58 protein-coding genes, 1 tRNA gene and 1 pseudogene (2 of these 60 cut by a window edge) are annotated in these 56,494 nt (G+C 47.5%); 46 read left to right on the top strand and 14 right to left on the bottom strand.

The features are described from left to right. On the bottom strand, positions 1-963 hold the 5' portion of the coding sequence (locus ACJJIQ_RS10770) for a DUF1254 domain-containing protein (RefSeq protein ID WP_444942003.1). 570 nt of this gene lie to the left of the window's left edge; 963 of the gene's 1,533 nt are visible here — the first part of the coding sequence; it begins with the start codon at positions 961-963; its stop codon lies off the left edge, out of view. Positions 964-1,844: 881 nt separating this feature from the next. Here ACJJIQ_RS10770 and ACJJIQ_RS10765 point away from each other — a divergent pair. From ACJJIQ_RS10765 to ACJJIQ_RS10685, 17 genes are all read left to right on the top strand, one after another. Beyond that, positions 1,845-3,320 carry a class I adenylate-forming enzyme family protein gene (locus ACJJIQ_RS10765; RefSeq protein ID WP_444894163.1) on the top strand — a complete coding sequence of 492 codons (1,476 nt, stop codon included), beginning with the start codon at positions 1,845-1,847 and terminating at the stop codon, positions 3,318-3,320. Between the two features lie 92 nt (positions 3,321-3,412). After that, a complete protein-coding gene (locus ACJJIQ_RS10760) occupies positions 3,413-4,561 on the top strand; it encodes a type III PLP-dependent enzyme domain-containing protein (protein ID WP_445364585.1) in 1,149 nt (382 codons plus the stop codon). Positions 4,562-4,564: 3 nt separating this feature from the next. Then, positions 4,565-5,605 (top strand): hypothetical protein, encoded by a 1,041-nt coding sequence (locus tag ACJJIQ_RS10755; RefSeq protein ID WP_445364584.1) that lies wholly within the window; start codon positions 4,565-4,567, stop codon positions 5,603-5,605. Further along, a complete protein-coding gene (locus ACJJIQ_RS10750; RefSeq protein ID WP_445364583.1) occupies positions 5,602-6,435 on the top strand; it encodes a hypothetical protein in 834 nt (277 codons plus the stop codon). The genes ACJJIQ_RS10755 and ACJJIQ_RS10750 overlap by 4 nt, the downstream gene beginning before the upstream one ends. Continuing rightward, positions 6,432-6,962 (top strand): hypothetical protein, encoded by a 531-nt coding sequence (locus ACJJIQ_RS10745; protein ID WP_445364582.1) that lies wholly within the window; start codon positions 6,432-6,434, stop codon positions 6,960-6,962. The genes ACJJIQ_RS10750 and ACJJIQ_RS10745 overlap by 4 nt, the downstream gene beginning before the upstream one ends. Positions 6,963-6,964: 2 nt before the next feature. Then, positions 6,965-7,984: a hypothetical protein gene (locus ACJJIQ_RS10740; RefSeq protein WP_444927537.1), complete on the top strand. Its 1,020-nt coding sequence runs from the start codon at positions 6,965-6,967 to the stop codon at positions 7,982-7,984. Then, a complete protein-coding gene (locus ACJJIQ_RS10735) occupies positions 7,977-9,839 on the top strand; it encodes an acyl-CoA dehydrogenase family protein (protein ID WP_444932917.1) in 1,863 nt (620 codons plus the stop codon). Before ACJJIQ_RS10740 ends, ACJJIQ_RS10735 begins: the two co-directional genes overlap by 8 nt. Further along, a complete protein-coding gene (locus ACJJIQ_RS10730) occupies positions 9,836-11,803 on the top strand; it encodes an NAD(P)/FAD-dependent oxidoreductase (protein ID WP_445364581.1) in 1,968 nt (655 codons plus the stop codon). The genes ACJJIQ_RS10735 and ACJJIQ_RS10730 overlap by 4 nt, the downstream gene beginning before the upstream one ends. Next, entirely contained in the window at positions 11,800-12,714 is a 915-nt protein-coding gene (locus tag ACJJIQ_RS10725; RefSeq protein WP_108732865.1) for an alpha/beta hydrolase, read from the top strand. The genes ACJJIQ_RS10730 and ACJJIQ_RS10725 overlap by 4 nt, the downstream gene beginning before the upstream one ends. Beyond that, on the top strand, positions 12,711-13,841 hold the full coding sequence (locus tag ACJJIQ_RS10720; protein WP_445364580.1) for a hypothetical protein: 1,131 nt from the start codon (positions 12,711-12,713) through the stop codon (positions 13,839-13,841). Before ACJJIQ_RS10725 ends, ACJJIQ_RS10720 begins: the two co-directional genes overlap by 4 nt. A gap of 2 nt (positions 13,842-13,843) precedes the next feature. After that, on the top strand, positions 13,844-14,098 hold the full coding sequence (locus ACJJIQ_RS10715) for an acyl carrier protein (RefSeq protein WP_282933202.1): 255 nt from the start codon (positions 13,844-13,846) through the stop codon (positions 14,096-14,098). 19 nt (positions 14,099-14,117) lie between these two features. Further along, complete coding sequence (locus ACJJIQ_RS10710) at positions 14,118-14,852, top strand: tetratricopeptide repeat protein (protein WP_444894156.1); 735 nt, start codon at positions 14,118-14,120, stop codon at positions 14,850-14,852. After that, a complete protein-coding gene (locus ACJJIQ_RS10705; protein WP_108732869.1) occupies positions 14,852-15,556 on the top strand; it encodes an ABC transporter ATP-binding protein in 705 nt (234 codons plus the stop codon). The genes ACJJIQ_RS10710 and ACJJIQ_RS10705 overlap by 1 nt, the downstream gene beginning before the upstream one ends. Then, positions 15,553-16,272: a hypothetical protein gene (locus ACJJIQ_RS10700; protein ID WP_445364579.1), complete on the top strand. Its 720-nt coding sequence runs from the start codon at positions 15,553-15,555 to the stop codon at positions 16,270-16,272. The genes ACJJIQ_RS10705 and ACJJIQ_RS10700 overlap by 4 nt, the downstream gene beginning before the upstream one ends. A 2-nt stretch (positions 16,273-16,274) precedes the next feature. After that, positions 16,275-17,504, top strand: a complete 1,230-nt coding sequence (locus ACJJIQ_RS10695) for an ABC transporter permease (RefSeq protein WP_444932922.1) — start codon at positions 16,275-16,277, stop codon at positions 17,502-17,504. Positions 17,505-17,516: 12 nt separating this feature from the next. Further along, positions 17,517-18,269 (top strand): outer membrane lipoprotein-sorting protein, encoded by a 753-nt coding sequence (locus tag ACJJIQ_RS10690; protein ID WP_444905588.1) that lies wholly within the window; start codon positions 17,517-17,519, stop codon positions 18,267-18,269. A gap of 12 nt (positions 18,270-18,281) precedes the next feature. Beyond that, positions 18,282-19,625 (top strand): hypothetical protein, encoded by a 1,344-nt coding sequence (locus tag ACJJIQ_RS10685; RefSeq protein WP_445364578.1) that lies wholly within the window; start codon positions 18,282-18,284, stop codon positions 19,623-19,625. On the opposite strand, the gene ACJJIQ_RS10680 is transcribed toward ACJJIQ_RS10685, so the two are convergent. Further along, complete coding sequence (locus ACJJIQ_RS10680; RefSeq protein ID WP_445364577.1) at positions 19,622-21,886, bottom strand: multiheme c-type cytochrome; 2,265 nt, start codon at positions 21,884-21,886, stop codon at positions 19,622-19,624. The genes ACJJIQ_RS10685 and ACJJIQ_RS10680 overlap by 4 nt on opposite strands. Before the next feature lie 106 nt (positions 21,887-21,992). Here ACJJIQ_RS10680 and ACJJIQ_RS10675 point away from each other — a divergent pair, with 106 nt between their 5' ends. The 3 genes from ACJJIQ_RS10675 to ACJJIQ_RS10665 are packed head-to-tail and all read left to right on the top strand — an operon-like array spanning position 21,993 to position 25,016. Continuing rightward, entirely contained in the window at positions 21,993-23,042 is a 1,050-nt protein-coding gene (locus ACJJIQ_RS10675; RefSeq protein WP_445364576.1) for an HAD family hydrolase, read from the top strand. 42 nt (positions 23,043-23,084) lie between these two features. Continuing rightward, complete coding sequence (locus ACJJIQ_RS10670) at positions 23,085-24,647, top strand: arylsulfatase (protein WP_445364575.1); 1,563 nt, start codon at positions 23,085-23,087, stop codon at positions 24,645-24,647. Between the two features lie 42 nt (positions 24,648-24,689). Further along, positions 24,690-25,016, top strand: coding sequence for a VOC family protein (locus tag ACJJIQ_RS10665; RefSeq protein ID WP_444905583.1), 327 nt, complete (start codon positions 24,690-24,692; stop codon positions 25,014-25,016). 17 nt (positions 25,017-25,033) lie between these two features. On the opposite strand, the gene ACJJIQ_RS10660 is transcribed toward ACJJIQ_RS10665, so the two are convergent. Then, on the bottom strand, positions 25,034-26,014 hold the full coding sequence (locus ACJJIQ_RS10660) for an integron integrase (RefSeq protein ID WP_445364574.1): 981 nt from the start codon (positions 26,012-26,014) through the stop codon (positions 25,034-25,036). Between the two features lie 331 nt (positions 26,015-26,345). Between ACJJIQ_RS10660 and ACJJIQ_RS10655 the strand changes: the two genes are divergently transcribed. The 5 genes from ACJJIQ_RS10655 (at position 26,346) to ACJJIQ_RS10635 (ending at position 29,985) form a co-directional block, all read left to right on the top strand. Further along, entirely contained in the window at positions 26,346-26,549 is a 204-nt protein-coding gene (locus ACJJIQ_RS10655) for a hypothetical protein (protein WP_445364573.1), read from the top strand. 669 nt (positions 26,550-27,218) lie between these two features. After that, positions 27,219-28,508 (top strand): group II intron reverse transcriptase/maturase, encoded by a 1,290-nt coding sequence (gene ltrA, locus ACJJIQ_RS10650; protein ID WP_444925282.1) that lies wholly within the window; start codon positions 27,219-27,221, stop codon positions 28,506-28,508. Positions 28,509-28,638: 130 nt separating this feature from the next. After that, a complete protein-coding gene (locus tag ACJJIQ_RS10645; RefSeq protein ID WP_444913509.1) occupies positions 28,639-28,986 on the top strand; it encodes a hypothetical protein in 348 nt (115 codons plus the stop codon). Positions 28,987-29,034: 48 nt separating this feature from the next. Further along, on the top strand, positions 29,035-29,493 hold the full coding sequence (locus ACJJIQ_RS10640; RefSeq protein ID WP_444911051.1) for a hypothetical protein: 459 nt from the start codon (positions 29,035-29,037) through the stop codon (positions 29,491-29,493). A gap of 117 nt (positions 29,494-29,610) precedes the next feature. Continuing rightward, a complete protein-coding gene (locus ACJJIQ_RS10635) occupies positions 29,611-29,985 on the top strand; it encodes a hypothetical protein (protein WP_445364572.1) in 375 nt (124 codons plus the stop codon). Between the two features lie 38 nt (positions 29,986-30,023). Here ACJJIQ_RS10635 and ACJJIQ_RS10630 read toward each other — a convergent pair. After that, positions 30,024-30,964, bottom strand: a pseudogene (locus tag ACJJIQ_RS10630) (IS110 family RNA-guided transposase). Positions 30,965-31,366: 402 nt separating this feature from the next. Between ACJJIQ_RS10630 and ACJJIQ_RS10625 the strand changes: the two are divergent. The 12 genes from ACJJIQ_RS10625 (at position 31,367) to ACJJIQ_RS10570 (ending at position 40,711) form a co-directional block, all read left to right on the top strand. After that, positions 31,367-31,564, top strand: coding sequence for an IS4/Tn5 family transposase DNA-binding protein (locus tag ACJJIQ_RS10625; RefSeq protein ID WP_445364571.1), 198 nt, complete (start codon positions 31,367-31,369; stop codon positions 31,562-31,564). 107 nt (positions 31,565-31,671) lie between these two features. Further along, a complete protein-coding gene (locus ACJJIQ_RS10620; RefSeq protein WP_445364570.1) occupies positions 31,672-32,052 on the top strand; it encodes a hypothetical protein in 381 nt (126 codons plus the stop codon). A 206-nt stretch (positions 32,053-32,258) separates the two neighbouring features. Next, a complete protein-coding gene (locus ACJJIQ_RS10615; protein WP_445364569.1) occupies positions 32,259-32,729 on the top strand; it encodes an IS4 family transposase in 471 nt (156 codons plus the stop codon). Between the two features lie 97 nt (positions 32,730-32,826). Then, on the top strand, positions 32,827-33,135 hold the full coding sequence (locus ACJJIQ_RS10610; protein ID WP_444926030.1) for a transposase: 309 nt from the start codon (positions 32,827-32,829) through the stop codon (positions 33,133-33,135). 8 nt (positions 33,136-33,143) lie between these two features. After that, entirely contained in the window at positions 33,144-33,989 is an 846-nt protein-coding gene (locus tag ACJJIQ_RS10605) for an IS3 family transposase (RefSeq protein ID WP_445364807.1), read from the top strand. Between the two features lie 216 nt (positions 33,990-34,205). Beyond that, a complete protein-coding gene (locus ACJJIQ_RS10600; protein WP_445364568.1) occupies positions 34,206-34,823 on the top strand; it encodes a hypothetical protein in 618 nt (205 codons plus the stop codon). A gap of 302 nt (positions 34,824-35,125) precedes the next feature. Next, the gene (locus ACJJIQ_RS10595) at positions 35,126-36,067 is read left to right on the top strand and encodes an alpha/beta hydrolase (protein WP_445364567.1); all 942 of its coding nucleotides are present in this window, start codon (positions 35,126-35,128) and stop codon (positions 36,065-36,067) included. A gap of 136 nt (positions 36,068-36,203) precedes the next feature. Then, positions 36,204-36,653, top strand: a complete 450-nt coding sequence (locus ACJJIQ_RS10590) for a transposase (RefSeq protein WP_445364566.1) — start codon at positions 36,204-36,206, stop codon at positions 36,651-36,653. Then, positions 36,650-36,856 carry a transposase gene (locus ACJJIQ_RS10585; protein WP_445364806.1) on the top strand — a complete coding sequence of 69 codons (207 nt, stop codon included), beginning with the start codon at positions 36,650-36,652 and terminating at the stop codon, positions 36,854-36,856. The genes ACJJIQ_RS10590 and ACJJIQ_RS10585 overlap by 4 nt, the downstream gene beginning before the upstream one ends. 160 nt (positions 36,857-37,016) lie before the next feature. Then, a complete protein-coding gene (locus ACJJIQ_RS10580; RefSeq protein WP_445364565.1) occupies positions 37,017-37,409 on the top strand; it encodes a hypothetical protein in 393 nt (130 codons plus the stop codon). A gap of 622 nt (positions 37,410-38,031) precedes the next feature. After that, positions 38,032-39,324, top strand: a complete 1,293-nt coding sequence (gene ltrA / locus ACJJIQ_RS10575) for a group II intron reverse transcriptase/maturase (protein ID WP_445364564.1) — start codon at positions 38,032-38,034, stop codon at positions 39,322-39,324. A gap of 1,126 nt (positions 39,325-40,450) precedes the next feature. Further along, positions 40,451-40,711 carry a hypothetical protein gene (locus ACJJIQ_RS10570; RefSeq protein ID WP_445364563.1) on the top strand — a complete coding sequence of 87 codons (261 nt, stop codon included), beginning with the start codon at positions 40,451-40,453 and terminating at the stop codon, positions 40,709-40,711. Between the two features lie 90 nt (positions 40,712-40,801). Here the strand turns inward: ACJJIQ_RS10570 and ACJJIQ_RS10565 are convergent, their stop codons facing one another. Beyond that, entirely contained in the window at positions 40,802-41,071 is a 270-nt protein-coding gene (locus ACJJIQ_RS10565) for a helix-turn-helix domain-containing protein (protein WP_445364562.1), read from the bottom strand. Positions 41,072-41,363: 292 nt separating this feature from the next. Here ACJJIQ_RS10565 and ACJJIQ_RS10560 point away from each other — a divergent pair, with 292 nt between their 5' ends. Then, on the top strand, positions 41,364-41,753 hold the full coding sequence (locus tag ACJJIQ_RS10560) for a LexA family protein (protein ID WP_444908054.1): 390 nt from the start codon (positions 41,364-41,366) through the stop codon (positions 41,751-41,753). Then, entirely contained in the window at positions 41,753-43,006 is a 1,254-nt protein-coding gene (locus ACJJIQ_RS10555) for a Y-family DNA polymerase (protein WP_445364561.1), read from the top strand. Before ACJJIQ_RS10560 ends, ACJJIQ_RS10555 begins: the two co-directional genes overlap by 1 nt. Before the next feature lie 637 nt (positions 43,007-43,643). On the opposite strand, the gene ACJJIQ_RS10550 is transcribed toward ACJJIQ_RS10555, so the two are convergent. From ACJJIQ_RS10550 to rne, 8 genes are all read right to left on the bottom strand, one after another. After that, on the bottom strand, positions 43,644-44,285 hold the full coding sequence (locus ACJJIQ_RS10550) for an HNH endonuclease (protein WP_445364560.1): 642 nt from the start codon (positions 44,283-44,285) through the stop codon (positions 43,644-43,646). After that, positions 44,278-45,522: an AAA family ATPase gene (locus ACJJIQ_RS10545; RefSeq protein WP_445364559.1), complete on the bottom strand. Its 1,245-nt coding sequence runs from the start codon at positions 45,520-45,522 to the stop codon at positions 44,278-44,280. Before ACJJIQ_RS10545 ends, ACJJIQ_RS10550 begins: the two co-directional genes overlap by 8 nt. Positions 45,523-45,665: 143 nt before the next feature. Then, on the bottom strand, positions 45,666-45,899 hold the full coding sequence (locus tag ACJJIQ_RS10540) for a hypothetical protein (RefSeq protein ID WP_445364558.1): 234 nt from the start codon (positions 45,897-45,899) through the stop codon (positions 45,666-45,668). 72 nt (positions 45,900-45,971) lie between these two features. Further along, complete coding sequence (locus ACJJIQ_RS10535; protein ID WP_445364557.1) at positions 45,972-46,316, bottom strand: tyrosine-type recombinase/integrase; 345 nt, start codon at positions 46,314-46,316, stop codon at positions 45,972-45,974. 253 nt (positions 46,317-46,569) lie between these two features. Next, positions 46,570-46,785, bottom strand: a complete 216-nt coding sequence (locus tag ACJJIQ_RS10530; protein ID WP_282950757.1) for a hypothetical protein — start codon at positions 46,783-46,785, stop codon at positions 46,570-46,572. Next, entirely contained in the window at positions 46,785-47,303 is a 519-nt protein-coding gene (locus ACJJIQ_RS10525) for a hypothetical protein (protein ID WP_445364556.1), read from the bottom strand. The genes ACJJIQ_RS10530 and ACJJIQ_RS10525 overlap by 1 nt, the downstream gene beginning before the upstream one ends. A gap of 209 nt (positions 47,304-47,512) precedes the next feature. Continuing rightward, positions 47,513-47,600: transfer RNA gene (locus ACJJIQ_RS10520), tRNA-Ser, on the bottom strand. A gap of 165 nt (positions 47,601-47,765) precedes the next feature. Beyond that, the gene (gene rne, locus ACJJIQ_RS10515) at positions 47,766-50,732 is read right to left on the bottom strand and encodes a ribonuclease E (protein ID WP_445364555.1); all 2,967 of its coding nucleotides are present in this window, start codon (positions 50,730-50,732) and stop codon (positions 47,766-47,768) included. Between rne and ACJJIQ_RS10510 the strand changes: the two genes are divergently transcribed. From ACJJIQ_RS10510 to ACJJIQ_RS10500, 3 genes are all read left to right on the top strand, one after another. After that, positions 50,713-51,204, top strand: coding sequence for a hypothetical protein (locus ACJJIQ_RS10510; protein WP_445364554.1), 492 nt, complete (start codon positions 50,713-50,715; stop codon positions 51,202-51,204). The two genes, rne and ACJJIQ_RS10510, sit on opposite strands and share 20 nt — an antisense overlap. A gap of 312 nt (positions 51,205-51,516) precedes the next feature. Then, the gene (gene rluC / locus ACJJIQ_RS10505; protein ID WP_445364553.1) at positions 51,517-52,512 is read left to right on the top strand and encodes a 23S rRNA pseudouridine(955/2504/2580) synthase RluC; all 996 of its coding nucleotides are present in this window, start codon (positions 51,517-51,519) and stop codon (positions 52,510-52,512) included. 14 nt (positions 52,513-52,526) lie between these two features. Further along, complete coding sequence (locus ACJJIQ_RS10500) at positions 52,527-53,168, top strand: HAD-IA family hydrolase (RefSeq protein WP_282932471.1); 642 nt, start codon at positions 52,527-52,529, stop codon at positions 53,166-53,168. Here ACJJIQ_RS10500 and ACJJIQ_RS10495 read toward each other — a convergent pair. Then, complete coding sequence (locus tag ACJJIQ_RS10495) at positions 53,165-53,761, bottom strand: Maf family protein (protein WP_445364552.1); 597 nt, start codon at positions 53,759-53,761, stop codon at positions 53,165-53,167. The two genes, ACJJIQ_RS10500 and ACJJIQ_RS10495, sit on opposite strands and share 4 nt — an antisense overlap. Before the next feature lie 106 nt (positions 53,762-53,867). On the opposite strand from ACJJIQ_RS10495, the gene ACJJIQ_RS10490 reads away from it, so the two are divergent. The 4 genes from ACJJIQ_RS10490 to fabD form a co-directional block, all read left to right on the top strand. After that, positions 53,868-54,410 carry a YceD family protein gene (locus ACJJIQ_RS10490; protein ID WP_444896972.1) on the top strand — a complete coding sequence of 181 codons (543 nt, stop codon included), beginning with the start codon at positions 53,868-53,870 and terminating at the stop codon, positions 54,408-54,410. A gap of 73 nt (positions 54,411-54,483) precedes the next feature. Then, positions 54,484-54,678, top strand: coding sequence for a 50S ribosomal protein L32 (gene rpmF / locus ACJJIQ_RS10485; protein ID WP_108733564.1), 195 nt, complete (start codon positions 54,484-54,486; stop codon positions 54,676-54,678). A 3-nt stretch (positions 54,679-54,681) separates the two neighbouring features. After that, positions 54,682-55,740 (top strand): phosphate acyltransferase PlsX, encoded by a 1,059-nt coding sequence (gene plsX / locus ACJJIQ_RS10480; protein ID WP_282932473.1) that lies wholly within the window; start codon positions 54,682-54,684, stop codon positions 55,738-55,740. Between the two features lie 51 nt (positions 55,741-55,791). Beyond that, a protein-coding gene (gene fabD / locus ACJJIQ_RS10475) for an ACP S-malonyltransferase (protein WP_444957916.1) crosses the window boundary here: on the top strand, positions 55,792-56,494 show its 5' portion. The gene runs 242 nt beyond the window's last position; 703 of the gene's 945 nt are visible here — the first part of the coding sequence; the start codon lies at positions 55,792-55,794; its stop codon lies off the right edge, out of view.

The raw sequence follows: 56,494 nt of genomic DNA, 5'->3' as shown, positions 1-56,494 counted from the left end.
CCGTGGATACCAAACAATTGAGCGGGCTATACCATTACCAATTGCAACTGCGTCCGTAAGAATTTTGGTCATTCTTTTATCTGGACTGAAGGCTTTCCCTTTTTCAATGCCTATTGAGGCAAAGAGGCCGCGAGTTTCTGGGTTAAGCATCCCAACCCACTCGTATTGAACGACTTCATTAAGGTGCTTATAGAATTGATAGTCATTAGGGTGAATGGTGTTGAAGGCCTTTCCAGACGCACTGATAAAGACCATCCTTGGCGGGTTACCTTTTTGAGCCAGGGGGTAGATTCTCAAGTTGTCTTTGATGTTTTGCACGGCCTCCGGCAAAGGCTGGTTACTTGGCGAGCGCATAAACACCCACAGTCGGAAGGAGCGAGGGTAGATGGGAATGTAGCCGAAGGGAATATTGCCTTTATAGTCTGGTGGCAGTAATAGAAACTTTCCCCCGCGCCCCTTATCCGGGCCAGAGGAGCCGATATCTTCAACAAAGCGGAACCAGGCATCATTAAACGCGCCCATAACGTCGGGCGGCGAGTGAAACACAGTTGGTCCGTCTCGTTTTAGATCTAAAAAAGCCAGCGTATAGATAGTCGAAGTATTGCCTGTGAGAAAAAGAGACTCAGAGTTCATTAATCGATCGAAAATTAAGACTTCATTGGCAGACTTAGCGCCAAGCTCTCTTCCCCCTTTCATCAGAGCATGTACCGATGCTCCCTGAATTCCTTTGAGGAAACTATCCACCGCACGCATATGATCCAAATAGTCGTAGAGCTTTTCTGCGGTCTGGGGGTAGGGAGCGCCATCGCGGAATTCGAGGGTGCCAATACTACTGTCCACCTTATCTGGAGTACTGATTGATTTCAGAGTCTCTGGATGTAAATCGGCGCAAAGCGGCAGAGGGCTGGTTAACAGAAGAAAAATTCCGACAGACCCAAATCCGTACTGAAGTAATCGAATCAAAATAGCTACCTCTATATGCAAGGCGTGCGTGATACGTAAGTGTGTGGTATTGCTTCCTCTATTGGGGTTATTTCGTGCCAATTTTTTGTGTTAACTGCCGGATTATAAAGATGACTATCCCCAGGCGTAACTTGGGTATCTTTAGCGATAAGTTTGGCTTAATTTTGATCTGGTGAGGCCGGTGATTTAAAAGGTCAATTTTATTGTAATTATTAGTCTGTCGTTTTTAGGCTGGCGCCCATGTCTTGTCTGGCAGACCTGGATTTAAAGGTTTACTTGAAGTCAGTAATTTCACACCGCTACTGATCTGACTCTCCTGTAACCGAAATTATTACATTAACTTGCATTCAAATATTTATCTGGCTTTCAGTGCCGGTAGCCGATCACTTGTAAAAGAAATCTCTCAAGGTTTCATGGTTCTCAAAAACCACCTTCAGAAATAAGTTTGAGTAATTTTTAATATTTGCCCATCCTATTTTGTGACCATTCGGTTCAAATTTTTTGGCTTTATAGGGTTTTACTACCAAAAAAATTATTTTCTTTTTTTTGGTCGTTTGGCGGAATTAAATTCTGGATAAATTGGTTTTTCATTGCCTATTTTTTTACTTGGTAGTGGTGCGAGATCGGAAAAAGGGTTTATTAACTTCTTGATTTATTTGTCTTTTGGAATGTTTGTAATGTTTAGTCAGATCGAATAATTTCTAACAGGATGAGACTTTTCATGGATTGATAAAGAGGTTGTCATAAGCTTTACAGAAAATGCTTGTCATTATTGGGTCATCCGATTTATAAAATGATCGTCCCATGTAGCCGGTTTGAATAGTTTTTTTTAGGCTTATTCGGACTAGATCAAAAATCTTAGAATAATAAATGGACTAAAAATGTTTTCTCTTGCCAGCCTGTTCGAGAAAGTTGTGGAAAAATGTTGGCAAGGTCGTCTGGAAAATCTGGATGGTGAGGTTTTGACCGCGGCTCACTGTGAGAATGCGTGGCTCTCACTTACAAATGAAGAAGTTTGTTTCAGTGCTGGCGATCGCATTTTAGTGTGTACTCAGTCTGAAATAGAGGCGGTCGCCATTATGTTGGCGGCGTGGAAGATGGGGTTGGTGGTTGTACCTGCAAAGGGGGATCTGAGCCATTCTTCAATTAAAATGATCGCTTCAGACTGCAATGCCAAGGCGATATGGCGTGCTGGAAAAATTGAGGCCTTGCCCGATTATCAGCAGGAATGCTCAGAGTTTGAAGTGTCTTCTACTCCAGTGGTCACAGGCGTGGATCTGGCTCTGGTGATCTATACCTCAGGAAGTACTGGTAAGCCAAAAGGCATTATGCTTACCCATCAAAATGTTCTGACCTCCTTGGCCTCAATATCCCAATATTTGGGCCTGACAGCACAGGACAGAATTTTGTGCTTATCCCCTTTATCGTTTGACTACGGTCTTTATCAGGTATTATTTGCGCTATATAGCAACTGTACAACCATCCTCTACGACAAACCATTTAACCCCATACAAGCCCTTAAAACGATTTCAGAGCGGGATATATCTGTTCTTCCGATTGTGCCAGCAATGGGGGCTGCCCTAGTGAAACTGGTGGGTTTGGTTAAACCTAACCTCAGCAACCTGCGCAGTATCACCAATACTGGGGGCCATTTATCTGAGTACATGATTCGCGCCTGGAAAGAGTATTGCCCAAGTCTAAATGTTTTCTCTATGTATGGTTTGACTGAGTGCAAGCGAGCCTTGTACTTGGAGCCAGAGCTTTGGGAAGAAAAGATGGGTTCAGTTGGCAAGCCGATCCCTGGCCTGGATGCACGTGTATTTATACCTCACTCAGCGGTCAGTAAATTTAGAGAAGCAAAAGCTGATGAGGTAGGTGAGCTTTATGTTCGTGGGACGGCAGTGATGCAAGGCTACTATAACCCGGCCGCTCAAGGTGGTGCAGAAATCTTTTCGGGCAGATATCGGGACGACAATTGGTTGGCGACGGGAGACCTTTTTACCCGTGATCAGGATGGCTTTTTCTATTTTAAAGGGCGTTCAAAAGACTTAATAAAACAAGGTGGATTTTGTCTGTTTCCAAAGGACTTGGAAAATCATATTGATATGTGCCCATTGGTGCATATCAATGCAGTCATCGGCACTAGAGATAAGCTCGAGAATGAAGTGGCTACTTGTGTTGTGGAGCTTCATGAGAATACCGCTGACAATCAGAAGCAGTTTCGCACTTGGCTGAAAGCGAACATAGATACTGACTACATGCCGAGAGATATCAGGTTTGTTGATGGAATTCAATTAACCGCTAATAGCAAGGTCGATAGGAAGCGCTTAGAACAGGATTTACAAGTCCATGCCTAATGATCTGAGTATATTTAGGCGGGATCCCGCCTAAAACATAAAACGCTAACTTAATAAAAATATAAACGATACGTTTAACCCTTGGGGGAGTTATGGGTGCACTGTCAGATGCGCTGGTTCAACAGTTGGGCCAAAATAAGAAACAGCTATCTACACCTTGTTATATCTATTCCGTTAAAACTGCTCACGATAACTACAAGCAGCTGAAGGAAGCGCTGGGCACGGGATTGATATACTCTCTGAAAGCCAATAGTTGCCTTAATTTAATACTTCGTTGTGGGCACATCTTTGAAGACGGTATTGAGATTGCATCTATAGGCGAACTAAATCTACTTCCTAAAGGGAATAGCCCCCGATTTGTCAATAACCCATCGGCAGATAAGGCCTTTATACGCGCTGCCATTGCGAGTAAGTGCCATTTAATTATCGACAATCTCAATCAATTAACTTTGCTTGAGGAGTTGAAGGCAAGGCGGCCAGTAAACCCTGTCGTTTTAAGGCTTAATCCCTCAATCTTGAGCCACTTTGATAGAAATCAAAAGGGCCTAAGAAAAGATCATTTTGGTTTCGACTGGAATGGTTGTCTTGAGGCTTTGGATTTTTGTAAGAAACATGGGATTCCAGTTTTAGGTTTTCATTTGTTTAGGGGTTCATATTCCTTTAATAAAGGTGCTTTCGACACTGCCAAAGTGGCCTTGCAAGTTGCTTATGAGTTTGAGGAAATACTGGGATACCCTCTGTCATTAGCCAATCTAGGTGGTGGGTTTGACCCCAATTGGCGAGAGCAGGAGTTTGATTTTGGCCAATATAGAAATTTGATTGCTGAATTTCCAGATCATATCAAGGTAGTTCACGAGAGTGGTCGAGCAATTATGGGCTCAGCCGGTTATTTCGTCACGGAAGTTCGCTATAAAAAGTCCATTAACGGTGACAAGTACGCCGTATGTGATGGGGGAATGGCCCAAAATTTTCTGTTGGCGAAAACAGAAAGTACCTTTAAACGATTCCAGCAACCTCATGTTTTGCGTAATGGGACTCCTCTAAAAGGGAATGATGAGGGGCAGAAAGTCCTTTTAGTGGGCACATCTTGTAATAAGGAAGATGTGATTGGGGAAGTCAACAATATTGACCTTCGAGAAGGGGACTTAGTCATATTTGATGGATGTGGTGCCTATAACGCAAGTTATACCGTAGCACCTTTCCTCAAGTTGCCGGCTCCGAACTCTTATCTGGTGGAGTAGATCATGGAAATGCAATCGGTTGTAGGTGGTTTTGTTCTCAATCAATTATCCAGTATTTCACCAGTGCCCAGCACATTGAAATCGCTGTTAGAAAATTCTTGTGCTCGGCTATTCGATGCATCAATGATTATCGAAGATCCTTTGACAGAGCTTGCACCACTTAGGGACGCTTCGGTTCAGCAGCCATTAGAGCAGTTTGAGCAGACCTTTGTTATTGATCAAATTATTGACACTGTCCGGGATGAAGGACTGGATAATCACTTTCACAATATGATCGGGCTATTTGGCTCGATTATGTTGAGCCTGACTGCTACAGATGATCAGCTTGCCCAGGTCAATAAATGGGTGGAGCAGGGGATTTTTGGCCACTTCCTTATGACAGACCCCGGCGGCCCGAGCCTTATGGGTTGGAAGACAGAGCTGGTTGAAACTGATAGCGACATGCTACTGAATATCGACAAGATCCACGGCATTGAGGCACATAAACTTGGCTTTGCCATGGTAGTTACCAAGCAACCGGGAAGGCCTTTTCCCCTGACAGTGATGTTGCCGCCAGAACTCTGTAACCAACTACGGCAGAGTACTGTAGGAGAGCCGTTTTTAAATAGCACCTTACAGCTGGGAAATTGTAAGGGTAAAGTATCAATTACCAAAGACATGTTGTTGAGCAAAGGTGGGTTGGGTAGCGTCAATCGATTTTTAACACTGGTTCGCCCGCGCTTTGTTAAATCACTAATGCACTTTGTGCTTTGGCTACATGACTGTAAAGAAGCTCATTTAACCAGCGAAGATCAGGCTCATATAGAGTATCTAATTTATTTGTGTAATGAGCAGGTAGCTGCAACCACTTTCTCTATGCACAGTGTAAACCGTGTACTGGCAACGAAATTTACCAGCAATGAGCTTTTGCTGAACCTGGTCTTGTCAGGAAAGATCAAATCCGTGAATCGACAGCGCGATCTGTTGGCTTTCACAAAAATGGAAGGCAGTTCATATCGGTGCTTCTTTGAGATATATAGCAAATTTAAGGGGCTGCGGGTATGAGCCTGTATTTACGATCTGCAGCTTTTATCCCTATAGAAGGTATCACTGTCTCATCCAGTAGTGATGTATCAACTGCCTTTGGTGATATTGCCAGGATTATCCGAAGACAGACAGATAGTGTATTAGATGCTGCTCCAGAGATAAAAGATTCGCAAATAGATCGCCATTTTTTATGCTCTACCATGATTGAACTTCCTTTGAGTTCATCGGCGATTAGTGAGCAGGACTTCAATTACGGTGATAATGCAAGAGCGCCAGTTACCAGTTTTGTTAATACCTATGAATGTGCATCTTGGGGTTATAGCCTTCGGCATTACCTGACACAAAATCCGGAATCGCGCTACTTACTGGTTAGTATTCTTGACGCCAATGTTTTAGATCTAACGTTTTGGCGAGAAAATGAAAATTGGGGCGATAGTGGTTTTGGTCTCTGTACATTGTTGTTTGAAGTGCGGGATCTTGACAGTATAAACCTTAATGCATCCTGCACGATTACTTATAATACAACTCCGGAATTTGCCACTGTCATCCGAAAAATGGCTGTTGGACGAGATGACCTGACTTTATCTTTGCCGTTCTTTCCAGAGAATATTCGCCAAATTTTCTCCAAATTGTTGTCGGCCAATCAAAAGTTACCAGACTTGCATGATCGATGGGGGCATTGTTTTGGTAGTGATCCCTGGCTGAATATTATTTGCCAAGGCGCTGAAAAAGGCTTTGACAAGCAAGAAAATTTTCTAGCCTGTTCGATTGCATTGAATGGCTATTATTGCACTGTAGAAGTTACCGTTGATGAACAAAGTCACTTCTATCTAATGGAGGCCGCGTGATGAAGACTGTTGAGCTATCAACGTGTCTCGAACGTAACCCCTATCCGGACACATTGAAATCCTGCTTAGCACAAATGCTGCCGTTGAGTACTGAGCAGGACTATCTTGCATTATCCAGTCTACCAGTTAATTCCAGCCCGGTGCTACTGAACCATTCGGAGCACTATCAATTACTGCTGGATATTCTGCGATACTTTGAAGATTCTGAACTGGATATAGACTTAATCTTGATAAAAATGCAGATGCCCGCTGGTGGGCGTATGCCGAGTGCTCTATTACAAGACACCGTTTTAATGCTTCATGACCTGGCTGGTGAAGAAGCAATATTGGTTAGAGAAGGAAAACGATATATAGCTATTGAAGATAGCTTGGTTCGCCACCCATTTGAAGCGGGAACAAACCAGCTAAAAATCAGGTTGGCAGTGGATATTGATTGCCATGATCTCTTAATTGAGGGGCTTTCTAAATTACTTATCGAGTGCGGTTTCGGTGATATAACAATAAATACCATGGACGGGACAGCATAAAGATGTTTATTAAAAACCTATGGGTAGACAGTGGCGGGCAGGTTGATCGATTACTTGATGCCTTGAGAGGACACCTGGATCAATATGATTTGTTACCAGAGCTTATCTATGTGGTTTCTGCGGGAGAGGCTAATGTTCTACAGGATAGTCGGGTTGTAGAGTTTATAGCAGACCTTGAAGATGGTGGGCATAATATTCGATTTGTTGGTAGCGCCTGCACCAGCTTCCATGCTGCAGTATTGAGTTTTTCAAAGTGTAGTGAAGCCGAAGCTTTGATCTTAAATCTCGAACTGGGCAAAGAGCGGCAACAAGAGTGCCTGGATTCATTGGGAATTGGAGTTGGACCTGATCAAGATGGCTTAGATGTTCTTGTAGGTGTGGCGGCTACCTGGATCTGTCGAGAGTATTGTGAAACACATCTCTGTCAAATATCCAGCTGTGATATTCTCTCTCAAGCGCCATCTTTATCTGGCGCACCAGATTTAGTAAAGAGTATTAAGCAGGTAATCTCAACCAGCTCTAGTGATGATACTCGAGTAGTTTCCTTTGATATCCGCTCGAAATGGGCCAAGGGGCTCCTGAAAGGGTTTTCGCACAGCGATAAGGCCTCATGGTTACCCAGTATTGAAGAGGACGGCTGGCACTATTTGAGTATTAAACCTCTGTCTGAATTGATCAGTTATTACATTGAGGAAAAGGTGACTGATCTATGGCTGTTAACTCTAGGGGGTGGCGGCAGGGTAGGTTGCCTGAAAATAGACATTCCTTCGCCCAATTTTCAGGGATTTCTTTCAAGACTGGTAAATGTTGAGAAATTGGTGTTGGAAGACGCCTATATAGATTTTAGTTCCGCCCAGCACCTGGGTGACACTCTAGGCCAGGATTACCTTTCGCATATTCGTGAGGCATTAAGGTATCCCAAGAGGATTTACCGGGGAAGACACAACCAGATATTTGACTGGGTATTAGGGGCAGGTAGTTGGCGTACGCTGTTGGAATATCAAGGAGCAAGACATGGATAATAATATTTATAAAACTGATATAAGAGAATTTCAATTCCTTATTGAAGAACAGTTCCATGAAGCTAAAACTCTGTTCAGCGACCAGATGTTTAAAGGGTGCTCACCAGAGATTCTCCATGAAATTTTAGTTCGGGCTAAAAAATTCTCTTATGAGGTTCTCGGGCCGGGATATCAGGATTCAGATCGAGAGGGATGCCAGTTAGAGAATGGGAGAGTGAAGCTCCCGAGCGCATTCCCTGAGATGTGGCAGAGATTTAAGGATGACTGGGGGAATATCTCCTCATTTGAGGGCGAACAAAATACAACTATTCCGCCCTTTGTAATGCAAATGCTCCTGGAAATGTTTATGGGGGCAAATCCAAGTTTTATGACTTATGGTGGTTTTTGCCTGCCGTCCTCCACCTTGGTGGAAAAATATGGAACCGATCTGCAAAAAGACCTGTTTAGGGACAAATTAGCCACCTCAGAGTGGACATCTTGTCTCTGCCTCACTGAACCCCAGGCGGGAAGTGATGTATCCCTTGTAGAGACTCGCGCTTCGAAACAGGAAGACGGCACTTATTTGTTAACGGGCGAAAAATACCTGATAAGTGCCGGTATGCACGACCTGACAGAAAACACCATTTATTTCGTTATGGGTCGTGGCGAAAAAAGCGGCTCGGGCACCTACGGTTTGTCCTGCTTTATTGTGCCTAAGTACTGGGTTGAAGAGGATGGGAGTCTCGGTGGGTTTAATAATATCGAATGCATTTCTCTAGCTGAGAAAATGGGCTTTAAAGGGTGTGCAAACACTCACCTTCGGTTTGGTGACAATGGCCCCTGTAGAGCTTACCTACTGGGGAATCGTGAGAATGTAGGCTTGTTGCAGTTTCTTACCTTGATGAATCAGGCACGAATCAGCACAGGTGTCTACGCCTTGGGTATGGCTTCCTCAGCCTACTACAATGCACTTTCCTATTCGACAAAGCGTCTACAGGGCAAGAGATTTCACGAGAGCTTTAGCTCTACCGCAAGCCGGGTCAATATCGTTGAGCATACCGATGTCCAGCGTATGTTGTTGGAAATGAAATCCAAGGTAGAGGGCTGTAGAGCACTGATTGCTAAACTGACATTGTCAGAGAGCTTAGTCAAAATCTACCAGGGGCAGGAAGACAAAAAGGATCGCATTGCTCACTACCAGGGTTTAATGAACCTGCTAACTCCAGTTGTTAAAGCCTATATCAGCGACCAGGCTTGGCGTATCTGTGAATTGGCAATTCAAACCTGTGGTGGTCAGGGGTATCTCAAGGATCTGGGTATAGAGCAATATGCCCGGGATATTAAAGTGCTGGCAATCTGGGAGGGAACGAATTATATCCAGAGCCAGGACTTGATCCGCGATAAGTTAGGATTGGGTAATTCCAGTAAGCTATTCCAATTCTATCAGGCAGAAATTGATAATTTCCTCGATCGGGCCACGGACTATCCTCAGTTTGAGATTGAATTTGAGCGCTTAAAGACCTCGTTTGGACATTTCGAAGCAGCACTGAAAGCTGTGCAGGTATGGGTGAAGACAAAAGAAATGTTCAAAATCCCTGCCTATAGCACACGTATTCTACATATGCTTGGTGATATAACCTTGGCCTGGCTTTTATTGGAGGCTGCATGCGCGTCATCAGATAAGTTGAGTCAGGACCTGAACGATACTGATGAGGAGTTCTATCGCTCGAAAATAGTCAGTGCTAAATTCTTTATTCGCAATGAGTTACCCCGCACCAAGCTGGTGCTGGATATCCTTCAGGATCAGGACTCTTTTTGTGAAATGGACGCTTCCTCCTGGAATTCATTATTGTCAAATGTGGAGGCTGTCTCATGAACAAGCTTGATCAGCTGGAATCCAATTACGATGTAGTGATTATCGGTGGTGGATGGGCTGGCTTAACCCTGGCCCGTCAGCTTAAACTCAATAAGGATGCTTTAACCATATTGGTTGTTGAGGCAAATACTGAGTTTAAGGCCAAAGTTGGTGAAGCGACAGTGGAGATGACCGGCCACTACTTTATGAAGCAGTTGGGCTTGGTGAATTATCTCTATAGGAATCACTTGCCTAAAAATGGTCTGCGTTTTTTCTACGATAACCCTGAGCATACACTGTCATTAACAGAGATGAGTGAGCACGGAACCACCAGTATTCCGCCTCATCCAGCTTTTCAAATTGACCGGGCCAGATTGGAATCCGACCTTGTCGATATGAATAGGGCGAATGGCATAGAGGTTATTCAGGGCGTAAAAGCAAAAAATCTTAACATACAGCCAGGTGATGAACTCCATTCTATAGAGCTTATGGAAGATGGCGCTAGCGGAGTGGTTAACGCCCGCTGGTTAGTAGATTGCAGTGGTCGAAATCGGGTTGCTAAGAAGCATAAGAAGCTTACCCGAGTTGAGAATGTCCCTAAACACTTCTCTGCCTGGGGTCGGTTTAAGAACATACAGGATATCGATTCCATGGGAGATATGAATTGGAGAAAGAAGGCCTTTGGACGCTTTCTTTCAACGAATCATTTTTCTGGAGATGGTTACTGGGTTTGGTTTATACCCTTAAGTGGTGGCTATACCAGTGTAGGTATCGTTGGTGAGAATAGTAAATTCGACAAGCCGCCCACAAAGAAGCAAGATTTCCTAGATTTTTTGTTGGCTTATAGAGCTATTTCAGAGCTTCTGGAAGGCGCCGAGCTTATTGATTTCGAGGCTTGGGGACAGCTTGCCTATAGAGCGGATGAGTTTATCTTTGAGGACCGCTGGGCTACCTCCGGATTTTCCTCGATGTTCCTTGATCCTCTGTTTAGTGGTGGGGGCGATATGATAGCCCTGTTTAATGACCATATTTGTAAGTACATTGTTGCCGATATCTCAGACAATAATCGTGATGAAGCTCAGCAGCGGCTTGCAAAAGAATTGCCGATCGCAAATCAAGTGGTCACAGAATTTTACCAGGGCCTCTATGCCCATGTAGCAAATGTATACCCGGTTATTGACTCTGCTGAACTGTGTTCTCCTCTGCTTGCCTACAATACCGCTGCTTATTTCCTGGAGAGTGCCTGGGATTATATGTCAGGTAATTATCTGGATCAGGAGTACTGGCTACGCAAGAGTTACCTGCGCCGTGGATATATGGCCCTTGAGTTAATCCTGCAACGCCTGTTAGTTGAAACGGCAAAAGAACTTAAAGCTCAGAATCGATATTTTCGCAGAAATAGTGAAGGTTTCTTTGAGTCCGGTGCCGATCACTATAAGTACTTTGTATATTTAATGGGAACCCAGGGTCGGGACGGTTGGCGAATCGATCTGCGGATCAAACTTTGGGTTGAAGTTTTCCTGAGTGTTGTCCAGGCGCGACTCGACCTCCCTAAACTGGCAAACCGGATGGTTGTTCAGCAGGCTATTACCCTGCCTGATCTTTTACAAAAGCCAAATATGAATGGGGCTGACCTCAACTGGTTGCTTGAGAGGTTATCTATCAAGCTTACAGATCTAGTCAATGAGGATATGGCAGATCCAGTGAGTGTTATTGTATCGGAAGAGTCCTTCCACACAGATACGATTGAAGTTATGGATCTTGCGGGTAGCTATTCCAATAAAGAACTTGCTGAGGTTAACAAGAAAGCAAAATCTATCTGGGTGCAGACTCAGGAGTATATTGCGATCCCCAGTATGGTTCCTGTATTTCTTGCTTTTGCACGCAGTCAGCCGGATAGCATAATGGATTCGGTCATTGACCAGCGTGAAGCTATGCCCACAGCTGAATTAGACTCTGCTCATGCGGATTCGGAGGTTGTGTGATTCAGGAGTTCTTTCAGGCGCGGGATGGAAAAAAACTCTCCTTTCGCTGGTTGCCGTGCGATGAATCTGACCTGGTGCTTGTCTGCATGCACGGGAGCACGTTCAGTAGCCAGTGGTATTTAATGTTTGGACGGATGGTGCACCGAAACGGTATTAGTGTGTGTCTGCCAGACTGGCGAGGCCATGGTAAGAGTGAAGGTGTTCCGGGGGATCTCGATTATTCCGACCAATTGCAAGACGATCTTGCCGATCTATTAAAACACCTCAAAAAAAGAGGGGCTAAGGCCTTTGTTCTTGGAGGGCACAGCGCGGGGTCATTGGTTGCACTTAAATATCTGCACCTATATGGCAGTAAAGATATTGCAGGTTTTTTTGCGATAGCACCGCCTCTGACTCAGTCAGAGGAAACAAGAAAGTACGATATTCCCGCATCTGGCTTTGAGTATTACATTCGTTACGGAAGGAAGCGTCACTATACGCGGCCTAGGGCATCGGCAGGGGACCAGAATCTGCCAAAAATAAAAATGCTGAAATATTGGCTGGCACTTTTGTTCCCCCCTTTGAGGAAGTTATCAGTGCTGAGCTTTCCCCCGGTGGGATCAGCAGCGGGAAATCAGGGGCGAGTTCTGGACTGCACGTTTAACTTACTCAGTGCCTATAACGTAAAGAGATACGCGGATCTCTTTGCGAGTTTAAATGTACCCTGCCACTTTTTTGTCGGTGAGAAGGACGAAGTACTTGATACCCATGTGCTCCACACTGTATTGAGCTGGTATCTCTCGCCCAGTATTAAGGCTGGACTTACTGAGTTGCCCAGAGCTACTCATATGTCAGCTATTTCTGCTTCGGCAAAACCTATTTCCAACTGGTTGACAACTTTGATGCGGCAACCTGAGGGGGCTGTTGCATGAGACCTAGTAAAGGCAAAACTCCCCTGATGCGAGAAAAAGTGTTGCCCGTCGGTGCAGAAGTCTCACTGAGTTCATTTTTAAATGATACCGATTGGGGAGCAGGGCATGGCGAAGATTGGACATCTTTAGGGACTATAAAGAGAAGTGATAAAAACACTTTTCACTTGCAAGTTGGCAAGGCGTTTCGATTTCCCCTTTATTATTACCTGAAGGATGATCGTCTATTTGTTGGTCAGGATTTATCACTATTTCCTGCTGTTGGTGCCGATACGGTAGATTGCCACTACTTAATTGAAATAGAGTATTTCGGTTTCTCCACAGAAAGAAAGAGCCTTTTGCAGAATGTTAAAATGCTCTTTCCTGAAGATGATGTTGTTATATCAGCCAGAGAGCTTATTTGGCTCTCTGCTGAACATCATCAATCTGGGTCATTTGATGTAGCCCTGGTGACTCCTGAAGAAGCTACCGATAAACTCTTCAACAGTTTACCTGAGGTAACCTCTAAGCTTTTCTCGCCTGTTGATACCACTTTTTATGCTCATATTGCCAATCGTTTGGCGGAGTCAAGCGGCACCAAATTAAAAGTGGGTAGACAAAGCCTGCCTTTAACGGTTGGCTATCAGGAGAAGCGGGCAAAGATCTTTAATAAGGCTCATAAAAATAGAGTCGTAGAAGGGATCGATCTACAAAGTTACACCGACATGGTGCAGGAAGAGTTGGATCGAGCCTGGAAGGACTCAGAATCAAGTCTCGATAGGGAAGATTATACCTTCCAAACTTTCTATCTGCCTTTTGCCCAGTTTTTACTCAATATACTGGCAATGAATACCAGCAAGATGGTGGAGATTGTTGAAGGTTCGGGAGATGAGGGTGTAATTCCCCCCGCACTTTCAATAAGTGATAAACCTATCTGTAATATTTACGAATCTTTTCAGCGGGTGTTTTTTTATGGACATCATTGGCTTGCAAAAGTCTGGTTCTATATACCGCCCATGATCAGTTCTGCTGCCATAAAACAGCAGCAAAAATACTCAGAACGAGAGCAGCATGTTTGTGTTTTTACTTTAACATTGGACTACTTGCTGCGATTTAATAACTTAAAAATAGGAAATGTTACTGGAGAGTAATTATGTCTACAGCAGTTGTAGAGAACAAGGTACAAGAGCTTTGTGAGCAAATAGCTCTTATGCTGAATGTTGATGCTGTCGATGCAGATACACCCATTGCAGAACTCGGGGTGGATTCCCTGAATATTGTCGAGGTGATTCTAATTTGCGAGCAGTTATACCCTGGGGTGATGAGCCCTGAAAATCTTGTTTTCGACGAACACACCACCCTAAGGGAAATGGATGGTCAACTACTTGAAAACTCGGAAGAAGTCTAGCGTACTTCGGGAGCAGTCAATGTTTAAAAAAGTACTTACCATTCTTATCAGTAGTTTTTTTATTGGAAATGTTGTTGCCTGGTTTTCAGGTGCTGCTCCCATCGAGTTTGGCAAGATTGCCTATTCAGAAGGCGAGATGGAGCAGGTGGAGTTTCTCCAGCAGGAGATTGGTGAAAATAGTACAGACCCCGACTTGATGTTGGAGCTTGGGCAGTTATTTAGTCATCATAACGAGCTTGAAAAGGCTGCACACTTGCTGGAAGCCGCGTATCAACAGCGTCCAGACGACATGCTGATACGTGCAGCGTATTACTCCAATGAGGGCAAGCGCGCAGGTGCGATGTTTGACCCTGCGATGGGGCTTTACAAGCTTTACCGTCTGCGGCATGCGATGGATGAGGTGGATCAAGCGGGTCTCAGTGCCGACTCAGACTTTAATGTGCGCCTGATACGGCTGATTACTTTTTCTTATGTAGGAGAAGTAAGCGGCCACTTTGAGCGGGTGTTCGAAGATGAAGCCTGGTTTAAGAATCTGATGGATTCAGAGCCCGATCTATTGCCGGCTGCTATGCAGCAGGTGGTGTATTTGTCTTTGGCTAATGCCTACTGGGTGAAAGCTGGAGAGGGCACTGAGGATTTGGCAGTGGCCATGGATTACTACCAAAAAGCAATAGCAATGGCTCCTTGTCCTGCCACGATGCAAACCTCTTGTGAGCAACTGGGGCAAATGGCAGTCACCCTGGGTAAAAGTTAATGTTGGTTGAGCTAAAGCGTGTTTCAAAGCGCTATCGATTGGGCGATCTGTGGGTCGATGCCTTGCGGGATATAGATCTTGCTATCGATCGAGGTGAGTTTCTGGCTGTGAAAGGGCCCAGCGGTAGTGGTAAGAGCACATTATTGAACCTTCTATCCGCATTGGATCAGTGTGATTCCGGATCAGTTCATATTGATGGCGTTAATCTTGGGAGTTTGGGAGAGCATCAGCGCTCCCTGTTCCGAGGTCGTCATATTGGGATTGTTTTCCAGTCTTTTAACCTGATTCCCGTGCTTACAGCACTTGAGAATGTGATGTACCCGTTGACACTGCGGGGGGCTAACAATGCCAGGCAACTAGCGTTAGACGCTCTGGAAGCAGTGGGGCTTGCCAAGTTGGTTAATCAGCGTCCTACCCAGCTTTCGGGGGGGCAGATGCAGCGAGTGGCGATTGCCAGGGCAATTGTCAGTAAGCCAGATCTGGTGCTTGCGGACGAACCTACAGCCAATCTGGATTCGCGCACGTCGGAGAGCATTATGAGCCTTATGAAGCAGCTCAACCGGGAGCAGGGTGTCACTTTTATCGTAGCCACCCATGATGATTATGTAACCAGCTTGGCATCCCGTGTTATCACGGTGCGAGATGGTCATTTGGTAGAGGATACAGCTTCGCCTCAAGGTATTGTTCAGGAGGCTTTTGCATGACAGCAATCATAAAAATGTTGCTGGCTAGGGGCCCGCTAACTAGAGCGGCTTTGGCTATTTCAGTTGCATTCTTAATTTCTGTACCAGCTTTGGCTGAAGACTTCGTCTTTCCAACTCCGATTCCATTCACCAATAGCGAAAGGGAGGCGCTGTTTGCTGCTGTCAATGGAGAAACGACCAGTGAGCAGAGAAAGCAGGCCTACTTGGCTCAGCTTGCGCGCCTTACGTCGATGGAAGATGCAGAGTTGCAGGATGTTGAGGAGTTAGAGGCTCTGATGCAGTCACTGTTGGAGAGTCTCCCGGATGACCCCGAACTCAATGCTGCATTGGGATCGACAACTTCCTTTAAATCCAGCTTCTACCTTGATCGATTGGCAAAACTATCGCTGTTCTCCAGACGAGGCAATCGCATGATGGACCGGGCTGTTAAACAATCTCCATTCAATCTGGGCGCCCGCCTTCAGCGGGGAATTAGCTGTGCCAATATGCCGGCCTTCCTAAAAAGAGCGCGCTACGCTGTTGAAGACTTGGAGCTGGTAAGGGAACAGGTGGGCAATCGGTTCGGTAAAGAATTTCTCGGCTTTGTAGAGTTCTACCTTGCCCAGGCTTATGAGCGCAACAAACAGCCCGATGATGCCCGGGTTCTTTGGGGGAAGGTGGCCGAGTCGGATACCGACTGGTCCGCTAAAGCCAAGCTGGCGCTTCGGAGTATTTAGTCATGGGCTTGGGTTGGAAAGTTGCACTGCTGAATATTATGCGTAACGGGCGCCGCAGCCTGATTACCTTGGCTGCGATCGTTTTCGGTTGTACCAGCCTGATTATTTTTGGCGGTTTTGTACAGTCGATGTATGAGGGGATGCGGGAGAGTATGATCCGCTCGCAGCTTGGTCATATACAAATCTATGCCAAAGGCTACAACCAGTTTGGCAAAGCGGAACCGGAAAAATACCTGATTGCTGATGGGGACCTTCAAAAGATTTCCGAGCTGGTAGAAAATGAAACCGATACGTTGGTGGTAGCGCCTCGCCTTAATTTCAATGGCCTGCTTAGTGATGGCAAGCAATCGATAGCCATCACTGGAATTGGTATTGATGCGGAGAAAGAAGTGATGCTTTCCTCTGCAATTCAGATTGTTCAAGGGGACGATCTATTTCCTGAGGATATTTCTGCTGCTCACCTTGGAGAAGGATTGTTCAATGCTCTGGATGTTCAGATTGGGGACTACTTGACCCTGTTGGCAAGCACCCAGGATGGAGCAATCAATGCTGTCGATGTACAGGTGATGGGGGTAATCACAACCGGTGTTAAGGAACTGGATGATCGCTTGCTCAGGGTGAATTTGCCTCTGGCTCAGGAACTGCTCTATACGTCAGATATTACACGGCTAGTGGTTTTACTGGAGGAGACCGAACTTACATCTACCTCAATTGCGACTCTGGCCAGTGTCTTTGAGCAGAACAATTTGAACCTAGAAATAAAAAGCTGGGAAGAACTGGCGGGTTACTATCATCAGGTTGTTGGCCTGTTTAACGGAGTTTTTGGTTTTATTACCGTAATTGTGTTGGTAATCGTCGCGTTGAGTATTTCCAATACCATGTTGATGGCAGTAATGGAGCGTACCCGTGAGCTGGGTACTATCCGAGCCATGGGCGGTACTCCCCGGCAGGTTGTAAACCTGATTTTACTAGAGTCGGTATTTCTCGGTTTGATCGGAAGTTTGCTGGGGCTACTGATTGGTGCACTGGCAGCCAAGGGAATTACCTATGCCGAATGGATGATGCCTCGGCCACCGGGCAGTACCCAGGATTATCCTATCCGTGTGTTTGTCGTGCCGGATATCTTATTGAAAACATTCCTGTTGGGTTTTTGTATTTCACTTGTTTCCAGCCTTTATCCAGCGATAAAAGCATCCCGGCTGCCGGTAGTAAAAGCACTTAGGTTTACTTGATTTGGGTCTTCTATGTATAAGTTGAATTCTTTTTATGGGTGGGTGTTGGCGATAGCCTGCTTGTTGTTTAGCTACTCAAGTTATGCATCGGTTTCGGCTGAGTCACTGGTTAATAAGCTGGATGACTTTCGCGGGTTCAGGGATCAGGGTTTTAGCTTTGATATCACCAATATCAGCTATAAAAAGGACAAGGAGCCCCGCACCAATAAGCTCAGTGTCAAAGTATTTAATGAGCAATCACTGATCCAATTTTTGGCGCCCGCCCGGGAAAAGGGCAGGGCAATGCTAAAAGAGAGCGCCAATATGTGGCTCTATATTCCCGGTACGCGCAGGGTTATCCGGATTGCGCCCTCACAGCGATTAATAGGCGAGACCAGTAACGGTGATGTAGTGGGGGCAAATTTTTCCCGGGATTACACGGCAGAGCTGCAAGGGCAGGAAACTGTTGATGGGGAAGATTACTGGGTGCTGTATTTATCGGCAAAATCCTCTGGAGTTGCCTATGACAAAGTAAAAATTTGGATGGCACAGGCTGAGGGAAACCTGCCTTTAAAGGGGGAGTTTTATACCCGATCCGGGCGCCTCCTTAAAACAGCGCACTATAAAGAGTTCAAGCAGTTTGAAGGCGAGCTGAAACTGCATAAATTACTCTTGGTGGATGCACTCATTGACGAGAGTTATACCTGGATGAAATTCGATGACTATCGTCTTGAGAGCCTGGACCCGGCAATTTTCCAAAAAGGCTCCCTTGGCAGGCTGAATTGAGGTGAGTCGGTAATGGTTATCAGAATCAGGACAATTCTCCCATTTATACTCCTTCCTCTCGCTTTTGCTGAAAAAGTTGCCGGTGCCGAAGGCTATCAAGATCCTTTCGAGACCAACTCGGAACTTTTCGATGAAGTGAGCACTGAGGAAGGGGTTTCTCGAGTTGTTTGGGATGTTGATGCTTCGCTACTCGGGTATCACCAGCAGAATGAAGTTAGGGATGATCCCTATTTCGATCCGGGTCTGTTTGTCTTTGATGAACAAGAGTCTTTACTTGCTCTGGATCTCAGTGGCCAGTTTTCCCTGGGAGCACACTTCTCAGTTTACTCGCGGTTTGCGGCGATAGAGCACTATCGGTCTAATGAGGCTGGAACATCTGAAAAAGAGACAGAATCCCATCTGCTAGAGGGGTATTTCTCTTCTTACACTGACAACCGAAGGTTTGGTATTAACGTCGGTCGGATAAAACCTCAGTGGAGCAACGGTTACAACTGGTCTCCAGCAAATCTATTAAAAGCCACTTTTGACCGCCCCAATCTGGATGCCGATGAGCTTACCCAGCAACTGGGCTGGGATATGGCCCATCTCGATTTCCGCTATGGTCGCTGGAACACCGGCATTTATATGGCTCAGGTTGAGGATGAACTGGATGGTCACTTTGACACTAGCGTAAATGACCATGAGTTTCAGTACGCTCTCGTGGTGAATCGTGAAGGTGACTTGGATACCCGCTTGGTATTACATCAGATAGAGGGGGAGGCAACCAATGTCGCTCTCGGGTTGAGTACTTTGGCTGGAGACAGTGCCACACTCAGGTTGGAGGGGGCTTGGGAACATCAGCGGGAGTTACCGCAGCCGGGCGAACTCTCCTATTTTCCAGCAGAGGACGATGGTTATTTGAAGCTGGTGCTTGGTACTCAGCTCAGCTTCAACCAGGGATGGGATGTTACTGCGGAGTATCTGTATAACCAGCATGGATTCGATGATGACGAGTGGGATTTGGTTCAAACGCAGGTAGATAGTGCAAAGAACGGATTGAACAGCGAGCGGGTTTATGAGGCGATTGCTTTTCTGTCCGATAGTTTTCACCTTTTATCTACCGGACAACTACGGCAGGAGTATTTGTTCTTGATGTGGGGTAACACCCGGCTGGATAAGAAGTTTCAATATCGCCAGAGTGTGCAATACAACCTGGATGACAAGAGTCAGTACCACAACCTGGAATTGATTCAGAACTGGACTGAGCATTTTAGTACTCGACTGCAAGCCCAGTTTTTCCGGGGTTGTGAGTCCTGTGAATTTGGTCTGCTGCCTACTGAAAGGCTTCTTAGGTTAAGTCTCTATTATGATTTTTAGCGCTTGCTGGCTAAAAGTGCTTCATATTTTTGTGCGATTTCCCGCTTGCCGGATTCCCTGCTAATAGAAATTAATGCCCGCAAAATATCTAGGTCCTGCGGAAACTGGTGATAGCCGTCTTCTAGAATATCCAGGGCGAGTTCGCTGTTGCCTTCTGAGTGAACGGCTATGGCGTATACGTAAAGATACCGGCTCTGGGTTTGCTCATGCTCAGCCGCCGCCTTTAGAAAACCCATTGCCTCCTGGTGGCGGTTCTGACGAACCAGGGAAAGTCCTAAGGCATGCTGGATTACGGCGATATCCTCACTCTTCGAAAGTGCCCCTCTGAGTAATAATTCCGCATCGGTTTCACGTCCACTTGCCCGGTAAAGGTCGGCCAAGTTGATATAGGCGGGTGTGTAGTAGGAGGCCTTGGTTATTGCTCGGCGATAGAAGGCTTCCGCTTGTTGCGTATTTCCTCTCTGGAAATGGAGGTTGCCCAGGTTTACCAGGGATTCCGGTCGGTCGCTGTTGAATAATTCTGAGGTGGTATAGGTTTTAAGGGCCTTTGAGTATTGCTGATGTACTTGCGCGGGCATAGTCCCGATCTGAGCATCGGTAACGCCATTGGCAGCCAGCGACCTGGTCACGGCCATTTTACTGAAAAGCAGCGGTACACCGATCATCAGTCGTAATTGCTCCGGTAGTTCATCCAGAGACTGCGCAAGGGCCAGGTTTAATAATGGTTCTTCGCTCTGGGCAATTTGTTGGAGTAACTGAGCGGAATTTATCGTCAGGTAGCGCGGTAACAAACGGATTGCGCTGGCCCGAACAATCTCCGGTTGACTGCTGTCCTGAATAAGGTCCATTAACATCTTATCGGCCTCGCTATCCCCGCGCATAGCTGCGTGCAATGTCTGCCCGTAGTGAGGGGGAGGTGAGCCGTATTTGTCTTCCAATATCTTCGCTGCCCACTGGCTCGATTTATCTTGATGGCAGCTGTTGCAAGTATTGGGGGTGTCCAGCGCCTCGGAAAGGTCAGGTCGGGGAACGCGGAAACTGTGATCCCGGCGCCCATCCACCTGCATAAAATTTTTCGTCGGCATATGGCAGTTTGTGCAGCGGGCACCGGGGCTTTGAGTTGGGTGCAGATGGTGATCAGTACGGGCGAATCGCTCCGGCATATGGCACTGGGCACAAACTGCATCACCAGCTGCTCTCAGTTGTAGACTGTGGGGGTTATGACAGTGGCTACAGGTAACACCTGCAGCGTACATTTTGCTTTGCAGAAAAGATCCGTACACAAATACCTCGCCATCGGCCTGGCCATCTGCGTTGTAGAGAGGCTCTTGCAGAAGTGTGAGGTTGAAATGATCCAGTAATTCGCTGTTAGCCTTCGCTCCCGGTAAATGGGTACTCCGCCGAGAATGGCACTGGGCGCAAGTTGTTATTTCACGCTGGATGGCTGCCGATGGCGCAAGCTTGGCAATCCCCGTTTGCAAATCCATTTCCCGGATCTGATGGGTTGGGTCAATAAAATGGGGATCTAGCCCTTTATTCGGCAATGCCTCATTTTGTGTTTTTGCCCACTGAATGTGCCTTGATCCCGGGCCATGACAGGATTCACAACCGACACTGATCTCTGACCAGGATGTCTGGTAGCTATCGGTTTGTAGGTTATAGGCCTTTTGTAGATTGGTGGAATGGCAGTCGGAACACATAAAGTTCCAATTCTGGTTTATGCCGGTCCAGTGCAGGGGATGTTGATGATCTATCGCTTGATCGGGATAGAGATGGAACCAGCGCTGACCACCGGCAGATTTGTCCCGGCTATCCCAAGCGATACTCAGTGCCTGAAGACGTCCGCCTCCCAAGTCAATTAAGTATTGCTGTAAAGGGTGGACACCAAATGTATAGGCAAGGGGATAGTCCTGGAGGGCTCCATTGGGCCCATCAGTGCGTAAGTAATAGCGCCCTTCCTTTTGATAGAAGTGAGATTTCTGCCCCTGATATTCAAATGCCACCCCGGAGAAATCACCTAGAACGCTGTCACTATTGGCGGCCTGCATTGCCAGCTGGTGGTGGGAACCTTGCCAGGCACTGGCCTCATCTTTGTGGCATACGGCGCATTGCGCGGAGCCCACGAAAGTGGTTTCTGAGCTGATTGCTTCATTCTGGCGCTTGAGAGGTTGGGTATCAACCGGCTCTTCGTTACCACAGGCCACCAGTACGAGACAGATAAGGCTGATTTTGAGGAGGCTAGTGCCAGCTATATTTATCACGGTTTTTTTATTGTGATGAGTTCTTATCTTAGGGAGTTATTCAGAGGCCCCCTAGGCCAAAAGATTAGTTCATGTGCCGTAAATGTCATTTTGTGAGAGGGCCAGAATGCTGGATTGGAAATTTAGGGTTGCCCTGAGCCGAGGGTGTCTATTGCTGGTTTTGGTAATCAGCTTACCGGCACTCGGTTCTCCCTTGCCATCCTGGCAAGATGGCGTTAAAGCCCAAATTGTGGCCTTTGTTGACAAGGTTACCCGTAAGGACAGTGCCGACTTTATACCTGTCGGTGAACGTATAGCGGTATTTGATAATGATGGCACCCTCTGGTCCGAGAAGCCCGTGTACTTCCAGCTGCTCTATGCCGCTGATGAAGTTAAAAGGCTAGCGCCCCAACACCCAGAGTGGAAAACGCAAGAGCCATTCGCTTCGATCCTAAAGGGCGATTTATCAAACCTGTTGGGGCAAGGCAGGGAAGGTTTGGAAGTAATGCTTACTGCGACTCATGCGGGATTGAGTACGGATGCCTTCCAGCACTCTGTTGCCCAATGGCTCAAGAGTGCTAAGAACCCGGAAACTGGCAAATACTACAGTGCGATGGTGTTCCAGCCCATGCTGGAGTTGCTGGAATACTTAAGAGCAAATGGTTTTAAAACCTACATTGTGTCGGGGGGCGGCACAGATTTTATCCGAGTGTTTTCCCAGGAGTTATATGGAATCCCCCCAGAGCAGGTTATCGGCAGCCGCCTAAAGTCCCGCTATGAAAATGGGGGTGGGCATCCCTATATCGTGAAATTAGATGAACTGGCCTTCCTCACCGATAAACAGGGGAAGCCTATCGCAATCAATGACGTGATTGGCCGGAGGCCAGTTTTTGCCGCAGGCAATTCCGATGGTGATTTACAAATGCTGGAATGGACCACCGCCGCTAAGGGGCCGCGTTTTGCCATGCTGATTCATCATACCGATGCCAAAAGAGAATGGGCATACGATAAGAACTCCTCAGTGGGGCGCCTGGACAAAGCGCTACAAGCCGCTAAGGCAAATGGCTGGTTGGTGGTAGATATGGCGAAGGACTGGCGGACGGTGTTTCCGCCAGAAGCGCAGGATCAATCAAGCCAGGGGCCGGTGATTCCTCAAGTTCCCGCCTACCAGGACTAATCTTAAAGCGGTGTATTGAGCCTGCCAATATTGAGGTGTGTAATGCTCCTGATCTCCCGATCCCGTCTCCGACAGTTCCTTTTGGTTGTACTGGCTGCTGTATTCCTTTCCCCTGGTAGCCTATTCGCGCAGACCAAACCCAATATTTTGGTGATCTGGGGAGATGATATTGGCATCTGGAATATCAGCTTCAACAGTCGCGGCATGATGGGCTATACCACGCCCAACATTGATCGGCTGGCGGTAGAAGGGCTCTCTTTTACCGATTACTACGGCCAGCAATCATGCACAGCAGGCCGCGCAGCTTTTTTAGCGGGTAATGTTCCAGTGCGCACTGGCATGACTAAAGTGGGGCTTCCAGGTGCCAAAGAGGGTTGGCAGAAGAGTGATGCCACTATCGCCACAGTAATGAAAAGCCTGGGTTATGCCACTGGCCAGTTTGGTAAAAACCACCAAGGGGATAGGGACGAACACCTGCCCATCAACCATGGTTTTGATGAATTTTTTGGCAATCTCTATCACTTGAATGCCGAGGAAGAGCCTGAGAACCGGGACTATCCCAAAGACCCAGAATTCCGTAAGAAGTTTGGCCCCAGAGGAGTGATTAAGGCCAAGGCCGGCGGACCAATCGAAGATACCGGCCCCCTTACCAAGAAACGGATGGAAACCATCGATGATGAAACCCTAGCGGCAGCTATCGACTTTATCGAACGTGCACACGCGGCTAAGACCCCATTCTTTGTCTGGTGGAACGCCACCCGGATGCACTTTCGCACTCATGTCAGAGAGGAGCACACAAACCTTGCGGGCCCCAACAGCAATGAGTATATGGATGGCATGGTTGAGCATGACATCCTGGTAGGAAAGCTGCTAAGTGTGCTCGATCGCCTGGATATCACCGACAATACCATCGTGTTTTATTCCACAGACAACGGCCCCCACTTCAATACCTGGCCAGATGCTGCAACTACGCCATTTCGCAGTGAGAAAAATTCCAATTGGGAAGGGGCTTATAGGGTGCCAGCCTTTGTACGCTGGCCGGGCAAATTTCCAGCGGGCACTACGCTGACAGGTATTGTCTCCCATGAAGACTGGCTGCCGACTCTCGCTGCGGCTGGGGGGAACCCGAATATCAAGGAACAGCTCAAGGGAGGTGTCGAGCTGAATGGGCGCGAGTACAGAAATTATGTTGATGGCTACAACATGATGGATTACTTCACCGGCAAAGCAAAACTTTCTCCAAGAAAAGAATTTATCTACGTAAATGATGACGGCCAAATTGTAGCTATGCGCTACGAACCCTGGAAAGCTATTTTCCTGGAAAATCGCGGGCGGGGTTTTGAAGTCTGGCGAGAGCCCTTTACTGAATTACGAGTGCCACTATTGTTCAATTTGAGGCAAGATCCTTTTGAAAAAGCCCAACACAACTCGAATACCTATAACGACTGGTTTATAGACAGGGCTTTTGTCTTGGTTCCCATGCAGCAACTCGCATCAAAATTTTTGCAAACTATGAAAGAATACCCACCCAGCCAGGTACCCGGATCTTTTAATTTGGATAAAGTACAGAAGCAGCTGGAAGCTGGGGCTAGTGGTAGTAATTAAAAAATATAGATATCAACACAAGTATCAATAAAGGTAGGGCCCATGGATAAAATTCATATAGCACTGTCGACTAATCAGATAGAAGAGTCAGTTGCCGACTACAGTAGAAGGTTAAATACTGCTCCCTGCGTGCATGTGCCCAATGAATATGCTTTATGGCGAACTGCCACTGTTAACTTATCGATTCGCCATGATCCAAACTGTGAAAGCGGAACGCTTAGGCATCTAGGGTGGGAATCAGATGGTGCCGATACATTTACCGCAGAAACTGACATTAATGGCATTACCTGGGAACACTTTAATGCTGAGCTTCAGGCAGATGAAATCAACAAGGCTTGGCCCAAAGCCAGCTACCACCCAAAGACATAGCTGCCGGGGGACCGAAATCAGTCAAGAGGGCTGGTAACACCGCGCTCATGTACGCCTATAACATGGGTGTAAATCATGGTTGTACTGATATCGCTGTGGCCAAGCAGCTCCTGAATATTGCGTATATCAGTACCAGCACGTAAGAGGTTGGTAGCAAAAGAGTGGCGAAATGTGTGGCAACTCGCCTTCTTACGGATATTGAGGGCTGAAACGGCCTTGGAAACCGCCCGTCTTACTTGTTGCTCATCAATATGGTGCCGTCGCATCATATCGCTGCGAGGGTCTTGCGATAGAAATCGAGCGGGGAACACATATTGCCAAGCGGCACTTGTAGCCGCGTGTGGGTACTTTTTTGACAGTGCGAAAGGTAAATAGACATACCCATAGCCTTCTGCCAAATCCTGCTGATGTAGAGAGAGCGCATGTGCAATCTGCACCTTGAGGGGCTTGACCAGGGACCGAGGCAGCAGTGTTCTTCGCCACTTCTCCCCCTTGGATTCCCGTACTATCAAGCATTGATCACTAAAATCAATGTCCTGCACCCTGAGCCGCACAGCTTCCATAACTCTAAGGCCTGAGCCATACATTAATGAAGCGGCAAGCTTATATGGACCACTAAGGTACTCTAATACTGAAGTTGCCTCTTCATGGCTAAAGGTAACAGGCAACCGCTTAGGCCGATGGCTTTGTTCGAACTGTAGTTGTCCTAACTCAATATCCAGAAACTGCTTATAGAGAAAGACAACCGCATTCAAAGCCGTTCTCTGAGTGTTTGCTGATACTTTGCGATTAGCGGCAAGGTGACTTAACCACTGATCTATTTCAGACTTTCCAAGGTCCTGCGGATGTTGCATCCCATGAAAGCGTATAAAGTCCTTCACCCAAAAGCAGTATGTCTTTTCTGTTTTGTATGCCAAATAGCGAGACCGTATAAAAGCCCTAAAACGGTCCATAAAGCGGGATGGTTGCTGGGGTAGCGGAATAGGGATGTCGTCCATCTCCACAGCCTCAATACTGTATGGATTAACAGTTTAATGAACATTTGGCTGGGAGTCAGCAGGATTTTCGATCAGTTTGACTGTTATTTTTGGCTAGAGGTAAAAATGATTGAAAACCTGATGTATCACAATAGGTTAGAGAGATCGTATAAAATGGGGATAGTAGGCAAAGTGATCGTTTTTACATTTGGTACAGTGGTTCTGAAAGATATGTAACATATTGATTTTGCTTGGGTTTTGTGTGTTTTTTCGTTAGATTGATTCCAGGATAGTAATCAGGATAATAGTGATCAGAATGATTACTATATAACTGTTATACGTAAAGGACGATATGGGAAAGAAAAGCAGAAGATTTGTCGCCAAAGCATATCCAGGAGGAGTTTGGAGGGTTTGGAATAAAAAGCTCAAGAAGTACTGGGGGCAGGAATATAAAAGACGTCCCGATGAGTTAATAGATGAACTCAACGGGGAAAAGCGCTGTGATGTATTAACTAAGCTATCAAAGCATTTACAAGTTGAAAGAAATAAATCGTAGAATAATAATTATGCCAATACGTAAACATCAGGCAGCAACGTATAACCAGCGCCGGCACAACGGCAGCATTTCATGCTGCCTGACCTCGCTACCGCTCGGCCTGTGCGTCGAGCGTTAGTGCGTCAAGCTAAGCTTGATGCTTCTTGCAGGGTGGAAGTCCCTGTCGGGTAAGGCCTAACCAGCCACCTGTATCGAGTGTTGCGCGTAGGGCGGAACAGAAGGGAAAGAAAATATAATTATCTTTTTTTTTTCAACTGTGAACAAACTATGTGAAGCGTACACAGAGAATTCTATAGGCCATAGGGATTATCGTGATCCTGAAGTGCTGGTATCGCTCCGATAATAAAGTGAGCTCCGATTGACGAGATGTGTAACGCCATCGAAGTCCAGGCAATGCAACCGTAATGGTAAGGTTGTTGCGGATCGGCGGGGTTATTAAGCCGTGGCATGTAGAAAGAGAAGTATTGAGAACTTGAGAGATCCGAGCAGGTTCCTGAAGGAGCAGGTAGAGACGTTAAGCCTAATGGCGAAACCAACGAAGACCACTCGGAAGTCGGATCAGCTCATAGTAGTCCGAGAGCGGGAAAGCCGCTTACATGGCGAAGGGGCTGACAGTAATATCGGTGTGCAACAGAAACATAGTCCGGACAAAGTAGGGCTGGAGACACTATGACAACCGCCTTGCACGCCATCGCATTTAAAGCACAGAGCCACCCCAGACACAGGTTTCAGAATTTATACGGACTGCTAAATTCCAACCTGCTGTATCAAAGCTGGGGCCAGCTCAATAAGCAGGCCCGCCCCGGTATCGACGGAGTAACTACCGAAGTTTACCGGCAAAGACTGCCGCAAAATATTCAATGCCTACATCAACGGCTGTGTGACAAACGCTACCGCACCCAGGCGATTAAGCGGGTATTGATTCCCAAAGGCAACGGCAAGCAGCGCCCACTGGGGCTGCCTACGGTGGAAGACAAACTGGTGCAGCAGAGCGTAGCGCAGCTACTGCAAAGTATCTGGGAGCAGGATTTTCTGCCCTTCAGCTACGGTTACCGTCCCAGGAAAAGCGCCCACCAAGCCGTACACAGTCTTGGCTTAAATCTGCAATTCAAAGGCTACGGCTACATCGTTGAAGCCGATATTAAAGGCTTCTTTGATCAGCTGGATCACGACTGGTTACTGCGGATGCTAGCCCTTCGTATCGACGACAAAGCCCTGCTGACACTGATTAAGCAGTGGCTGAAAGTACGCGTGCAAACTCCAGATGGTAAGTTCAGTAAAGCGGCAGCAGGCACCCCGCAAGGAGGTGTGGTCAGTCCGGTACTGGCGAACATCTATCTGCACTACGTCCTGGATTTGTGGTTCGAGAAGAAAGTTAAGCCGCGTATGCGTGGCAGAGCCATGCTAATCCGGTACGCCGATGATTATGTAGTGGCTTTCCAATTGAAAACGGATGCAGAGCGCTTTTACCGGGTACTACCGCAACGGCTGAACAAGTTTGGCCTGCAGTTAGCCCCCGAGAAAACGCACCTGAAGCGCTTTAGCCGCTTCCATCCGGGCCGAAAACGGCAGTTCCAGTTTCTGGGTTTTGAGTTCTACTGGAGCTTGGACGTCAACAAACGCCCCAGGCTCAGGCGCCGGACTGCCGCACAGAAACAGAAGGGCGCAATGGAAGCGCTCTACCACTGGATCAAAGCCAAGCGCAGTGAGCGTCTGAGAGAATGGCTGCCCACACTGAAGCGCAAGCTACAGGGGTTCCAGAACTACTTCGGTCTACCAGACAACAGTCGAAGCTTGTCCCGTTTGTACAGCTATGTTTTACACAGCATACACAAATGGCTCAACCGGCGGAGTCAGCGCAAGAGTTACAACTGGAATGGTCTAAAGGAAATGCTGGGATATTTTGGGCTAAAGCCACCGCGAGTATACAAACGCAGTATACTTGTGGACTGGTATTAGGGTTCGTGCTTTACACGAGCGAATATATTACTGAAGAGCCGGATGCGGTAGTTCCGCACGTCCGGATCTGCGTGGGGGCAGTTAGGGTAACCGGCTGTCCTACCACTACTGTGAGCAGGAAATAGAGCATATGGACATCGCGATACAAATGATTGATCAAGCTTGGCAATTACTTGTGCGTATTCCATTTTGGTTGTTGTTGTCCACACCATTGATAATCGCTCTCTACTTTTATGCAAAGAAAATCAGAAGCGTGCAGTGGAATATGGCAATAAAACTGTTGCTTTTTGTTCCACTTTCGGCCGTCTTACTTGCTCCAATGCCGGTTGGCATGTTCATAGCACTCGTGCCTAATGGTTTTTTGCTCTTTAGTGGCCTTGAGTACTACAGTAGGGTTTTTGCCTGGTGTGTTTCATCCATACTCATATCAATGATAGTTTGTTACTTCGTAGGCAAGAAATACCTGAGACCCACATAACAAGGTGCGGCAGCTGACATCTTACTTTGTGCACGGCGTTAGAAATATATGAAATTTATACCAATAACACTAATTCTAGTTCTCCTAAGTGATGCGGTATTTTCTGTAGATCTATCAGCTCTTGTAACACCTATATCTGTCAAGTCTTCGAACTATTCTGAAGGTGAGACATGCGCCCCGGAAGATGAGTGTATGCAAATGGGTTGGTGGAGAGAGTATGAGGTTACAAACATTAAGCCAATCTATGGCTCTATAGATGAAAAGACCATTTCGGTATTACTATTTAGCCACTCAAATTGGTATTACGAAGAAAAAGATCAAATGCAGTGGTATGTAGAGCTGGAACGTATGCCGGAAGCAAAAAACAAATTTATAGTGATAAATTGGTCTATCGAGCAGTCTATCATCTGCGTGGGTCATAAGATCGACAATTACGATGTTGTTGCGCTTTCTAGTTCGGAAGGTACGCAGTTTTGCTACGATACTTATGATTTTGGTGGAGAATAGAATTTCTAACAAAGCCATCAAAAATCGCGCTTTCAGCGCTGGACTCGCAACAAGTTGCTCGCCTTTTATGGCGACGTTAGGCTTCCCAGTCCGCACCATGAGAAGGAAATTTTGACTATGTTATTAAAACCTAAATTTTGTAAATCCATTATTTTTATTGCTGCTGCTTCTGTGCTATCTGCTTGCGATAATTCTTCATCATCTTTAAATGGCGTGTCGAAAACGGATGTTTGCAAAGCTGCCATCCAATACCTTTCCTCAATGAATGGTGATCGTAATGAGGCCATAGAGCAAGGCGGCATGGTAAGAATTAACCAAACAAGAGCAAGTGACGGAAAGCGTTTCTATTACGACTGCAAAATAAGCGGTAATAGAATTTCTTGGCGAATGAATCAAGCCGATGGAAGCATGGGGAGATGGAGAGACGGTGAATATGACCCCAAAGTTACATTTTCTGTGTCTAGTGGCCGTATTTCCATTCGTGAAAATTAAAAAAGCCAAACAAGTGACTATGGTTACTCGTCAAGTTTTTAAGCCATACTTTCATCCCAGTAGGTGTTGTTTTTCACCATCGTATTCAGAATCGTAATCTGCTTTCTCATGCAGGCAATCAGAGCGACCTTTTTAGGTTTGCCAGCGTCGACTAATCGCTTGTACATCGGCTTTAGTTTGGGATGATGCTGTATGGCCGACATGATGGAAACAAACAAAACCGTTCGTACACGATGCCTTCCACCCCGAATATATCTCTTTCCCTGGAAGCTGCCGCTATCACGGTTCATCGGGGCGATACCGACAAGTGCAGCGATTTCTTTACGGTTCAATTTTCCTAGCTCGGGAAGTTCACTCATCAATGTATAAGCCAATACATTTCCAACCCTTTAGCGCTCAACAATAGGTCCCGCCTTTGCCGCCACTCAGACACACTGTTAACCAGTTTATCCAGTTGCTTGTCGATACCTTGTAACTCTTTCTTGATGGTGTTTAGAATGGCCTGTATAGGTTTGTGCACTGATTTAGGCATCCTCTGAAGCCGATTCTTTTGCATTGTGCTCATCTCTAAACACTGACTTCTTACCGCCAGTAAGTCACTGATCTCCCTAAGTTTTTCTGGCTTTAGCTCCGATAGTCTTGGCTTCATGGCCTCACCAAAATGTGCAATATCCATTGCATCTAGCTTGTCAGTTTTGGCGAGGCGCCCTGCGGATTTGGCGAAGCTTCTTATCTGTGAAGGGTTGCAAACAACAACAGGTAATCCTGCTTTGTCAGCGGCGCAAACAAACTCTAATTCGAGTCTTCCTGTAGACTCTATTAATACTCTTTGAGGTTTAAGAGGTTGTAATTGTTTAATGGCATCCTTAATGCCATTTTTATCATTGGCAACACTAAAGAATTGGCCAGTAGGTCTCACATAAATATCGAGTTGTTTACTGCTGGTATCGATACCGACATTGATCTCTTGAGGTTCCATAAGATAAGCTATCTCCGCCTTGCTATTCGGGCTCGAGGCCCACATGACTATCCGAGTTATGCCTAGTGAGTGTCTGTCACGTTCCTACTTGTTAACGGTCTTTATAAACCGGCGCAGCAACGAACTGTGACAAACAAGGCCTTCGGTGGCCGCCGAAGGTGGGTCTCAATTTACCCGTTAGCGAAAAGGATTTTCAACATCAGAATCAGGCAAGAACAACCATACAAGCGGCTGTAGCCGCCATGCTTCGCATGGCTGGGACGGCTTTTCCGCAGCTTCGCTGCTACAAATCCGCCCCTAAGCCGGGCGCTAAGTTTATACACAAGTTTTTTCAGTTTTATTATAAAAATCAATGAGTTACAGTTTGTACATTATAGGGGCTATAAATTTGGCTGGATAATTATGCAGGACTGGGTCAGGGACGAAGTGAAAAATCAGGTTATGGGTAATACACGATTGAATAAGCGCTTGTCCAATATTCTCAGTAATTTAAGTTCCGACCCAAAGGGTAGCATTCCCTGTGCAAACAAGTCTTGGGCAGAAACCTTTGCAGCCTATCGATTTATCGAAAATAATAAAGTCAGCTTTGACTCCATATGAGTGGCCATAAATCAGCCACTCTTGAAAGAATCAAGGTTCAACCAGTTGTTCTTATCCCTCAGGATACCACTTTCCTAAATTTTGCTACCGATTTAGAAAGCAAAGAAATGGGAACACTCCGACGCAAAGAGACTAATCAGCAGCTCCTACATACCTCTATCGCTATAACACCATCCAGAGATAATCTGGGCATTATTGAGGGTAGCATGTGGCAGCGAGATAAAGAATCTAGTGCTAATTCTCGCTATACCAAGTCGATACAAGATAAAGAGAGTCGACGCTGGCTAGACCATTATGAATCACTTTGTGAGATACAAGAGCGCTGCCCTGAAACCACGATTGTGAGCATCGCGGATAGAGAGGGGGATATTCATGAGTGGTTTCAATTAGCTGAAGATCAAAATGAACAGCGGCATGCAAGCTATATTGTTCGAGCCAAGGCTAATCGTAGTTTAGAGATCGAAGGAGAAGATACGACTTTACTTTAGGACTATACGACCAAGCAGAAGTCCATCGGGAAATACTCAGTAGGTATCCCCAAAAGGAGTAGACAGCCAGAAAGGGAAGCTAAGGTCAGTGTATCCAATGCAGAAGTAAGATTGCAGGGAAAAGGGAAATCAAAACGACCTCTTTCTCTCTACGCAGTCTTTGCTAAGGAATTAAGCCCACCAGAAGGGGAAAAAGGTATTGAAGGATGCTGCTGACCGATCTTGCAGTTGCGGACTTCAAGCAAGCGAGGATCATTATTGAGTGGTATCGAAGTCGATGGGAAATTGAAACCTATTTTCGAGTGGTGAAAGGTGGGTGCCAGATAGAAAGTATTCGCTTTAGAACTGAGCAGCGAATGTTGAACTGTATTGCAATCTATATGATTATTGGGTGGCGTCTACACTCCATGACAACACGGGCACGAACGCTTCCTGATACGTCGTGTACGAAATTCTACTCTGAAAAAGAGTGGCGTATGATATGGATAATGCAAGCTAAAACCTCCCCACCAAATGAAGCTCCAAGTATGAGAGATATAACTTGTATGCTGGCAGGACTTGGAGGCTTTCTGGGACGGAATGGCGATGGTGAGCCCGGAGTTAAAACTGTTTGGCGGGGGTACACTAAACTGCTCCATTATATGGAGGCAGCGGAGGCTTTAAATGGACTTAAATGATGTGTATAAAACACAGTGGCGGCGTTAGGTAAAAGACTTACCCACGTTTAGTAGACACCCTGTATAGTTAGGTTTAGGCCTAACACGGAGGTGTATCATGGGTAAGAAAAGAACTCAGGCGTATACGGAGGAGTTCCGTAGAGAAGCAGTTAAGAGAGCGGAAAAGCCTGGAGTAACAACGGCTTCTGTGGCAAGAGAACTAGGCGTCAGCGCACAGCAGATCTACAACTGGCGTCGTCAATTTAATCGACTGTCTGATAAGCAGTTCAATAGTTTAGACGGTGTCGACTATTCCAAACAGGAAAGCGCTGAAGTTCGCAAGCTCAAGAAGGAGCTGCATGAAGCTCGTCAGGAGGTTGAGTTTCTAAAAAAGGCAGCTGCGTACTTTGCGAACCACCAAGAGTAAAGTACGCGCTGATACAAGAGCATGTAGGGTCATTCCCGGTTAGCTTGATGTGTCGGTGTTTAGAAGTCTCAAGATCGGGTTATTATCGATGGCGGGGGCGGTTGCCATCTGCTCGCACGATTAGAAAGATACGAACAATCGAGAAAATCCGAGAGACGTTTTCTGAGTTTAAAGGTCGTTATGGAGCGCCTAGAATCGCTTGCGAGCTTCAAGAATTAGGCGAGTCATGCTCGCGGAACTACGTCGCTAAGCTTATGCAACAAGAGCATATTAAAGCGAGAAACGGCAAAGGCTTTCGATATAGTCAGCCAGTAGAGAGGAATATCAATGTCGCCGCCAACCTACTTAAGCGTTGCTTCGATGTGGATCGACCAAATTGCCGCTGGACCAGTGACATTACGTATATCTGGGTTCTGGAGCGGTGGTTGTACCTCGCGGTAGTTATGGATCTGTACTCTCGACGTATTGTAGGTTGGGCATTTGACTCCCAGATGACCGATGAGTTGACACACCGAGCGTTGAAAATGGCCCTAGAGCGACGACAAATAAAACCTGGACTAATAGTTCACTCCGACAGGGGTGTGCAATATCGATCGCAGAAATACCAGGATCTCTTGTCTGAAAGTAAGTGCAAGCCGAGTATGAGTCGCCAGGCTAACTGTTGGGATAATGCGGCAATGGAATCATTCTTTAGCAGGCTAAAAGCCGAGATGGTCTATGCCAGAGCATTCGAAAGCGAAGAGCAAGCAAAATCTGCAGTGTTTGAATACATTGAGATTTTCTACAATAGGGTTCGTAGGCACTCTGCATTGGGCTATGTAAGTCCAGCAGAGTATGAGCGAAAATACGCATAGTTAGAGTGTCTACTTTTTGTGGGCAAGACCAGTAATTATGGATTCTAGTGTATTTCCAATAACTGTGAGTTTTGCAATCTTGCTTTTTTTGGTGAAAGACGCTTTCGAAATGGTACGCAGAGCGAAGGCTAGGCATAGGAAAGTCAAAGCTATTAAAGCATTGCTAGCCAGTGAAATAGAAAAAATAATTGAGTTATAAAGTGCTTGAGACTTCATTTGAATGGATTGCCAGATGACTGGAAAGATAGCAGGTATGAGCTTAGTGAAACTTCCTCCGGATTAGTAAGCGTAAAGGAAATTCGCAAGGATGGCGGGGGAGGTGAAATGTCCATATTCCCTGTATCTACAAGAATTTTTAGTAAAGTAATCGTAGAGATAGCAGAACTGGATGAAAAATTATTCGAGCTTTCAGAGAAAGCATACGAGGGTGTGGCTGAAATAGATCATGTAAGGGAAAGCTTAGTGGGCTATATGCGTACTAAGGGGGATCCTGATCGTGATGCTCACATTGAGAGTTTTTGTGATTACGCGGTGGATCAGTTGGCGGATTCATTTATAAGCTTACATGAGTTGTGCAAGTTCTGCACAGGAGAAGACTTGAACTCTCATAGATTAAGGCCCTATACCATACAGGTTGCTGCATCCGACCACCTACACTCCGCTCGCCTTGTGCTGTACGCTACGCTAGCACAAGGCAGCTCCATTCCGGCAGCGGCTGAGCAAGGCCTTATAGGGAAAGGGAAGCAGGGTAATGAGAAAAATCAAGCTCAGAGAAAACGTATCTTTCTCGCATCCAATAATCGGTGTGGTTTCCAGTCTAGTTTCCTTTGTTAGCCCCTTGGTGCAGGTCATTCACACAGCATTGGCGTCAAGCGCCGCACATTCAGTGGTTTCGTTCTCAGGGGGTTTGTGCAGGTCGGCAAGTTCACGGGTGGGCACGGTGGCCCTCAAGCTGAGAGGCGTTGTTGAACTATTCCGTTCGTTTAATTTTTTTGTAGTCACTTCAGGTGCAGTTACACTGCTCCTGTCTCGGCTGTGCTAGACGTAATAGGTTATGTCGTAATGTTGGCGGCAAACTGACGCAACTCAATTTCACACCTCGAATAGCCTTGTTATGCTTCAGAAGGAGAATAAACATGAGAAAATACATATCTGCTTTACTAGTGCTTTTGGTTACAGTTGGAAATTTGAATGCTGCAGAAGCTGAAAGCATTGTGCGTCTTGAGACCAAAACCGGAGTGTTAGAAGGTTCTCTTCTAGTGCCTGGGGACGCAACGGATATTCCTGTTGCGCTGATTATTTCAGGGTCTGGACCAACGGATAGAGACGGTAATAATCCTGCGATGAGGAATGATTCGCTGAAACTTCTGGCAACGGCTTTATGGGAGAAGGGAATAGCCTCATTGAGATACGATAAAAGAGCTATAGGAAAAAGTCAGGCAGCGGGATTAAAAGAAAGCGACCTGCGTTTTGAGCATTATATTGAAGACGCAAAGGGTTGGATTAATCTTCTAAGAGCGGATGAGCGGTTTAATCAGTTGATAGTAATCGGTCATAGTGAAGGCTCTCTGATCGGAATGATTGCATCACAAGGCGGTAACGTTGACAAATTCATATCGATCGTCGGGGCTGGACAGTCTGCGGATAAAATACTAAAGGAACAATTGAAATTACAACCCCCGGAAGTGCTTGAAATAGCATTACCAATTATCGATAAACTCGCTCAAGGAGAAACGGTAGACAATATCAACCCAATGTTGGGTGCACTATTTCGACCAAGCATTCAACCCTACATAATTTCCTGGTTTAATTATGATCCCGCCGAGGAGATTGCTAAATTAGATTTGCCTGTGCTGATTGTCCAGGGTTCAACCGATATTCAGGTAAGTGAAGAGGATGCCAAGAATCTTGCGAAGGCTAATCCTACATCTGAAGTAAAGCTCATTGAAGGTATGAATCATGTCCTTAAGGAGTCTGTATTGGATCGAATGAAAAATATTGCAACCTATAATCAACCCCAACTTCCAGTCAAAGCGGAACTGGTTGAATCTATTGTTGCTTTTACTAACGGGAACTAAAAAACCATAACAGGCGGCGGCAATGCGCGCGCTACGCGTACCGGCCTTTGGTGAGGGGCAAGAGCATCATACACTGAAAGCTATTCTCGACGGCATCAGTTGCCATTATCAGTAAATAGGAATAGATGAAGACATCTTGGGCAAACAAGTCATCATTACTACAGATACTGGGCTCTCCAACGATGCTAACTACAGCTACCTGCGAGAGAACAGCATCAATGCCTACATACCTGACAATAAATTCCGTTCGCGTGATAAAGCTTTTGTCAAGCAAAAAACCAAGTATGGCAAGCGCAAACAAAAAGGTAGGAATAATGTCCAGAAGACTATGCCAGCTAGTGAGCTTACATTCAACAAGAAAAATAAAACCTGCATCTGTCCAGTAGGAAAAGCCATGCTCTTGTTAAAAGAAGAGCATGTCAGTGAAGGTAAGAAAAAACTATTGTTTGAAGGGCGCCTCACTGGCTGCAGGGAGTGCAGCCATAAAAATCAGTGTATGCGAAACCCAGATTCTGCCGACCCTCGAAAAGGACATGGAAGGCAAGTATCGTTAACTTGGACAAACGGACGGCCACTGACTGGATGAAAAAGCGGGTTGATAGTTTCGAAGGCAAGACCATTTATGGGCATCGAATGTCTATTATCGAGCCAGTATTTGGAAACATTTGTACCAACAAGCGATTGAATCGCTTCTCACTACGAGGAAAAAGTAAGGTTCAGGGGCAATGGCGGATGTTCTGCTTGGTACATAACATTGAAAAGTTGATGAGATATGGCAGTATCCACTGATTGAGTATAAGTTAAGGGTATCAAGACGTCTAAATTTAATACAATGGAAAAAATTTGATGGTATAGATAAATTTTGGCCGAAATTTTAGTTGGAGGAGTCTGGGAAATGACAGCTTTTTATAAAACTCTTTTTCTATAGTCTCGTTAGGTGAAATTCAGTATGAGACTAATCAGCATCATTTTTGTCTTTTTATTCAGCTTATCCGTTTATTCAGATGAGATTCCATGCTGGATGAATCCTGACACGGTTCCAGAAACAACCCAGCTCGCGGTATTAAAGACATACCTCTTGCCAATCAATCTAGATGCACCCAGGAAAGATTTAGAAGCGAGAATAAAGCATCAAGATTATCGCTTCATCGCAATTGGCGGTTTTGGGCACGGTTATCCAGGTCTTTCTGACAAAGAGATGCTCTGCAAATATGGCTCTAGATATATCATGGGTACTTCAGATGCATTGAAGGGGAGGGAGCATAGTAGGCTATCTCATGCATTTAGCCGTTACGCTAAAGAATATAATATGGCTCTGGAGAAGAAACTCAGTGCCAAGTAATTCACCTAACCATCACTGGCAGTATGCGCCGGCCCTTATGGCCTCTGCGGGACGGCCTACGCTACGCTTCGGCCGCCCCTGCTGTGGGCGTGTGTGCCAGGCATGGCATTTAACTAGAGAGGTGAAAGTCCTCTTACCAGGTATTCGTGGAGCCGAAGGTTAGCGAAAGGGCAAGGTTAATATCGCGAGGTATTGGCTGGAGGAAGCCCAACGCAAATTCACGGGGTGATGAACAAGAACTGGATATGAGGTGTGACGCAGGTGGAGCCAGTGGGCACGTGACCATAAAGCGCTCCATCCACAATTGGCCTACGTTTTTATAAATCCAGCATCTACGTGAAGAAAGTTAAATATCTTACCCTGGGAGGTCTATGGGTTGTTAATGGAGTAACTGAAAACTGAGAGATTGGTTTTGACCGATCCATAGAAGTCAGCAGAGGGCATAATAGGTAGATTTCGTGCTACTGAAGGCCTGAACAATTCTGGACAGTATTATTAATGCAGAGCTTGATGACTGCATCTGACAAGTAACTGAGTTGCCAGGAAAAAAAATATTTTTTTTTCTGGGTGAACATCAAACTGGAAACTTAATCATACATTGTCCAATTTCCCATCTCTTTTAATGCAGCGAATTCTAGATAGGAATAATCTGTTTCGAGCATTACAACAAGTTTCTCGTAACCAGGGTGCGCCAGGTCTCGATGGTATGACGGTAAAACAGTTGCCGGAACATCTTAAGCAGACTTGGATTGCTACCCGACAAAAGGTGTTAAGTAGTATCTATCGTCCTCAACCGGTGAAACGCGTCTTTATACCAAAAGGCAATGGAGGCCTGCGTCCATTGGGTATACCCACTGTGCAAGATAGGTTGATCCAACAAGCTATCGCACAGATACTCAGTGAGCAATGGGAGCCGAAGTTTCATGCTCTTAGTTTTGGTTTTAGACCAAATCGATCGGCACACCAGGCGATTAGACAGGTCCAAAACTTTGTCCGGCAAGGAAAGCGCTGGACGATCGATATGGACTTGAAATCCTTCTTTGATGAAGTGAATCATGACAGGCTCATGCTAACACTGAAGCAAAGCGGAATACCGGCTGATGTGCTGGGGTTGATAAACCGATACCTAAAAGCGCCAACGGTAGTCGATGGCAAGGTAATAGCTACAACAAAAGGCGTCCCGCAAGGTGGGCCGTTATCTCCGCTTCTAGCGAATATTGTGCTTAATGAACTGGACTGGGAGCTGCACAAGTGGCAACTCAGTTTTGTACGATATGCCGATGATTTTCAAATACTGGTGGGAAGTCGTCGGTCTGCAGAACGGATAAAAGCAAACCTTACGCACTTCATCAAATGTAAGCTGAAGCTCACAGTAAATACTGAGAAGAGTGCAGAGGATCATTTCTGGAAGCGGAGCTTTCTAGGATTTAGATTGCTGAAGAAAGATGCCCGGATAAAGGTATCAGAATCATCGATGAATAAATTGAAAGCCAAGATCAGAATGATCACCCGCCGAACACGAGGCCGCAAGTTTACTCAGATCATGGAAGAGTTAAAGAAGTCCCTGCTTGGTTGGAAAGCGTACTTTGACATCAGTGAAGTACTGAGCCCTCTGAAAGATCTGGACAAGTGGATAAGGCGGAAGTTGCGATGTTATTTATGGAAACAATGGGGTCGAAGTGGTTACCGCCGATTAAGAAGGCTGGGCGTTGATCGCTTTTTAGCGTGGAACACGGCCAAATCAGCGCATGGTCCATGGAGGCTAAGCAAAAGCCCAGCCCTTTACAGAGCATTGCCAAATAGATACTTTAGGAACTTGGGGCTGCCGGAATTGGCAGATAGGAAGGGGAATAGAATTGAACCGCCATGGTACGTGACCCGTATGCCTGGTGGTGTGGGAGGAGAGGCATCGTGAGGTGCCTCCCTATCCCGATTATTGTGGCGGTTGGTTTTATTGGTTTTTCGTGGCAACTGAAGGTTTAGTGTCACTAAATAGCACCCAGTATTGAGTAATTTTTACTGGTTCATATTCGAGCAGTTTCGTTCCAAGAGTATCCGCTCAGGTACTACGGAATTAGGTAGTCCGCTGCAATTTTGCGGAGTGCCATTAAGATAGGAGTGGCGAGGAAGTGTGCAGTTTTATTGATTTGATTATTAAACAATCATTTGGCGGTTTCAATATAGTGTGATACAAAATTTAACTAGTCAAAACATTTGAACTTGGTAAAACTGTTCCCTTTTTTGCTTCAAAAAGGCCGCCAACTTTACCAAGGCGGTTAATTTTTAGGTGGTTTGTAGTTGCTGCAAGTTCCTTTCTTTTCCTGATCACAATTCTCCTTTAAACCTGCATCACGGCTTCGTTCAAGTGTTTTCGTTTTAAGTCAGTAAGCTAGCAGCTACATTATGGAGTGCCAATCAAATAGTTAATTCGTGGGGGAAGTATGGTATTTTTCTCTGTGAATTTATTGGACTGTGGCCATTCAGAGTTGGCTGGCAAATTGCAAGTAGATCGTTCGGTGTGCGCCAGCTATTGCAGGCCAGGCAAGATCACCTAGTCGGGATCTGGGTTGGACAGCCTACGCTCCGCTTGCTGGTAACATATGTACATATACAGGGTTTTACGGATATGCTTAAAGGATTGAAGAAAAAGAATAGTCAATATTCACAGAAGGAGAGAGTTTGCTACGCACTATTGTCCACTGTTTTGATTTTTATATTTTCATATCTAGTAGCGGGTAGTTTAACGGAGTCAGTTATTCTTCAATACATTGTAGCCTTTCTTGTTGGTATTTTCGGGGGGCTGCTGGGCTTTAGGTGCCCAAAGGCTGTTTATATTTTTGTTCTTGCGTTGCCTCTTTCTTTAGTTGGTAATTAAAACTTAATTTAAACCAGATATATATACGCAAAATTGTATAACACGCGAAATCACAAAACTGGCACCTCCGTACCGGTTCTGCGGGTATCCACTGGACAGCCTACGCTTCGCTCGACCTGCTAAAAATCAATGCGTTATGGATGTTGAGTATCACGAAGGAAGCTGTATGAATATTGAAAAATCGGAGGCTACAAGAGAAAAAGGTAAGGCTCGCTTTATTTGGGGAATTGGTTTTTGCCTTTGGGGGCTACTGACTGCTCTCGTGTGGTCCACCACCATGGAAATTGCTGACCCATCAGCCCCAATATGGCTGCGACCTTTGATTGCCTTTATTGGCTTTCCGCTTGGCGGGTTAGGAGTTGCTTATTTTATGTGGGAAACATGCGAGGCAAAGTACAAGAAAATTAAAAGTATACCAGATTCATAACATGTGCCTGCAAGACGACCATCAATATACTTGCTTGAAAAACAGCAAACACATTGATGACGCCTGAGGCGGTCGTTATCGCCGACTCTTTCAGAGCTGATAGCCGCTCTCAATTACTCGGTGAATATGCTTGCGAAAATTCTCCGGTAGTTGCGAATGAAGTTGCGCAATAAAAGGGGGGAATGGAATCTGTGCAAAGTGGTGCAGGTTCTCTACCCCGTACACCTCCGCCAAAGTAATCCCAATCGCCTCACACCATACCGGCAGCAGGTCCGCCGGAATTCTTTGTATGCCCATTTCCATTTTCGAAATTTGAGATGATACAAGCCTCAGCTGTCTTGCCAGCTGTGCAATCGTCATCCTCTCCTGTTTCCGTGCGTTGAGCAGGAGGTCGCCTAGTGATCCGGCCTCAAATATCAAGGTGCGCTTGGTGACTTGTCGTCATAAGGCAGTGCAGATATCTGGCGTTAGGTGACACGGGGTGGAGATAGAGCTAGCAGTTACAAGGAGTTGAGCATGCCTATGAAAGCGCAAATGGATCAATTACAGAGGGTCGCAAGTCTGTGTGAGGCCCTGGAGTTACACTGGCTACTTGTCTTTAGTGGGTGCTCGCCAATACACTGTATAAAGATACAGTATATTGCTAGAACACATGAAACTTTCCCCTCTATACGGCAGTGGCGTTAGCTGCGGCTTTCCTTCGCCAGCGGATGACCACAAAGAAGCGGCGCTGAGCCTGGATCAACACCTGATAACCAGTCCGGCGGCGACATTCCTCGCCCGCGCCAACGGCGACTCTATGCAGAACCTCGGCATCTTTGACCGGGATCTGCTGGTAGTCGACCGATCATTAACGCCAATCCACGGAGATGTGGTGGTGGTTGCCCTGGATGGGCAGTTAACGTGCAAGGTGCTCGACCGCCAACAGGGCCGCCTGCTATCAGCCAATGACAAATACGCACCGATTCCCATTTGGGAGGGGCAGGAATTGATTGTTGAGGGAGTGGTCAAGGCTTCCGTGCGGTACCACCGGTCTTGCTGATGTTGGCACTGGTTGATTGCAACAGCTGCTATGCCAGCTGCGAACAGATATTCCGCCCCGACCTGCGCGGGCTCCCGGTGGTAGTCCTTTCCAATAATGATGGTTGCGTGGTGGCTCGCTCGAAAGAAGCCAAAGTGTTAGGTATTCCCGACTTGCAGCCGTTCTTCAAGATTGAGCATCTGTTGCGAAAGCACGGGGTAAAGATCTTTTCGAGTAACTACGCCCTGTACGGCGATATTTCCCACCGGGTAATGATAACGCTGAAGCAGTACAGTCCAGAGGTTGAAGTCTATAGCATCGATGAGATGTTTCTGGATCTACATGGGTTGCAAGAGTGTCTACTGGATTACGGCCAGCAAATAAGGCAAACCCTCTGGCGGGATGTTCGCATGCCGGTGGGCGTTGGCATTGCCCCGAGTAAAACCCTGGCCAAGCTGGCAAATAGAGTCGCCAAGAAGATCCCTAAATGTCAGGGCGTCTGCGTCTTGGACTCCCCCGCAAAGTGGCAATGGCTGCAGCGACGCACTGAAGTGGGTGATGTGTGGGGTGTAGGCAGGCGCCTATCAAGGCGACTTGGGCACCTGGGTATCAAGACAGCCTATGACTTGGCACAAGCCAACCCGAAAATTCTACGCAGCCATACGAATGTAAATATTGAGCGCACGATAGAAGAGCTAAATGGCATTAGTTGCTTAAGCCTGGAAGAGCAGCCACCAGCCAAGAAACAGATCTATTGCACACGTTCATTCGGCGAAAAGCTCACCGATCTGCAGCCGATACTGCAGGCCGTTACCTTGTACGCGAGCAGGGCGGCGGAGAAGCTGCGGGCCCAGAACTCCCTGGTAAAGTCTATCCATGTCTTCCTGCATACCTCACCCCATGAGCCGCTCTACTACAGCCGCAGCACCGTGGTACAAACCCCATACCCCACGGATGACACACGGCTGATAGTGCAGCTGGTAAAGCGCGCCATTACAGAGCTGTTCCTGCAGGGACATAGATTCCTGAAAGCGGGGGTAGGGCTGGTAGAGCTTATCCCCCGCTCACTGGGCCAGGGCGACATGTTCACCACGGGCCAGCCAATACGATCAGGTGAGACTATGCAGGCCATCGACCAGATCAATCAGCGGTTTGGCCGGGGCACCTTGTTTCTGGGGGCTGAAGGTATCGACAAGAAGTGGAAGATGAGGCAGGAGCATCGATCGCCAGCCTATACGACTCAGTGGGACCAGCTACCGGAGATTACGGTCTAGCTGCTGTGTGAGCATATGAGGTTTTTGTAAAGTTGAGGGTCGATCGGTCGTGGAGCATGTAAAAGAGTTAAATCGACCTAGTGTTCATATGGAGGGGTAGATGGTAGAGATGTTGGTGCGTATCGAGTCTGCGTCGTCTGAAACGTTACGGGCTAGCAAAAGATAAGTGGGGGGACTGAGTGGGGGGGGGCACAAAAAGCAGAAATAAAAAAGCCCTGAAAATCAGGGCTTTCTGTATGAATAATGGCGGTGGGGCAGGGATTCGAACCCTGGGACCTGTTACAGTTAACGGTTTTCAAGACACCTCTTTCGCTCCACATTAGTGCTCAAAATGCTGCTAACTGGTGTTATCTTATGTGATATTTCTCTATATTACCCTCTAAACATCCGGCGATGTTGAGACATTAGAGGGATGCTTTAGGTGCCGAGTTGCAGTATTTTTGAGTGGGCCATACTCATTCAAATCCAAAGGCTCATATCGCTTCTCAAGCTCTTTTTGATGATGCTTCTCTCTGTATCTTTTGAAAACCATGAGTCAAGGCTTACTTGAAACTATGAACCGTTTTCCACGCCGCGGCCATGATTCAAGACTGTAAGATTATCCACCTTACTATGAGACATTTAAACGCCATTTATGCTAAGCATCTGCAGCTTTGAGAAAGGCAGTGACTGTTGCAGAAAACTCTTTGTCAGGCAATCCTTCCTCGTTAGCTTCGTTAATCAAATATTCTCTTGCCTCTCCGGCAGGAAATGAATGAGCGTGATCTAATAGCGCCTTAACTTTTTCTATCCGTTCTTTTCTGCATTCTACAAGCGGAAGCCTAGATAGCTTCAGAATATCGGTAGTTATCTTACCCCTGTTGTTAGCAGTTCTGGATAAAACTATTGGACCTAAAAACAGTAAATGTTCATCTGGGTCATCTAAAAATGGATTTAGTAAAGGCACATCTTCATCATGATAGTTTGATTTTTTATGGTTGCATTCTTTGCATACATAGCCAAGATTGTCCCACTTCACGATGTACTCAGGCTTTTTAGAAGATGGGATTATGTGATCTGTTTCTCCCGGAAATATATGAGATATTTTGCTTTCACAAAATATACATTTATCTGAAGTTTCTTTTCGAAGGGCTTCTTTTATTTCTGTATGGCGATATCGGAATTCGGCTGCTTTGGGAACTGTAGTATCCCCATTTTTCAATCTTATATATTCGTCAGTCCACAGCTCCTCATTCTCAGCAAGCACATCAGGTTTAGGTGATTTTTCTAATTTAATCATTTGGCTCATTCCCCATCACTTTTCCAACTGCTTCAGGGAATAAGTCACTTAAGCCAATTTCTGATAGGGCATCCTTGATATCTCTGAGTGACTTTTCAGTTATTGGTTGGCCTGAATATTGGGATATGATTTGGGTCAGCTTCTTTTCTGTCCACAGTGGCATGCTAGTTTCGACGCCAAGGACTTCTCTCAGGGTTTCATTGGAAGTACCGGAACGGTTAACTAAATCTAACTTTGAGCTATCTACCCGCTTGTTGTCGTTGTAACTAAGAACGTAAACGTTTGAGTCAGGTACAGATGTAACCATGAAAGGGTTATGCGTAGATACGATAAACTGTACTTGAGGAAAAGCTTCGATTAGGTTTGGTAGTAGGTTGCGTTGAAGCTGAGGATGAAGATGGTTTTCTGGCTCATCCATCACTACAACAAAATTATCGTAGACCATAGATGCCATAAATATTTGCCAGGTCAAGTCAATTAATGATGCAATTCCGCCTGAAACAGAATCAAAAGAGAAGCTGCCTGTCTCAGTCTCAAATACAACTTCTGGCATGTGAATCGTAATTTTTTGAAAGCCTAGTGACTTCGGTAATATAGTCTTCAAAGCATTTTCGAAGCCTTCGAACATATGCACCGCTTCATCATCTCTTGCAACCACTTCATTTCCATAGCCAAACGTAGCAAGAGAAATAAGTGATTCTTTTATTCTAAAACTCGCAGATGAATTTCTCGAGTTTTTTGAGTATCGTTGTTTTAGTTCACTCAAGTATTTTTCAAGGAGTTGATTTTTTGCATCAAGTTTTGCTGGGATGGTTGCTACTTGTTGGTAGAAGTAAACAGGTCTGTGAGATGATATGTATATGCCTTTAACAGTTCCTTTACTTCTAAAATCGATGTTGTACTGTTGGTCAACTTCACGGGGGACGGAAAGTTTCGCTACTCTAGCTGAGTTTGTGTATTCAATTCTCCCGATGTTTATTTGATTGGCTGGAGTATCGAAAAATTCAGTTGTGTCAGAAACGTTTAGACAATCAGAGAAGTAGCGCACCAACCCCCTTTTTTCTTTTTTAGGGGTGCTGGGATACAGGATCTCCCATCCAAAGTGACGACTCAGAATACTAAGTACTGTTGTTTTACCTGCTCCATTTGCTCCCGTTATGACCGTTAAGTTGGGATGGAAGTCAATTGACACATCATCGAATTGCCTCCATTTCTGTATATTAATCTTCTTAAACATATACTTGTATTCTCAGTTTGAGATAATCTACTTTTGCTTAGAGCCGTCTCTAATACTCGTATAACATATTTTTTTATATGAAAGCTGCACAGTATAGATGAGCGAAAGAACACACAAGATATGGTGTCAACAATTTTTATAAGTTAGATATTATCCGATGCTAGGACATTAAGAGATTCTACAAGATCAGATGCACTCATCCATTCTATTTGATATGTTTTAATTCCATTGCTATCTGTGTGCTCCCAGGTTCTATATTGACCTGTGGCTAATGAAGATTGTGAATCTACTTTCGTCATGTCGAATGAAACTAATCTCTCTTCAATTTTTTCAAGAAGCTGCTGTGTTAAACCGGTTATAGTTTGTATTTTATTCATCAATATCTCCATATTTTTTGTTCATTTCTATTGGTTACGTCAGTATATTTTTATGTGAACTTACTTTTCGTTTCAACCCCTCTCCAAAGAACTCAAAACACTCCTCTCCACCGCATCCTCCAAATGCTTAGGCGATAAATGTGCATAGCGCATGGTCATCTCAATAGTGGAGTGGTCCAGAATCTTGTTGAGCTTAAGCAGGTCGCCGCCGTTGATCATGTAATGGCTTGCGAAGGTGTGGCGGAGGATGTGGGTTAGCTGGCCTTTGGGGAGTTTTAGCTTTGCTCTGGCCAGGGCTTCCTGGAAGGCGCGAAAGTTGGTGCCTACAAAGAGCCGGCCTGAGCTGGTGCGGGGTCTACAGCCAATGGGGATTTCACAAAATGAAAGGTTTTGAAGCGCTTTGCACAGATTTTTCACTGATCAGAACCTCAGAATACTGGTACGGGATACAAGGGAAGAGGGCGACAGGAGCACCTTTGTAGCTAGGGCTGGCGCGCTCTGGCTTGATTTGTAATGGCAGCGTTGATTAGGCAGTTATCTTGTGCCTTTACCTTTCTTGACCTCAGCTAATGCCTTTGAGATTGCTTTCTTTGCCTTTGTGTACGAACTCTTAGGGTCTGCTTCATTGGGTAGAACAGTGAACTGTTTTTCTTTGTCGGTTAGCGGCTTGTTACTCATCGTCATGGTCCTTATCGAGATCAATGATCATTTTTCCGTCTTTGTCACTTTTGCCGGATGCCAAGCCTTCAGGCTCTTTGATCTTGCCTTTCTCTGCTCTCATTTGTTGAGCCAGCTTCTTTAGTCCAGCTTTTGCTCGCTCTTCTTTGGAAAGCCCTTTGAGCTTTTCATCATGAGCAGTATTGAAGTCTTTGATTTTGTCGTTCATCAAATAATTCTCCGGATACAGCTGTCTTTTTTGGGGTCGTACTGGAACCCTTTGTGTTCATAGTAATTTCGGACATCACTATTTATGGGGTGCATGATTTTCACATGCGTAGCGCTGAGAAGAGTGGCATAGGCGTATAGGGCCAAATAGGTTAGGTCTAAATGTGGTTCCCCAGCTTCTGGTGATTTCTCGATGTAGTCCAGCCTTAGCCCTGTAGCGTGATAGGTTGGGCGCCCCATAGCGAAGCCTACTAGACGGTTCCCAGCCCAAGTAGCAGATTCAAATCGTTTAGGGAACTTGAGTTTCCAGCTTATCCAGGAAGAAGGCCAGTCCCAATCAACCTTCCGGTTGGGGTGATTCTCCCAATGCCGGAAAGCCGCGTAGGAGGCGCTATCGACAAGTGCAAGGCGGGTATCCGGTAGATCCAGTGCCTCATTGGCCATTTGGATCGATTGCCGTCTGAGTTCGGTATACCTGCGCTCTAGTTCCTCGCGCATGCTCAGCTTATAGGCTGCCATATAAACTCCTTTTTAAATGGCTTTCTGCTTTTTTCTTTCAGCTTGGAGAAGGGTGCCGGCGCCATGAAGGCATGCACTTCCCGCCTCCCTGGCAGTAAGAGATATTTTTGCGTTGAGACTTTGTTGAGACGTAAACGAAAAAGGGCGGTACCAAGGAAATTGGTACCGCCCTTTGATGCTTGTAGCTCTATGATTTACAAGACTTTGTATGGCGGTGGGGCAGGGATTCGAACCCTGGGACCTGTTACAGTCAACGGTTTTCAAGACCGCCGCTTTCGACCACTCAGCCACCCCACCAAATTGTGCTGCGCATTATACATGGCTTCTCGGGATGTACAAGCGCCATTTTGATTTTTTTTATATAGTTCAATGAGTTAGGTGATTTATTGACCAGCTCAAGGCTTGCTGTCAGGTTGATAAGGCCGCCCCGGCCATTGGCTGGGGCGGCTTGGCAGCTATCGCTTAGCTCGCTTCTGCAGAGTTGCGATCGATATCTGCGTTGGCATCAACTTCCACGGCCTTGCGGCTGATACGCGGGTCGTTGGCCGGGCGGGCGAGGGCACGTGGATTGTGCTCAATCGCTGCCGGCTGCGCGGTATCCAGAGGCTGCTGGGAGCCCACTTCACGGCGCTCAGTAACAATTGAGAATTCACCCAGTGGTTTGGGGTTGATGCGCGGATCATTTACTGCGCGTCCCTGGCTGGGTGCGGTCGGTTCCTCTTCGGAAGCTGCCTGCTCGGCGGCAACAATTTCTTCCTGAACTTCCGGCTCGCTGGTGCCTGCCTGTTCCTGCAAAGCTTCAGCTGCAGCTTGTGCTTCTTCAAGCACGATTTCCTCTGCTGCTTCTACTTCTGGTTTGGCAGGAGTGGCCTCAGCTTTGGGGGCCGCCGGAACTTCTGCCGTGGTGGCTTTTCGTGCTGGTGCTTGCTCTACAGGCTTGACCTGCTCGGCAGCTGGCGCAGCTGCTTTTTCTACCGGGGTAGCTTTGGGCTTGGGCTGAGTAGGTTGCTGTGGCTCGGCGGTGGCAGCTTTGGCTACCTGTGGGGTGCTTTGCGGCTGTGCTACTGGCTTCGGGGTCTCTTGTGCAGGTTTCTCCTCGTGGGCAGTTCGCACCGGCATGGTAATGGCGGGCTGGGCTGCTTGCTTGGGAGCTCTCTGCGGCTTATGAGACTCTTTCGCTTTGGCCTTGGGTTTGGATGCCTCGGTGCGAGTCTCTTTTACGACTTCCTTAGTTTTGCGGACCTCGTTTTCGGCTTCGTCGATGGCTTCGTGAACTTCGCGATTCAGCTCTTCCTGGCTGTGAGCTACCGCGGTTGCTGCGGTGTTCTCACTGCGGCGTCCGCCACGACGGCGCGCCTGAGGGCGGCCGCGCACATTGCTCGGGCGACGTGCTGGGCGTTGCTGATCGGAGGTGTCTCCAGCTTGTTCGTTGGTATCAACGGTATTTTGGGTTTCAGCAGCTTGAGTGCGGTTGTCGCTGCGGCGGTTGTCGTTGCGGCGGCGGCGACGTCTGCGCTGACCTTCACCCTGGCGATCGGAGGCGCTGTCATGCTCGTCCAGCTTGGCGCTGCGCTTATCTTCGCGCTGGTCGTCGCGCTTATTGTCTTCGCGGCGATCATCCTTGCGGCGCGCGGGGCGGCCGCTGCGGTTGTTGCGATTTCCGCGCTGGTTGCGATTGCGGTTGCGCTGCTGGTAGTCCTTGCCACGGCCTTTGGACTTTTGATGTTTCTTCGGCTCTTCCTCTTCTGCGGTGAAGAAGGAGGCGATAGCGCTAATCAATCGGCTGAAGAGACCAGGCTCTTCCTTTTTCTCCGGAGTGGGAGCTGGAGCGGTGTGGGCAATTTGCTGCACGGCCGCTTGCACTGGAGCTGGACGCTGTGGCTTTTCCTCTTTCTTGGTCACTGTCTCTTCGGCAGTGCCAGAAATCTTGTAGGAGGTTTCCAGAGTGGCAGTGTCATCGTCGCGGAGTCGCTGAACTTCAAAGTGCGGCGTTTCCATTTCCGCGCTGGGTACAACTACTACGCGAGTGGAATTGCGGGACTCGATCTGGGAGATCGTTTTGCGCTTTTCGTTCAGCAGATAGGTCGCGACATTCACCGGGGTGATTGCACGGATCTCGGCGCTGCGCTCTTTCTTCGCTTCCTCTTCTACCAGGCGGAGAATGGAGAGAGCCAGAGACTTGGTGCCGCGAATGGTGCCTTGGCCGCTACAGCGGGGGCAGACGCGGAATGTGGTTTCACCCAGGGATGGGCGCAGGCGCTGGCGGGACATCTCCAACAGTCCGAAGCGGGAGATGCGGCCAACCTGAACGCGCGCGCGGTCCATGCTAAGGGCCTTCTCCATGCGCTTTTCAACTTCGCGCTGGTTGGACTTGCTCTGCATGTCGATAAAGTCGATTACAACCAGTCCGCCCATATCGCGCAGGCGCAGCTGGCGAGCGATTTCATCGGCGGCTTCCAGGTTGATATTGCGCGCGGTCTCTTCGATATCGCCGCCCTTGGTTGCGCGGGAGGAGTTGATGTCGATAGATACCAGGGCCTCGGTCACATCGATAACGATGGAGCCACCGGAGGGGAGCTTCACTTCGCGCTCGAACGCTGTCTCAATCTGGCTTTCAATTTGATAGCGATTGAACAGTGGGATGGCGTCTTCGTAGTACTTCACCTTATTGGCGTAGTGGGGCATTACCTGGCGGGCAAACTCTGCGGCCAGCTCAAAGGCGCCTTTGTCGTCGACAATAACTTCGCCGATATCATCGCGCATGTAGTCGCGGATGGCGCGGATAATGACGTTGCTTTCCTGGAACAGGAAGTGTGGCGCCTTGGAGGTATCAGCTTCTTCCTTGATGGCATTCCAAAGTTGCAGCAGGTAGTTGAGGTCCCATTGCAGTTCGTCACCGCTGCGGCCAACGCCGGCGGTACGCACGATGATGCCCATGCCTGAGGGGACATCTACACTGGCCAATGCATCGCGGAGCTCGGAGCGCTCATCACCTTCAATGCGGCGGGAGATGCCACCGGCACGAGGATTGTTGGGCATTAATACCAAGTAGCGGCCGGCGAGGCTGACAAAGGTGGTGAGGGCGGCGCCTTTGTTGCCGCGCTCTTCCTTGTCCACCTGGACGATAACTTCCATACCTTCTTTGACAACATCTTTGATTTTGATGCGGCCTTCGATGTCTTTGGGCTGCTTGAGGAAGTACTCGCGAGAGATTTCTTTCAGGGGGAGGAACCCGTGGCGCTCTTCGCCGTAGTCGACGAATGCAGCTTCGAGGGAGGGTTCTACACGGGTAATCTTACCTTTGTAGATGTTCGCTTTTTTCTGCTGGCGGGTTCGGTTCTCAATATCTAAATCATAGAGCCACTGGCCGTCGACCAGGGCAACACGCAACTCTTCAGGTTGGGTTGCGTTGATTAGCATTCTTTTCATGCGTGTCGTTTTCCTTGCGTTGCGCAAAGGTGTGACACCGCTACTCACAGGCTTGCTTGTTGGCTGCCCGGTGGAGAGGACCACCAGGCAGGGCAGGGAAAATAAGGTATTCCAGCTCTACCGCGCCATGGATCTATGCGGCTTGTTGAGACTGGCGTTTGCCTATTATTCGCTCTGCAAAAACTCCGGATACGCGCTGTTATTGTGCTATCCGTTGGTACCTTTAATACCTTTTGTTAGTACTGCCCTGTACCTGTGCTGCAGGCTTCTGCAGCAGGGTTGGGCGCCGCCCCTTGGTTTGTTTCATGCTGGGCGGCAAGGTTTGCGTCAATCATCAGAGGTTCTGCAGTTCAGCTTTTGGCTGATACCCATTCTTCTTAATTTTTTTACCAGGCTTGCGGAAGCTGTGCTGCCCTGGTTGCCAGTTCGGTTGCTGGCTCGTCGTATTCTGCAAAACCGGACGCAAGTTTGAGTCGTCCTTTCAAGCGCTGCGGGTCACGGCCCGTCTTACCTTCGCGATAATTACCCGCATAACCGCGGGCTGTTGTTGCCGGTGAGCTCCCCTCTGGTTCTGGTAATTGGGGGACATCTCAACGGCTAAGTTTTATCAATGACGCGGCATCCCCGCGCACCGACCGAATGGGGTATTTTCGTTGGGGTCACGGCTATCTCTTCATGTGGGAAGTCGCCTTTGACCGAAAATACGCCGAATTCAGGCCGGCCGAATATAGCATGGGCAGGGAGGTGCTTCAATTGTATCCCTGGCAACGCTATGATGCGCGTCATGCGAAGTATACCCCACCCTAAGAAGGCTCCGGCCCAGACCCCATCAAAGACCTCGAATCCATCTGGCGGCGTGCAGCTTTTAACTGTACCTGAAGAGCTGGCGGGACAGAGGATCGACAATTTCCTCCAGGCGCGCCTCAAGGGTGTGCCGCGTTCACGTATATACCGAATCCTGCGTAAGGGTGAGGTAAGAGTAAATAAAGGACGAATAAAGGCTGAATACAAGTTAAAGGCGGGCGATGTGGTGCGAGTGCCGCCAATTCGTGTTGCCGAGCAGGCTGAGACCCCTCTCGCTGGTGAATCTCTGCGCCAGCTGATCCAAGAGTCCATACTTTACGACAAGCACGGGCTTATGGTGATCAATAAACCGTCGGGCCTTGCGGTCCATGGCGGCAGTGGTGTCAGATTGGGTCTGATTGAAGTTTTGCGCCAGATGTTTCCGCAAAGCCCGTTTATTGAGTTGGTGCACCGCCTTGACCGGGATACCAGTGGCGCCATCATGGTGGCCCGCAAGCGCGCGGTATTGCAGCATGTTCAGTCGGAGTTGCGGGCGGGAAAGATCGGTAAATCGTATCAGGCATTGGCGGTGGGCAAGTGGCCCCGAGGTCGCCGTGTTGTTGAGGCACCTTTGCGCAAGAACACTTTGAAAAGCGGCGAGAGAATGGTGTCAGTGCACCCTGAGGGCAAGCCTTCAGAGACTCGCTTTAAGTTGATTGAGAGATTTAAGGCGGCGACTCTGCTTTCTGCAGAGCCGGTCACCGGGCGAACACACCAAATTCGAGTTCATGCTCAGTTTGTTGGTTGCCCTCTGGCGGGCGACAACAAGTACACCTCGGACGAAGTCAATCGTGAATTTCGCGGTCGCGGTCTGAAGCGTCTCTTTTTGCACTCGGCTTCAGTGCACTGCTCTTTGCCAGATGGCTCCAAGGTTGAGGTGGAGGCTCCACTCCCTGCGGAGCTGAGTGCAGTGCTGAATAGATTAAGGGAAGAGTAGGGCGTTCTTTTGTTATGTTGGTAATCCTCGATTGGGACGGGACGGTTTGTAATTCTGAGGCGCGTATCGTCGATTGTATGTTGCGGGCAGCAGATAGAGCTGGTTTGCCGGTGCTTGCCCCGGAAGCGGTTAGCAACATTATCGGGCTTGGTCTGCCGGAAGCGATATCCTCTCTGTTTCCGGAGGCTGCCAGTGAGGAAAAGCTCACGTTGCGCCAACTTTACTTTGATGAGTGGATGGCGGCCCGGGTTGAACCCCTGCCGTTATTTGAGGGAGTCCTGGATACCCTGGACCAGTTGCTGTGCGGTGGTCACCAGTTGGCGGTAGCGACCGGGAAGAGTCGGCAGGGGCTCAATCGAGAATTTGAGGAGCACGGCCTCGGCCACTTGTTTGCCGCAAGTCGTTGTGCGGATGAGACCGCTTCCAAGCCTGACCCGCTGATGCTGAATGAGTTGCTGCATGAGACCGGAACCGGTCCGGAGCAGGCGGTAATGGTGGGGGATACCGTATACGACCTGGAAATGGCGGCGGCGATCGGTATGCCCTCTATCGGGGTGAGCTATGGCGCTCATTGCCCAACCCGGCTGCAGGGGTGCGGCCCCAAGGTTGTTATCGATCGTTTCTCTGAGCTGCTCCGCTGGCCGCCACTCCTTTAAGTGGCCTGCGGGCCCAATGGATCTATGCCAAAGTGGTTCAGCATATCGGTAAGGCGGATTAGTGGCAGCCCTACCAGGGTGTTGAGATCTGCTCCTTCAAGCCTCTCAAATAGGGCGATACCTAGCCCTTCCACCTTAAAAGAGCCGGCGCAATCGTAAGGTTGTTCCAGCTCTACATATCGTTCAATTTGCTCTGTGCTCAACTGCCGAAAGTAGACAGTGAAGGTTTCGGTATCGCCCAACTGCTCTCCGCTTGCGCTACTCAGCAGGCTCAAGCCGGTGTGGAATATCACTTTTTTGCCGTTGCAGGCTTGCAGCTGGGCGATGGCGCGCTCCCTACTGCCTGGCTTGCCAAGTATTTGACCGTCGCAAGAGGCAACTTGATCTGAACCGATAATCAGTGATTTCGGGTGGCGGCCTGCCAGGGCGCGCGCTTTCTCTGTGGCGAGGCGCAGGGCGAGTGCAGGTGGCGCTTCCCCCGCCTGTGGTGCTTCATCTATATGGGGCGAATCCTGCTGAAAGGGGATGCCAAGCTGTTGTAGTAGGGTTCTGCGGTAAGGAGAGCTGGAGGCTAGTATCAGAGGGTGGGGCATTCTGGTGGATTTTCCGCTGGGTCGAATAGTGGTTTGTGACCGGGCGATACTGCAATGCCTGATTTGTTTTGACAAGGCTAAGGTGAGTCCATAGAATTGCGCGCTTATGTCGATAGCCCCCTCTAAATCAGTATTGCCAAAGAGCATTGATGCTCGGAAATTGGTACAGCGAGAGCAGTTGCTCGATGGTGTTTTGCCGTTGGAGTCCCTGCCTCGGGTTGGTAGCGCAGTTGAGTCTGTCCACGGAGAGATTTCTGCTGAATTGCAGTTTGAGCGAGACTTGCAAGGTCACCAAACGGTGAGCGGCAAGGTTCAACTTGCAGTTGACCTCTTGTGTCAGCGCTGTTTGTCACCGGTCCATGAGCAGATCGAGGCACAGTTTAGCTGGGGTATCGTATGGACTGAGGAGCAGGGTAAGGCCCTGCCCAAAGATCTGGACCCGGTGATCCAGGACGGCGATGAGCTGGACTTGCACCAGATCCTTGAAGATGAAATTTTGCTCAATTTGCCAATGGTGGCTTATCACCAGGAGGAATGTGTCTCCAAGGAGAGCTTTCATTTTGGTGACGAGGTTGCCGAGGCGGATGAGCAACAGGCAAACCCCTTTAAAGTGCTGGAGCAGTTGAAGGGTTCGTCGGGTAAATCCTAGGTTTCCCGATGAGTTTGGGCTCGCCGGTAGGCGCCCCGGTTCCAGCGAAATTTGTTTATTTTAGGAGCTAGCAATGGCTGTTCAACAAAACAAGAAGACTCGTTCCCGTCGCGGTATGCGCCGTTCCCACGATGCGCTGGGCGCAGGTGCTACCCTTTCCGTCGATCCGACTACCGGTGAAAAGCACCGTCGTCACCACGTGACCAAAGACGGTTTCTACCGTGGTCGCAAAGTGATCGAAGTTAGCGGCGGCTCTGAAGAAGAGTAAGCTTTGTCCAGCCAATTGCGATTGGCCGTGGATGCAATGGGCGGGGACTTAGGTCCCCGCTCTGTCGTTCCGGCATGTATTAGATTTCTTCAAAACTTCCCTGAAGCGCAGCTAAAGCTATTTGGTCCGCGCGCAGAGCTTCAAGCTCTGGTTCATCAAGAGCTGCAGCGCCATCGCCGCCGCGTTACCCGCCGTCTCGAAATTATCCATTGCGAGCAAGTCATCACTCAAGAGTGCAATCCGCTGCAGGCTGTTCGCCATAAACGCGATTCAACCATGGCGATGGCCCTGAAGAGTGTTGCATCGGGAGATGTGCAAGCAGCAGTTACCTCCGGCAATACCGGCGCCTTGTTGGCGTTGAGTCGCAGTATTCTCGGTAATATCCAAGGTGTTAGGAAGCCGGCGCTCGGTAAGTCTGTACCTTCGGGTATGGGTTCCTGCTATCTTTTGGACCTTGGTGCCAATGTGGATTGCAGTGCTGAGGATTTGCTTCAGTTCGCCCGTATGGGGATTGAGGCTCAGCGGATTCATACTGCCCGCAAGAGCGTGAAGGATATAAAGGTGGCGCTGCTCAATATTGGGGCGGAAGCACATAAGGGTAGCGCCGAAATACGCCGTGCAGCGGAGCTGCTCGATGCGGACCCCGGGGTCAATTATGTTGGCTTTGTTGAGGGGCATGATATTTTTACCGGCTCGGTAGATGTGGTTGTTTGCGACGGCCTGATGGGTAATGTTGCGATGAAATCTGCCGAGGGTGTGATTCGACTAATGGGTCAAAAAGCGTTCACAATCGAGAAAAGAGGGTGTTTCAAGCGTTTTTTTGGCCAATTGGCCATAAAGCTGTTGCGAAAATGGCGTACACAGGTGGAACCTGCTCGCTATAATGGCGCCAGCTTTGTAGGGGTAAAGGGCAACGTGATCAAGAGTCACGGCGGTGCCAGCAGCGAAGCTTTTTATCGGGCGATGGTTACGGCGAAGGAGTGTGCCGATGCTGACCTGGCAGCCAGGGTCGATGCCGCTATGGCACAATCCGGCGAAAGACGCTCCATGGATGAAGGGTAAAAAGCAGTTTTCCCTTACTGAAATCAGCCACATTTAGGTTAAGGATATCTTATGACCAATGCCGCACTCGCATTTGTCTTTCCGGGGCAGGGTTCCCAGAAAATAGGTATGCTCTCTGAGATTGCCCAAGAGGCGCCTGAAATTCAGGCCACTTTTGCCGAAGCATCCAATGTGCTCGGCTATGACCTCTGGGACCTGTGCCAGAATGGCGAGCAGGAAGCCATTAATCTCACCCAGCGTACCCAGCCCCTCTTACTGACTTCCAGTGTTGCCCTTTATCGCATGTGGCGCTCTCGCGGCGGTGCCCAGCCTGCATTCATGGCCGGTCACAGTTTGGGTGAGTGGTCAGCACTGGTGTGCTCTGGCGTTCTGGCATTTAAAGATGCGGTTCATTTGGTTCGCGAGCGCGGCCGCTTGATGCAGGAGGCGGTTCCCGTAGGGGAGGGCGCTATGGCTGCGATCATCGGTCTTGATGATGCAGCTGTCGAAGAAGCTTGTGCTGTTTCTGCTGAGGATGAAATAGTCGCTGCGGTGAATTACAACTCTCCCGGCCAGATTGTTATTGCGGGAAGTAGCGCGGCGGTGCAGCGCGCCATCGAAGCCTGTAAAGCTGCCGGTGCAAAGAAGGCTATGCCTCTTCCGGTCAGTGCTCCATTCCACACTGAGCTGATGCGTCCCGCGGCGGAAAAGCTGACCCCTCAAATAGAGGCGACAGAATTTAACGCGCCGGAAATACCCATCGTGCACAATGTCC

It is taken from the genome of Microbulbifer maximicatervae (SeqCode) (genome assembly GCF_052468295.1).
This window is presented reverse-complemented; position numbering and strand designations above follow the sequence as displayed.

What these genes read in the sequence shown, in the direction of transcription:
- ACJJIQ_RS10740 (WP_444927537.1), top strand. Translation starts at nt 6,965, where the DNA reads ATGTTTATTAAAAACCTATGGGTAGACAGTGGCGGGCAGGTTGATCGA.
- ACJJIQ_RS10495 (WP_445364552.1), bottom strand. Translation starts at nt 53,761, where the DNA reads ATGCCCCACCCTCTGATACTAGCCTCCAGCTCTCCTTACCGCAGAACC.
- ACJJIQ_RS10645 (WP_444913509.1), top strand. Translation starts at nt 28,639, where the DNA reads ATGGACATCGCGATACAAATGATTGATCAAGCTTGGCAATTACTTGTG.
- ACJJIQ_RS10620 (WP_445364570.1), top strand. Translation starts at nt 31,672, where the DNA reads ATGGGAACACTCCGACGCAAAGAGACTAATCAGCAGCTCCTACATACC.
- ACJJIQ_RS10670 (WP_445364575.1), top strand. Translation starts at nt 23,085, where the DNA reads ATGCTCCTGATCTCCCGATCCCGTCTCCGACAGTTCCTTTTGGTTGTA.
- rpmF (WP_108733564.1), top strand. Translation starts at nt 54,484, where the DNA reads ATGGCTGTTCAACAAAACAAGAAGACTCGTTCCCGTCGCGGTATGCGC.
- ACJJIQ_RS10625 (WP_445364571.1), top strand. Translation starts at nt 31,367, where the DNA reads ATGCAGGACTGGGTCAGGGACGAAGTGAAAAATCAGGTTATGGGTAAT.
- ACJJIQ_RS10635 (WP_445364572.1), top strand. Translation starts at nt 29,611, where the DNA reads ATGTTATTAAAACCTAAATTTTGTAAATCCATTATTTTTATTGCTGCT.
- ltrA (WP_445364564.1), top strand. Translation starts at nt 38,032, where the DNA reads ATGCAGCGAATTCTAGATAGGAATAATCTGTTTCGAGCATTACAACAA.
- ACJJIQ_RS10695 (WP_444932922.1), top strand. Translation starts at nt 16,275, where the DNA reads ATGGGCTTGGGTTGGAAAGTTGCACTGCTGAATATTATGCGTAACGGG.
- ACJJIQ_RS10610 (WP_444926030.1), top strand. Translation starts at nt 32,827, where the DNA reads ATGGGTAAGAAAAGAACTCAGGCGTATACGGAGGAGTTCCGTAGAGAA.
- ACJJIQ_RS10665 (WP_444905583.1), top strand. Translation starts at nt 24,690, where the DNA reads ATGGATAAAATTCATATAGCACTGTCGACTAATCAGATAGAAGAGTCA.
- ACJJIQ_RS10525 (WP_445364556.1), bottom strand. Translation starts at nt 47,303, where the DNA reads ATGGCAGCCTATAAGCTGAGCATGCGCGAGGAACTAGAGCGCAGGTAT.
- ACJJIQ_RS10500 (WP_282932471.1), top strand. Translation starts at nt 52,527, where the DNA reads ATGTTGGTAATCCTCGATTGGGACGGGACGGTTTGTAATTCTGAGGCG.
- ACJJIQ_RS10715 (WP_282933202.1), top strand. Translation starts at nt 13,844, where the DNA reads ATGTCTACAGCAGTTGTAGAGAACAAGGTACAAGAGCTTTGTGAGCAA.
- ACJJIQ_RS10570 (WP_445364563.1), top strand. Translation starts at nt 40,451, where the DNA reads ATGAATATTGAAAAATCGGAGGCTACAAGAGAAAAAGGTAAGGCTCGC.
- ACJJIQ_RS10655 (WP_445364573.1), top strand. Translation starts at nt 26,346, where the DNA reads ATGGGAAAGAAAAGCAGAAGATTTGTCGCCAAAGCATATCCAGGAGGA.
- ACJJIQ_RS10595 (WP_445364567.1), top strand. Translation starts at nt 35,126, where the DNA reads ATGAGAAAATACATATCTGCTTTACTAGTGCTTTTGGTTACAGTTGGA.
- ACJJIQ_RS10615 (WP_445364569.1), top strand. Translation starts at nt 32,259, where the DNA reads ATGCTGCTGACCGATCTTGCAGTTGCGGACTTCAAGCAAGCGAGGATC.
- rluC (WP_445364553.1), top strand. Translation starts at nt 51,517, where the DNA reads ATGCGAAGTATACCCCACCCTAAGAAGGCTCCGGCCCAGACCCCATCA.
- rne (WP_445364555.1), bottom strand. Translation starts at nt 50,732, where the DNA reads ATGAAAAGAATGCTAATCAACGCAACCCAACCTGAAGAGTTGCGTGTT.
- ACJJIQ_RS10490 (WP_444896972.1), top strand. Translation starts at nt 53,868, where the DNA reads ATGTCGATAGCCCCCTCTAAATCAGTATTGCCAAAGAGCATTGATGCT.
- ACJJIQ_RS10540 (WP_445364558.1), bottom strand. Translation starts at nt 45,899, where the DNA reads ATGAATAAAATACAAACTATAACCGGTTTAACACAGCAGCTTCTTGAA.
- ACJJIQ_RS10760 (WP_445364585.1), top strand. Translation starts at nt 3,413, where the DNA reads ATGGGTGCACTGTCAGATGCGCTGGTTCAACAGTTGGGCCAAAATAAG.
- ACJJIQ_RS10545 (WP_445364559.1), bottom strand. Translation starts at nt 45,522, where the DNA reads ATGTTTAAGAAGATTAATATACAGAAATGGAGGCAATTCGATGATGTG.
- ACJJIQ_RS10560 (WP_444908054.1), top strand. Translation starts at nt 41,364, where the DNA reads ATGAAACTTTCCCCTCTATACGGCAGTGGCGTTAGCTGCGGCTTTCCT.
- ACJJIQ_RS10585 (WP_445364806.1), top strand. Translation starts at nt 36,650, where the DNA reads ATGAAAAAGCGGGTTGATAGTTTCGAAGGCAAGACCATTTATGGGCAT.
- ACJJIQ_RS10555 (WP_445364561.1), top strand. Translation starts at nt 41,753, where the DNA reads ATGTTGGCACTGGTTGATTGCAACAGCTGCTATGCCAGCTGCGAACAG.
- ACJJIQ_RS10710 (WP_444894156.1), top strand. Translation starts at nt 14,118, where the DNA reads ATGTTTAAAAAAGTACTTACCATTCTTATCAGTAGTTTTTTTATTGGA.
- ACJJIQ_RS10700 (WP_445364579.1), top strand. Translation starts at nt 15,553, where the DNA reads ATGACAGCAATCATAAAAATGTTGCTGGCTAGGGGCCCGCTAACTAGA.
- ACJJIQ_RS10765 (WP_444894163.1), top strand. Translation starts at nt 1,845, where the DNA reads ATGTTTTCTCTTGCCAGCCTGTTCGAGAAAGTTGTGGAAAAATGTTGG.
- ACJJIQ_RS10735 (WP_444932917.1), top strand. Translation starts at nt 7,977, where the DNA reads ATGGATAATAATATTTATAAAACTGATATAAGAGAATTTCAATTCCTT.
- ACJJIQ_RS10720 (WP_445364580.1), top strand. Translation starts at nt 12,711, where the DNA reads ATGAGACCTAGTAAAGGCAAAACTCCCCTGATGCGAGAAAAAGTGTTG.
- ACJJIQ_RS10580 (WP_445364565.1), top strand. Translation starts at nt 37,017, where the DNA reads ATGAGACTAATCAGCATCATTTTTGTCTTTTTATTCAGCTTATCCGTT.
- ACJJIQ_RS10685 (WP_445364578.1), top strand. Translation starts at nt 18,282, where the DNA reads ATGGTTATCAGAATCAGGACAATTCTCCCATTTATACTCCTTCCTCTC.
- ACJJIQ_RS10660 (WP_445364574.1), bottom strand. Translation starts at nt 26,014, where the DNA reads ATGGACGACATCCCTATTCCGCTACCCCAGCAACCATCCCGCTTTATG.
- ACJJIQ_RS10675 (WP_445364576.1), top strand. Translation starts at nt 21,993, where the DNA reads ATGCTGGATTGGAAATTTAGGGTTGCCCTGAGCCGAGGGTGTCTATTG.
- ltrA (WP_444925282.1), top strand. Translation starts at nt 27,219, where the DNA reads ATGACAACCGCCTTGCACGCCATCGCATTTAAAGCACAGAGCCACCCC.
- ACJJIQ_RS10730 (WP_445364581.1), top strand. Translation starts at nt 9,836, where the DNA reads ATGAACAAGCTTGATCAGCTGGAATCCAATTACGATGTAGTGATTATC.
- ACJJIQ_RS10565 (WP_445364562.1), bottom strand. Translation starts at nt 41,071, where the DNA reads ATGACGATTGCACAGCTGGCAAGACAGCTGAGGCTTGTATCATCTCAA.
- ACJJIQ_RS10550 (WP_445364560.1), bottom strand. Translation starts at nt 44,285, where the DNA reads ATGATTAAATTAGAAAAATCACCTAAACCTGATGTGCTTGCTGAGAAT.
- ACJJIQ_RS10530 (WP_282950757.1), bottom strand. Translation starts at nt 46,785, where the DNA reads ATGAACGACAAAATCAAAGACTTCAATACTGCTCATGATGAAAAGCTC.
- ACJJIQ_RS10640 (WP_444911051.1), top strand. Translation starts at nt 29,035, where the DNA reads ATGAAATTTATACCAATAACACTAATTCTAGTTCTCCTAAGTGATGCG.
- ACJJIQ_RS10755 (WP_445364584.1), top strand. Translation starts at nt 4,565, where the DNA reads ATGGAAATGCAATCGGTTGTAGGTGGTTTTGTTCTCAATCAATTATCC.
- ACJJIQ_RS10750 (WP_445364583.1), top strand. Translation starts at nt 5,602, where the DNA reads ATGAGCCTGTATTTACGATCTGCAGCTTTTATCCCTATAGAAGGTATC.
- ACJJIQ_RS10705 (WP_108732869.1), top strand. Translation starts at nt 14,852, where the DNA reads ATGTTGGTTGAGCTAAAGCGTGTTTCAAAGCGCTATCGATTGGGCGAT.
- ACJJIQ_RS10690 (WP_444905588.1), top strand. Translation starts at nt 17,517, where the DNA reads ATGTATAAGTTGAATTCTTTTTATGGGTGGGTGTTGGCGATAGCCTGC.